The sequence below is a fragment of the Flavobacterium soyae genome, assembly GCF_021245985.1.
GTDB lineage: Bacteria > Bacteroidota > Bacteroidia > Flavobacteriales > Flavobacteriaceae > Flavobacterium > Flavobacterium soyae.
This window is the reverse complement of the sequence record NZ_JAJQXA010000009.1, coordinates 181,396-230,678: the sequence shown is the minus strand read 5'-3', so window position 1 is coordinate 230,678 and position 49,283 is coordinate 181,396. Positions and strand designations below refer to the sequence as shown.

Here is a 49,283-nt window from a genome sequence, read left to right as displayed (position 1 = left end):
ATTTCTTTGCGAGAATATGTTTCTTGAACTATTTAGGCGCCAATGGACTCTCATTCCTTTTCACTTAATTATTGCAAATTTAAACATAACGATCACTCATCGTAAATTAACTTGACAAACATAGGAGTTCGCAAAGATTTAATGTAAGCTGAAAATTTAATGTAAAGTTCACAAAGCCTGAAGAATCATTTTAATCTTTTTAATCTGTGGCTGTTTGAATATTTTAGATTGCTGATTTTAGATTCTATCAATATAAAATCTTCTCCCCTAAATCTAAATTTTAACCGCAAAGTTCACAAGGTTTTTTTATGAGCTGAAAATTCAGTGCAAAGTTCACAAAGCTTGAAGAATCATTTTAATCTTTTTAATCTGTGGCTGTTTGAATATTTTAGATTGCTGATTTTAGATTTTAGATTTTTCACGAATCGATTTTCTTTCTATCAATCTGCAATCTAAAACCTAAAATCTAAAATTTCTCCTCTGCCATCTTGTCATATTGACTGTATTTACGCTATCTTTGCACTTTGAAATTTTACAATGGAAAAGATTATTGAAGAAAGTAAACAGGGCGAAAGTCTTGTTTTAGAAAATAAACCTGAGAATACTAAAAAACTATTTATAGAAAGTTACGGTTGTGCGATGAATTTTTCGGACAGTGAAGTCGTGGCTTCCATTTTGTCTGAAGGTGGATATAATACCACTTCGGTTTTAGAAGAAGCTGATTTGGTTTTGGTTAACACGTGTTCAATTCGTGATAAAGCAGAACAAACGATTCGCAAGCGTCTTGAAAAATACAATGCGGTAAAACGTACGAATCCTAAAATGAAAGTAGGAGTTTTGGGTTGTATGGCAGAGCGCTTGAAAAGTCAGTTTTTGGAAGAAGAAAAAATAGTTGACCTTGTTGTTGGTCCCGATGCTTACAAAGATCTTCCTAATTTACTAGCAGAGGTTGAAGAAGGCCGCGATGCCATTAATGTAATTTTATCCAAAGAAGAAACTTACGGAGATATTTCACCGGTTCGTTTAATGAGTAACGGAATTACTGCTTTGGTTTCCATAACTCGTGGTTGCGATAATATGTGTACGTTTTGCGTTGTGCCTTTTACACGTGGACGTGAGCGTAGTCGTGAACCTCAAAGTATTATGACCGAAATTCAGGATTTATGGAACAAAGGTTTTAAGGAAATTACACTTTTAGGTCAAAATGTTGACAGTTACCTTTGGTATGGCGGCGGTTTGAAAAAGGATTTCGTAAACGCTTCAGACATGCAAAAAGCGACTGCAGTTGATTTTGATCAATTGTTGGAAATGGTTGCTGTTGGATTCCCTAAAATGCGCATCAGATTTTCGACTTCAAATCCGCAGGATATGCACGAAAGCATTCTGCATGTTATTGCAAAATATCCAAATATTTGTAAACACATTCACTTACCGGTTCAGTCTGGAAGTAACCGAATTTTAAAAGAAATGAATCGTCTGCACACTCGTGAAGAATATATGGCTTTGATTGACAAAATCAGAGCGATTGTTCCAGATGCTTCGATTTCGCAGGATATGATAGCCGGTTTCCCAACAGAAACGGAGCAAGATCACCGAGATACGATGAGTTTAATGGAATATGTAAAATATAATTTCGGTTATATGTATTCGTATTCTGAACGCCCAGGAACTTTGGCAGGAAGAAAAATGAAAGATGATGTTGAAGAAGAAACGAAAGCCAGAAGATTACAGGAAATTGTTGATTTACAGCAAAAACATGCCTGGTTTAGAAGCGAAGAATTTGTTGGAAAAACAGTTGAAGTTTTAGTAGAAAAAGTTTCTAAAAAATCAAAAGACGAATTTTCAGGAAGAAATTCTCAAAGTATTACGGTTGTTTTCCCGAAAGAAAATTATAAAATTGGTGATTTTGTAAACGTAAAAATTACAAGCTGTACTAGTGGAACTCTAAAAGGTGAAGCTGTTGGATTAAGCAGCATGAATTAATTTTTTTTTGCCACAGATTAAAAGGATTAAAATGATTTTTTTGAATTAATTTTCTTACTTTATTTATTTTTAGATTTGTGGTAAAATAAATATTCATGCAGCATCATAGAGAAAAAGACACTTACAAGATTATTGGAATTTGTATGGAAGTACACCGAAATCTTGGACCGGGTCTGTTAGAAGTAGTTTACAAAGACGCTTTAGAATTAGAATTTAAAGAAAATAATATTCCTTTTGAAAGAGAAAAGGAATACTCAATCGAATACAAGGGTAAAATTTTACCTCATAAATTTTATGCTGATTTCATTATTAATGAAGATATTGTTTTAGAGGTAAAAGCAATAAAAGAATTTTCAAATGAACATATTGCTCAGATTTTAAATTACATAAAACTATCAGATTCAGAAGTAGGATTGCTTGTAAATTTTCAAACAAAATCTCTTCAATATAAAAGATATATTTTATAATTTAGAATAATCTGTGTTAATCCCTTTAATCTGTGGCAAAATAAAATATAAGCCTAAAGTTTTAAGGTTAAACGCTAAACGTGAAACCTGAAACTAATAAAAACTTGAAACAAAACACAAATGGAAACAGTTCAAGCAATAAAACAACGATTTGAGATTATTGGTAACGACCCCAAATTAAATCGTGCCATAGAAAAAGCCATTCAGGTTGCTCCAACTGATATTTCGGTTATGGTAACCGGAGAAAGTGGTGTTGGTAAAGAAAATATCCCTAGAATTATACATTCGCTTTCACACAGAAAGCATGGTAAATATATTGCCGTAAACTGCGGAGCGATTCCGGAGGGAACTATTGACAGTGAACTTTTTGGACACGAAAAAGGAGCTTTTACCGGAGCTACAAGTACTCGTGAAGGTTATTTTGAAGTAGCCGACGGCGGAACTATCTTTCTTGATGAAGTTGGTGAACTGCCATTAACAACTCAGGTTAGATTGCTGCGTGTTCTTGAAAATGGCGAATTTATAAAAGTAGGTTCGTCTCAGGTTCAAAAAACCAATGTTCGTATTGTAGCGGCAACAAACGTAAACTTGTTTAATGCAATCGAAAAAGGGAAATTCCGTGAAGATTTGTATTATCGTTTAACAACAGTCGAAATTACATTACCGCCTTTGCGTGAGCGAAATGACGATATTCATTTATTGTTTAGAAAATTTGTGGCCGATTTTGCCCATAAATATAAAATGCCTCCATTAAAACTAGACGACGATGCCGTTCAATTACTGCAAAAATTCAGATGGAACGGAAACATTCGTCAGCTTCGAAATGTGGCAGAACAAATTTCGGTTTTAGAAACCAATCGCGATATTTCGGCTTCGACTTTATCCTCTTATCTTCCGTCAGAAGGAAGTAATCTGCCATCTGTAATAAGTGATACGAAAAAAGACAGCGATTTTAGTACCGAAAGAGATATTCTGTACAAAGTGCTTTTTGATATGAGAAGTGACTTAAACGATTTGAAAAAGCTGACTTTGGAATTGATGAAAAACGGCACTTCAAAAATGCAGGATATTAATCCGAATTTGATTCAGAAGATATACGGATCGCAGGAAAATGACAGCGAAATTGATTTTGAAGAAGAACCAAGAACTGCGGTTATGACACCAAACGTTCGGGAAGAAAACTACCAGCAGATTCCGGATGATAATTATTTATTTGCCGAAACTATTGAGGAGGAAGAAATTCTGCGTTTAGAACAAAAAGAAATCGAAATGATCAAAAAGTCATTAGAAAAAAATAAAGGAAAACGAAAAGCAGCAGCAGATGAATTAGGGATTTCTGAAAGGACTTTGTACCGAAAAATTAAACAATTCGATTTGTAATTTTTCCTGTAAAGAAGTTAAAACACAAAAATGTTTTAAACGAATTGAATATCTTTGACCCGAACGTTAGCAAACTGACGGAGTAATCATATAAAATAAAATGAAACACTTAAAATATCTTCTAATTCTTTTAATTGCGGCAACTTTTAGCGGTTGTGGGTTTTACAATTTTACTGGTTCAACGGGGCAAATTGATGCTAAAACTTTTCAGGTTAACTTTTTCCATAATAATGCTGATTTGATAGAACCTGGAATTGACAGAGATTTTACACTTGCATTGCAGGATTTAATCCAAAATCAAACCAATTTAAACTTGGTTAGTAATGGCGGAGATTTGATATATGAAGGAGAAATTGTAGATTACAGAATTACGCCAATGACGGCAACAGCTGATCAGCAAGCGGCGCAAAACCGTTTAACAATACGTATTAATGTAAGGTTTACCAATAAAAAGAAAGAAACTGACGATTTTGAGAAACCTTTTGAATTTTACTATGATTTTGAAGGAAGGGATCTTCCAACTGGATCTGTTTTAAATTCTGCTATCAAAACAATTTACGAAAGAATCACGCAGGATATATTTAATGAATCGCTGGCAAAATGGTAAAATGTTTATTTGTTGAATCGGTTAATCGTTTAATCGATTTTGAAATGCAATTAAACAAATAAACGGTTAAACGAATAAACAAAAAAACGATTAAACAATTAATAATGAACGTTACTGATTATACATACTTAATGAACAAACCTGATGCTATTACAGAAAATCAGGCAGAAGCATTAGGAAGTGTTTTGAATGAATTCCCATATTTTCAAAGTGCCAGAGCGCTTCGATTAAAAGGACTTTACAATCAAAACAGCTTTAAGTATAATTATGCTTTAAAAGTAACGGCGGCACATACAGCAGATCGTTCGGTTTTGTTTGATTTTATAACTTCTGAAACTTTTACTTCTATTCAGAATGATTTTTACGATCAAAAACTAAAAGAACTTTTAGAGATTAAAGTATTTGACAGCGAAATTGTTTCATTTGAACCTGTTATAAAAATTCCAGAAATTCGAATTGATCCAATCGAACAATCTATTTTAAAATCGATCAAAGAAGCTACAACTGTTGTTTTTGAAGAGCCGTCTAAAATTGAACAAAAAGCAGCTGAACTATTTATTGAAGAATCGCTATTAGCCAAAATAGAAGAAATTGAATCCAAAACTTTTGAAGGACCTGTAAAAATTCAGGAACAAACAATTGAATATACCGCAGAGCCATCAATTGTAATTCCTACGGAAGAAGAAATACTAAGCACTTTTAAAGAAGTAACAGGTGAAGAAGCAATTGAAAATTTAGTTAATGAGCAGACAATTGCAATTATTAATGAAGAAGAAATATTAAACTCTTTTAAAGAAGTAACTGAAGCTGAAGAAAAAATAATTGAACCCGCGTTTATAATAGAGAAGCCAATCTCAGCTTTTGAAGAAGAAAAAACAGAAAGTCCTCTTAATGTCACAGCAGAAATTGAAGATATAACAGTTGAAGCAATTGTTAATGAATCTGTTCTTACCCCAAGCGAAGAAGAAATACTAAATACTTTTAGAGAAGTAACAGAAACAGAAGAAAAAATAATTGAAACTGAAACAGTCGAAACTATCCTGACTCCCAGCGAAGAAGAAATACTAAATACTTTTAAGGAAGTGGCAGAAGTTGAAGAAAAAACAACCGATCTTATTATCGAAAAAACTGTTACAAGAATAACTTTCTTTGATGAAATAGTAGAAGATGATGAAATTCCGGAAGTACATGCTGATCCAATTGAAGAATCAATTATAGTTTCTATTAAAGAAGCATCGACAGTTTCTTTTGAAGAACCAGTAATTACTGAAGAACCAAAAGCTGAAGCAGAACCATTAGAAATTGAAGTTCCAAAAATTGAAGTTTCTGAATCTGTAAAAGAAGCGCAGGAAAATTTAGAAATAGGAAAACCGATAGATTTTGTACGTGAAAAACATTCTTTTCAGGAATGGCTGCAATTGTCCAGAGCAGAACCTATTGACAGAACTGCAGAAGCTCCAAAAGATATAGAAAACGATGAAAAAAAAACAATTGAAACGACTGAAATAGTTTCTGTTGAGGAAGAAAAGAAGAAAAAAGCCGAAATAATTGACCGTTTTATTGAAGCAAATCCAAAAATTTCTCCTATAAAACCAACAATGGCTACTCCCCTTATTCAATTTAATATTAATGAAGAAGAGAATTCATACCTAATGACAGAGACTTTAGCCCGAGTATATTTGGAACAAAAAAAATATACAAAGGCCATACAGGCATATGAAATATTAATTTTGAAATATCCAGAAAAAATTAGTTTCTTTGCAGACCGCATTTCGGATATAAAGATTTTACAACAAAATAACAATAACATTTAATACAATGAGCACATTTTCAATTTTCTTAGTTTTAATCACAATAGTTTGCTTTCTATTGATCGTAGTAATTATGGTACAAAACCCTAAAGGAGGAGGATTATCTTCTACTATCAGCGGAACTCAAATGTTAGGCGGTGTACAAAAAACAACTGACTTTTTAGATAAAAGTACTTGGACACTAGCTACTATTTTGATTGCTTTGATCCTGCTTTCAAGCTTAAGCTTTACTGGAGCTTTAGGCGATACTGGATCTAAAATTATTGAAAAATCAGAAGCACCTGCATCTACACCAGCTGCGCCAGCTCAACAAACTCCTGCTCCGGCAGCACCTGCAGCAAAATAATAATTTTGATATAAATTAAAATGCCAGCCTGTCAAAGCTGGCATTTTTTTTAGGAAATAATGTCAGTTTACAGAGCATGGCACAATTTCTGAAAGTTTATAGAACATTAAAAAACGTATAACTTAATATAATATAAAATCATGGCTTTAAACATTAAACCGCTTTCAGACCGCGTACTTATTGAACCTGTTGCAGCTGAGACTAAAACTGCTTCAGGTATTTTTATTCCAGATACTGCCAAAGAAAAACCACAAAAAGGTACTGTAGTAGCAGTTGGAAACGGATCTAAAGATCATACTATGACTGTAAAAGTTGGTGATACAGTTTTGTACGGTAAATATGCCGGAACAGAATTAAAATTAGAAGGAACTGATTATTTGATCATGCGTGAGGATGACATCTTAGCGATAATCTAAATTTGCTGTAAGCTTTAAGCCGTAAGCTATAGGCTCCAACAAAAGCTTAAAGCCTATTGACTAAAGCATAAAGCCAAAAAAGAATGAGAGATTTTAAGAAGTATGATATTTGGCAGCTAAGCCATTCTTTTACCTTAGAGATTTATAAAATAACTTCTATTTTTCCAAAAGAAGAACTTTATGGATTAACAAGTCAGATAAGAAGAGCTTCTTCATCAATTCCAACTAACATTAGTGAAGGTTGTGGAAGAAACAGCGACAAAGAATTCAATCAATTTCTCAACATAGCTTTGGGTTCTGCCAGTGAAACAGAATATCTATTGATTTTAGCTAAAGACCTACAGTATTTCAACAATGAGATTGCTGAAAGCCAAATAGAAAAAATCAACAGTATAAAAAGCAAAATTTACAAATTAAAACAAGTACTAGTTAAGCAATAGGCTGTAAGCCGTAAGCTTTAAGCTCCAACAAAAAGCTTAAAGCGTATTGCCTAAAGCTTAAAGCAATTAAAAAAATATTAACCCCGCAGTAGAAAGGCTTAAAGCCTAAAGCCTACTGCCTAAAGCAAAAATAAAAAATGGCAAAAGATATAAAATTTGATATTGAAGCACGTGACGGATTAAAACGTGGTGTTGATGCATTAGCAAATGCTGTAAAAGTAACGCTTGGACCAAAAGGTCGTAATGTAATTATTGGAAAATCATTTGGTGGACCAACGGTTACTAAAGATGGTGTTTCGGTTGCAAAAGAAATCGAATTAAAAGACCCATTAGAAAATATGGGCGCTCAAATGGTTAAAGAAGTTGCTTCTAAAACCAATGATTTAGCGGGTGACGGAACTACAACTGCTACAGTTTTAGCTCAGGCAATCGTAAAAGAAGGTCTTAAAAACGTTGCTGCCGGTGCAAATCCAATGGATTTGAAACGCGGAATCGATAAAGCAGTTGAAGCTATCGTTGCTGACTTAGCAAAACAAGCTAAAGTTGTTGGAAGTGATTCTGACAAAATCAAACAAATTGCTTCTATCTCTGCAAATAACGACGAAGTTATTGGTGAATTGATTGCTGCGGCTTTCGCTAAAGTTGGAAAAGAAGGAGTTATTACTGTTGAAGAAGCTAAAGGAACTGATACTTTTGTTGACGTTGTTGAAGGAATGCAGTTTGACAGAGGATATCTTTCTCCATACTTTGTAACAAACCCAGAGAAAATGGAAGTTGAATTAGACTCTCCATACATTTTATTATACGACAAAAAAGTATCTTCTTTAAAAGAATTATTACCGGTTTTAGAGCCAGTAGCACAATCCGGAAAACCATTATTGATTATTGCTGAAGATGTTGACGGAGAAGCTCTTTCAACTCTTGTAGTGAACAAATTAAGAGGTGCTCTTAAAATTGCTGCTGTAAAAGCTCCTGGTTTTGGAGACAGAAGAAAAGCAATGTTAGAAGATATCGCAATCTTAACTGGTGGAACTGTAATTTCTGAAGAAAGAGGATATACTCTTGAAAATACAACTATCGAAATGTTAGGAAACGCAAAAAGAGTTTCTATCGATAAAGACAATACAACTATCGTAAGCGGTGCTGGTGAAGCAGATATCATCAAAAACAGAGTAAACCAAATTAAAGGTCAGATGGAAACTACAACATCTGATTATGATAAAGAAAAATTACAAGAACGTTTGGCTAAATTAGCTGGCGGTGTTGCTGTTCTTTATGTTGGTGCAGCTTCTGAAGTTGAAATGAAAGAGAAAAAAGACAGAGTTGATGATGCATTACACGCAACTCGTGCTGCTGTTGAAGAAGGAATTGTTGCTGGTGGCGGCGTTGCTTTATTAAGAGCAAAAGCTGTTTTAGCTAAACTTAACGCTGATAATGCTGACGAAGCAACTGGAATCCAGATTGTTTCTCGTGCAGTTGAATCTCCATTAAGAACAATTGTAGAAAATGCTGGTCTTGAAGGTTCTGTAGTTGTAGCAAAAGTAGGTGAAGGTTCAGGTGATTTTGGATACAACGCTAAAACTGACGAATATGTAGATATGCTTAAAGCTGGAATTATCGATCCTAAAAAAGTAACTCGTGTGGCTCTTGAAAATGCTGCATCTGTTTCTGGAATGATCTTAACTACAGAATGTGCATTAATTGATATTAAAGAAGAAAGTGCCGGAGGCGGAATGCCAATGGGCGGCGGTATGCCAGGAATGATGTAATCGTTCTTTTCTTAAAACTTAAACGCCAGATATTCATCTGGCGTTTTTTTTGCCACAGATTTCACTGATTAAAAGGATTTTCTTTTGCCACGAATTATTTATGTAAAAAAAGTTTGCCACAGATTAAAAAGATTCTCACGGATTATAATCTTTTTTAATCCTTTTAATCTGTGGCTAAAAAAAATAATTCGTGGAAATTCGTGTAATTCGTGGCAAACTTTTTTTATTTTATGATTGTTTAACATTCTGTTTTTGCTGATAAAAGCGGTTATTGATAACTTTACAACTCAATAATTCTGAATAATGAAAAAGTATTTAACTGCTCTCCTGTCTTTAATCTTTCTTTCACTTTCTTTTATTTTACAAGCCCAATCTAATAAAGACACTTATGTAGTTTTAGTTTCTATGGATGGATTTCGCTGGGATTATCAAAAACAATTTAATCTTCAAAATTTAAAGCAGATTGCAAAAGAAGGCGTTCATGCAAAATCAATGAAACCTTCTTATCCAAGTAAAACTTTCCCCAATCATTATTCTATTGTAACGGGACTTTATCCGGATCATCACGGAATTATTAATAATGTTTTTTATGATGCATCACTAAATGAATCGTTTTCATTATCATCCAAAGCAAAAAATGATTCTCGCTTTTATGGCGGAAATCCTATTTGGAATGTGGCTGAGCAGCAAGGTGTAAAAGCGGCATCATTCTTCTGGCCAGGTTCTGATATTGACAAAAGAAATCCTAGTTATTTTAAAAATTACGATAATAAAATTCCGTATGGAGCAAGAATCGATACCGTTTTAAAATGGTTACAGCTTCCAGAGAAACAACGTCCGCATTTAGTGACTTTATATTTTGATGAACCAGATCATACGGGACATAATTTTGGTCCGCTTTCTCCTGAAAACAAAAAAATGGTCATTAAAATGGATTCTATTATGGGTGAATTGTCTAAAAAATTAGATCAATTAACCATCGGAAAACAAATCAATTTAATTATTGTTTCAGATCACGGAATGGCTGATATCAGCAATGATAAAAAAGTTGCTGTTCTGGATTATTTAAAACCGGAATGGCTGGGTTACAAAGACGTAATTAATCCAATTATGAGTCTTCAGGCAAAACCAGGTTTTCAGGATTCAATCGCAAAAACTTTAAAAAAAGTACCGCATATCAAATTTTGGAAATCAACAGAAGTTCCGAAGAGATTACATTATGGAACAAATCCGCGTGTTCATGATTTCGTTATTGAAGCAGATAAAGGATGGAGTTTAGTTGGTAAAGAAAGTACTCACATAAATGGCGGTACACATGGATATGACAATGACGAGAAAGATATGCATGCCATTTTTTATGCAAAAGGACCAGCTTTTAAAGTAGACAAAATAGTTCCAACATTTCAAAACGTTTCAGTTTATCCGCTAATTGCCCATATTTTAGGATTGCAGATTGATCAGGTTGATGGGAAGTTGAGTGATGTAAAATCGATGTTGGTCAATTAGATAATGTGTCAATTTGAAAATTAGATAATTTTTGAATTGATTTATACGTCCCTATTTTCTGTAGAGACGCACAGCAGTGCGTCTAACGCAACGTAACCCCAATATTTGATATACGAGACGTAGACGCACTGCTGTGCGTCTCTACGGAAAATTGGAATCTATTTTCCAATCATTAAAAAATGAATTGCCTCCAGTTTTAACTGGAGGTTTATTTTATGAAATACACAAAAGGCTTTAGCCGAACTTTTAAAGTTTTGGCTAAAGCCTTTTGGTTTTGTTTTATTTATCCCCCAGCTAAAGCTGGAGGCAATTAAAATTAGATATCACTATATAACAACAATCTAACCTCAGAATTAACTAATTCAAAAATTATCTAATTTTCAAATTGGCACATTCTCTCATTGTCAAATTAGAACCCCGTTGAAACAGAAACGGATTTCCATTGTTCCAATTCACCCTGAACACTTGCTATTTTTTGATTTGCCATATTGTATGCATCCTCTCCTAAAAACAAATGTAACGGTGGATTTTGATCTTGACTTGCTTTAATTAAAGCTTCTGCTAATTTTACAGGATCTCCAGGCTGATTTCCGTTGATATCATCTTTGTGAGCACTTTCAGATTCTCTTACGTTTTTGTATTCCGCAATTGGATTTTCTGGCAATAATAAAGAACTATCTTTTAAGAAATCTGTTCTAAAATACCCCGGATAAACGATAGTCGCGTGAACTCCAAAAGGCTTAATTTCTGCAGATAACGATTCTGTTAAACCAGCAACGGCGAATTTTGTAGAACAGTAAATTCCCCAGCCCGGAAATTCTCCATAATAGCCCCCGACAGAAGAAATATTAAAAATGTGTCCTGATCTCGCAGCACGCATATACGGCATTGTATTTCTGATTACATTTAATAATCCGAAAACATTTACTTCGTAATTTTTTCTTGATTCTGCATCCGTCAATTCTTCTAATGTTCCTAGTAAACCATAACCTGCATTGTTTACTAAAACATCAATTGTTTTAAAATGACTTACAGCTAATTCAATTGCATTTTTAACGCTTTTCTCACTAACTAAATCCATTTCCAGAGGAAGAAAATTTTCTGATGGATTTCCTAATACTTTTACTAAAGCTTCCTGACTTCTTGATGTTGCAGCAACTTTGAAACCTTCTGCCAATAATTTTTTAGCTAATTCTAATCCAAGTCCTTTTGAAGCACCTGTGATAAACCAAACTTTGTTATGTCCCATGATTTTAAATTTTTACGTTTTAATTACAGGACAAAGTTACTGGTGAAGTGCTTCTGGAAAATTAAAGTAATCAAGCAAGAAGTTACGAAAATCAAACAATTTCGGTCAAACGATAGTTTTTGGGCGAAACCTGAACATTTTTTTTGAAGAAATTGATAAAATGAGACAATTCTTCGAAGCCTAAACACCATGCAATTTCATTAATATTCCAATTGGTTTGTTTGAGCAAAATCATCGCTTCCTGAACAATTCTTTCAGAAATAATCTGCGAAGTTGTTTTTCCTGTGGTTTCTTTTAATGCTTTATTCAAATGATTCACATGTACATTTAATTGGTTTGCATATTCTGAAGGCGAGCGAAAATTAACTTGCTGCGTAATCGATTCAATCGGAAACTGACGTTCTAGTAATTCCAGAAACAAGGAAGAAATTCTTATTGTGGCGTTTGATTTACTATATAATGAAGTAGTTACCGTTTGGGTTTTGAGTGCAAGATGAATAATTTCGAAAACCAGATTTCGGAGTACATCATATTTAAATGCGTAATCAGAATTAATTTCATCAAACATTCTTAAATAAACCGTTTTTAAAGATTCGGCCAATTCCATAGAAATCGGAACAATCGGATTTCCGCCCGGTTGAAACAATGGATATTCTTTTAAATTACCATATTGACTAAAAAAAGCATCGGTAAAAATGCAGAAAAATCCTGTTTGGTTTTCATCAACCTGCTCCCAATTATACGGAATCTGTGGATTGGCAAAAAACAAAGCCTGATCTTCAATTACCGAGATTTTATCAGCATAATGCACCTTGTTTTTCCCGATGATCAAACTGATTTTATAAAAGTCTTTCCGAGTGTATGGAAATGGTTTACAGATGCTTCCAACAAAATCATCCAATTTAAAAACATTAAAATGTCCGATTTCTTTTTTAAGATTCTCGGGCATTCCGTTTACTTTTATCGTGTAAAAATCTTCTAAGGTTTCTGTTAATTTCATTTTACAAAGTTACAAAAATCAAACAAAATTAGATAATTTGATAATTAGAGAATTGAAGTAATGATTTAACGCAATACATATCTGTAGAGACGCACAGCAGTGCGTCTAGGTCTCGTATGTCAAATATTGTGGTTACGTTGCGTGAGACGCACTGCTGTGCGCCTCTACAGAAAATTGGAATGGATAAATTGCTATAATTACAAAAAAATCAACACAACGCATATCCGTAGAGACGCACAGCAGTGCGTCTACATCACGTATATCAAAAATTGTGGTTACATTGCGTGAGACGCACTGCTGTGTGCCTCTACAGAAAATTGGGACGAATAAATTAATTCAACAATCAATAATTAACAATTCACCATTATTAAGACACTACTTTGTACGTAGGATCTTCAATTACATTGACATTAATAACGGCGTCGGCATTTTTAAGTAATTGTCTGCAGTCCGGGCTTAAATGCTGTAATTCTATGGTTTTATTTTCCTGATTGTATTTTTTGGTCAGATTGTTTAATGCTTCTATTGCCGACATGTCAGAAACACGGCTTTCTTTAAAATCAATAATTACATGATTTGGGTCGTTTCGCACATCAAACTTTTCTAAAAAAGCAGTTATGGAACCAAAGAATAACGGCCCGTAAATTTCATAATGTTTTACTCCATTTTCATCAAAAAAATGTCTGGCACGGATTCTTTTGGCACTTTCCCAGGCAAAAACTAAGGCCGAAATGATCACGCCAATTAAAACCGCCAAAGCCAGATTATGCAATACAATTGTAATTAAGGCAACCAGAATTCCGACGAAAATATCATGTTTTGGCATTTTGTTGATAATCCTGAAACTTGCCCATTCAAAAGTAGTAATCGCTACCATCATCATAACGCCGACTAAAGCCGCCATTGGTAATTTTCCAATTACAGGCGCACCAAAAAGTATAATAATTAAAATTGTCAAAGCGGCAATAATGCCTGAAAGTCTTGCTCTTGAACCTGCGCCCAGATTTACTAAAGTCTGCGCAATCATTGGGCAGCCTCCCATTCCGTAGAAAAAACCATTTAAAATATTTGAGCTTCCCTGTGCAATACATTCTCGATTGCTGTTGCCTCTGGTTCCGGTAATTTCGTCGACTAAATTCAGCGTAAGCAAACCTTCGGTCAAACCAACCGCCGCAACAATTACAGAATAGGGAAAGATTATTTTTAAAGTTTCAAAAGAAATTGGAATATTCGGAATATGAAATGGAGGAAATCCGCCTTGAACCGATGCAATATCTTCGACTGTTTTAGTTTCAATATTAAATACAATTACCAAAGCAAAAACAATCATTATAGCAACCAACGATGCCGGAACTGTTTTTGTTATTTTAGGAAAAACCAAAACAATGGCAACCGTAAGCGCAACCAAACCCAGCATAATATACAAAGGTGTTCCCTGAAGCCAGGAAACCTGACCGTTTACAATGGTTTTAAACTGCTCTAACTGCGACATAAAAATCACGACTGCCAAACCGTTTACGAAACCAAACATTACGGGCTGCGGTACTAACCGAATAAATTTTCCGAGTTTGAAAAGTCCGATACAAATTTGTACGACACCGCCAAGCGCGACGGCTGCAAACACGTATTCTATTCCGTGCGATTTCATTAAGGCAATCAAAACGATTACCGTTGCTCCTGCTCCACCAGAAATCATTCCGGGTCTTCCGCCAAAAACTGCGGTAACTAATCCGGCAATAAAAGCGGCATATAATCCAACCAAAGGTGGAAAACCAGCCAAAATAGCAAAAGACAAAGATTCCGGAATCATCGTCATGGCGACAGTAAATCCGGCTAAAATTTCATTTTTATAATTGACCTTTTGGGTAAAATCAAAGAGTTGGAAAGCTTTTTTCATAAGGCACAAATGTAGAAAATAATGCCCAAAAACAGAATTAACTGTCTCATGTTGAAAAAGTATTAACAGTAAACCAAACAGTTATTCTAACAAAACTGTTTTAAAAGAAAAACGAAAACCGAAAGTATGAAACTTATCATCTTATTTGTTTAATTTTTAGAAATAAATTATTACACAAAACTATTTATAAACTGATATATTCAGCTGCGTATTTCTACCTGTTTTATTTAATAAAATGTTAATCTAAACGGATACAGGTGTAACCAAGACAGTTTACATAATCTATTATATTATCACACTGAAGTTCAACTCCTTCAACGCGTAATATTTTGTCACAGTCTTCGAGATCAAAATTGATTTTATAATCCGGGAACTGAGCCTGGATAACGGCAATGATATAATTTTTATCTGATTCTTTACAGACGTTTGTTTTAAAAATTTCAACAACCATAACTTTTTATTTAACTTTTAAACTGCTGAATTAATTTCGTTGAAAAAGATTATAAGAGATTCCAATTTTAAAATATCCCTGCGGGTCTTCCTTCTGATCGTACACATATCGATTCGTACGTTCTCCTTTTTCGGTAATACGGGTACTTAAAACATTATTGATACCACCTTTTACAAATCCAATTATTTTGGGTGTAAAACAGTATTCGTAGGTAATTCCGGATTTTAACTCTAACTGATTGAGTTCATAAATGCCTTTTAAATTTGAGGTATTTAAATTTAAGTAAAAACTTTCAGTATTCAGTTCAGTTCCCAGCGAAATTCTTCCATTTTCTAATAATTCCCTTCTAAACAAAAGGCGCTGCGGCAAAATAAAATCCATATCACATTTAGAATTTTTAAATTTATGATTCAGTGTAAAAAGCGGTGTTACCGGCACAATTGACGACGGATCCAGCAAAACCAGGGCTCCGGCCGTAATTGTTGTATTCTGCGCTCGCTTAAGCACAATAGCAGCCGAAACAAAACCTTTTATACGCTGAAAATCATCTTTATTTCCATCAACAATTGCTGTTGCGTTATATATAACAGGCTTTTTAAAAAGCGACGACATATAAGTGGCACTCAAAGCCCCAGCCCAATAATGAAATTCCTGACGCTCTTTCGTATAAGTTTCAGTGCTATTATAGTTATAAATATTGCCAAATTCATAACTTTCAAATTTATAACGAAGCGAAGTCGTCAATACAAACCTTTTAGATTTTGAAGCATAAAAAGGCATATTAAAGGCCGCTTTAAATCGATTATGGCTTTCAATTCGGCCTCTTTCAAAATTATTCCCCATTAAATCCGAATCATAATTTGACGGTCCTAACTGCTCATACTGCACATCAAAAGTTCTTGTCGTTGGAAATTTATCTACCAGTGCTTTACCAAGGGTTTTCATCCCCGGTTCTTTTTCCTGCGCCGCAGCCTGCAAAGATGTAAATACAATTAAAACTGAAATGATTCGTGATTTCATAAACTTTGGATTATATAAACTTTTGTTTTGGATAATAATTGAAATTCGGGTTCAAAAGTAATGGAGCGATTCCTATTATAATAGGATATTTATACCAGTGGCGTATCATTTATACGAATGGCGTTTGTATAATTTATCGGCCGCAAATAGCTATAAACTATAATATTAGACTAATTTTGCCGTTATGACGATTCTTAAAATTTATCAGAACTTTTTCCTTAGAAACCTCATCGTACACAGCTTTATATTTGTGGTAATTTTTGCCTGTGTATATGACGAAGTACGATTAGACGGCCACGATTTGTATTATATGCTCAGTAAAATATCTGTTGGATATTTTCCCTGCATTATATGGATTACCATTTTTAACCTGTGTATCATTAAGTGTTTTCTATTTAAAAAAAAGATAAAAACTTTCTTTATGCTTTTTGCCATTTACTGGACAGCTTTTTATTTTTTTATGAATTGGTTTTTTCCTCTGGTAGGTTTAGGAAACTTTAAAACCCTCCAGATATTATCGCTGATTATAAACGGAATGTTTTTTTATTTTATCCATGTAGTTATTACTAAAAAAATTATGGATACTGATAAGGATATTATGAATTTCAAGTCTGAACTTTCATTTTTAAAACAACAGCTGAACCCTCATTTTTTATTGAATGCCATGAATAATCTTTACGGAGAAGCGCTAACAGAACCAGATAAAGTTCCGGACAGAATCCTAAATCTTTCAGATATGCTGCGTTACCAAATCGAAGCCACTAAAAAAGATTATGTTTTAGTTGAAGAAGAAATTGCTTTCGTTAAAAAATACATTGAATATTATTCTTTTAGGAATGATCGTTTAAACATTACGCAGAATTTTGAAGGTGCTTTTGACGAAATCGAGATTCCGCCTTTGTTCTTTTTGCCTTTGGTAGAAAATGCAGTTAAATTTTCTGCCGAAACTTCAATGCCTTTTATTTCATTAGATTTAAAAGTAAAATCACGAAATTTGACTTTTACCATAAAAAACAATTATCTCGAATCCGGATCACGGCTTTCGGGTACAAGAATTGGAATTGAAAATTTAAAAAGACGTTTGGAAGTTCATGGTTTAAAGCATGATTTAAGCTGTGAAAAAGAGAAAAATATGTTTGTTGTAAAATTAAGTATATGGCACTTACCTACCGTTGTCTTATAATCGACGATGAATCGCCGGCGCATAAGGCGCTTGCCTCACATATTTCAAAGTTTGACGAACTGGAACATTCCGGCAGTGCTTTTAGCGGTATGGAAGCATTAAAACTGCTTAATGCCAACCAATATGATATTATTTTTCTGGACATTAATATGCCTGTAATTTCTGGTGTCGAATTAATGGAACTCCAGCCCAACCGACCGCTCACGATTGTTACCACTGCTTATTCTGATTTTGCGCTTTCGGCTTACCAAAACGATGCTATCGATTATTTACTAAAACCTATTTCGCCTGAAAAATTCACCAAAGCGATTGAAAAAGCTAAAACTTATTTTTCCGGTAACAGCCTGAAAAAAGAAAATAACACCAGAACAAAAGTACTCACTTACCGCTTAAACGGACAGACAATCGATATGCCGCTCTGTGATATTATTTATATCGAAAGCCTTGGCAACTACATGAAACTTTACTCCGCAAAACTTAATTTGCCGCATATTGTTTATGGTTCGCTCTCAAGCATCGCTTCAGAAATTGACAGCTCAAATTTTGTGCAGGTGCATCGCTCTTATATTGTAAACGTAAACAAAATCTCCTCAGTTACGTTTAAAAACCTCACTATGTCTAATGGCGAAATTATTCCCGTTGGAAGGAAATACCAGATTTTACTAGATAGTTTTCTGAAGTAGTTTTATTGAACAAAGCTTACAAGAACCTCAAATTAAATTAGTTGAGACTTATTTTTGTAATAAAATACCGTGTAAATACGTACCAGATGTTTTTGAAAATGTGGTAATTTAGCTTAAACAAAAACAGAAAGATTATTCCTCGTAAATCGAAAATTAAGTTCCATTAAAAAGTATTAACTATGAAATCTGAAATTTACCAAGTAGAAAATAATGACAATCCAATCTTTATTACAGTTACAGTATCAACAGCTGGAATTGCTGAAACTGAAGTAACCAAATATTTAACTGATGGAAGTTATATTATCATTGCAAATTCTCCAAATGCTACTGGTATTATCCCCAGAACATTATTAGGTACAGCTAAGGACTTAGTTGGAAAATCTATCGAAATTGATACTGACATTTATTTGGACCATATTCCAAAAGATGACTGGCCTGCCTGTTACAAAAATTTACAAATTAAATATTATCTGGAAGGAGGAAAAAAAGAACAGCAGCAGCCTTTTCTCTGTCTTCCGGCAGACAAACATAAAAGTGCATCTGGAAAAACGATTGGAGCTGAGAAATTTATTGACATAACTCTTTAAGCATGAAAAATTGTATTCAATTAATTGTTTTTATTTTCTTTATCACATCAAATGTAAGTGCTCAGAAAGAAATTAGTATTGAAGACTTAAAGACGCCTAATTCTCCTGGTTTTCAAATTCTTGATATAGCGCCAACTTCTATTGAGCGCCCGGTCAACCCAAAAGCTTTGGCAGTAAGCCTGCTTAGTTTAACCAGCAGCGGAACGGTTATACCAAAGAATTTCGCAATGGAAATTTCACCTTATTGGTACACAAAATCAGACAACGCAAGTGTTTATCAATATCTTAGTATTAATACCGAAAACAAAGAAACTTCTGATTTTAGCGGAATCCTGAGAAAAATGAGCATTTCGATGGCTTCTGTATTTAGTGATTCAACTTCCGGAAGTTTAATTAAGAACACTAATTATATTTCATTTGGTGTCCGCACTAACTTATTCACATATCGAACAGCAGCACAAAACGAAAAATTACAGCAATCCCTAAAAAATATTACCGAAAAAATAAAAGAGATCAAAAGCAACAATGTCGAAAAGAAAAAACTATTAGGGCTGCGTACTAGATACAGAAATGATTTAAATAATGAACCAGACCAGGACAAAAAGGCTGTAATTATATCTAAAATCGATTCAATACAAACCCAAATTGACAACCTGATTGAGGCTTCACCCGAAGAAATGGAAAAAAAACTGGACGCAGACGAGGATGTTCAAAAAAACATGAAATCACTAAAAGAACTTCCTTTATTCCAGCTGGATGGTGCCTTTGCATATTCAGAAGCTATTCCTGGAAATAAATATGAAAACAACCGGTTCAACAGAAGCGGTTTCTGGTTCAATGCTTCATTAAATGCTTTTAGCATAGATAAAGAAAAATTAGAGGACAACCTTTCAATATTAGGAACTTTAAGGTTTATAAGAGATAACGCCCTTGTCGAAAACACCCTCGATGAGTTTAAAAAGAACAAAGCTTTTGATTATGGATTCAAAGCAGAATATACCGTTAAAGATTTTTCGATTTCAATCGAATATTTAAAAAGGGAATATTCAGGAAACAGTGCATTGAATAGTGAAAGAACAGTTGGTGTTCTGGAATACAAACTAAACGATAATCTCTATTTTACAGGTACCTACGGTAAAAATTTCGGGCAGGAAAACAATCTTTTTACCCTATTTGGGATAAACTACGGTTTTGGGAAATCTTCATTAAAAACGGAATAATAAAAAAACACGGGAAAACAAACCAACATAAACGCCTGTTTACGACCTCATATAAAAGTATAGTTTTTGCTGTTAATCAGCTTCGGTTTATCATCCCTGGTTTAGAATTTATAAATGCTGCTAAAAATGTCAGCCAGAAGTATAAATTAATTAATAACTAACGATCATGATAAACAAAAAATTTTTCTTCGACCAGGTAAAGCTCCGTCTTTTTGGCGGCAGCATGAACACAAAACAAGTAAATGGATTAAATACCATTTTAGAGGAATGGGAGGCTAACTATGCCAAAAATGACGATCGCTGGCTGGCTTACATGCTGGCCACTGCACATCATGAAACGGGACGCACCATGCAGCCTATTGAAGAATGGGGAAAAGGGAAAGACCGCCCATATGGAACCAGATTAAAAATGGCAAAAGGTAAAAACGGAAAAAGAATCCCATATACGGATACTACAGAAATATTTTATGGACGTGGTTTTGTACAGCTTACCTGGTATGAAAATTATGATAAAGCCGGAAAAAAACTAGGACAGGATTTTTTACACAATGCTGCTGGTGTTATGAAACCCTCCAATGCTACCAAAATTATGTTTTTGGGAATGACAGAAGGCTGGTTTACCGGAGCAAAACTTTCTACTTTTTTCAACCCAACAACTGAAGACTGGAAAAATGCGCGAAAAATAATTAATGGTACTGACAAATGGGATTTAATAAAAGATCATGCCTTAAAATATTACTCTGCAATTAGCCATACGGTTTAAAAATCTTACGGTGTCTAATGGGAAAATTATTCCTGTTGAAAGGGAATATTAGATTTTATTAGATAGTTTTTTGAAATAATCTTTTTTGTTTAACAGATTTTACAAAACACTCAACTTAAATTAGTTGAGTGTTTTTTTGTTTTTTTTTAGTAATAAAATACCGTATAAATACGCGGTGTTGTTTTTTCAAATTGTGGTAATCTTGTTTAAACAAATGTTAAAAAATCTAATTAACCCATAAACTATCAAAAAACTACTAATTATGAAAACAACTTTACGCTTTTTATTAATTTCGTTCTTTACTTTAACATCTTCTCTAATATGGTCGCAAGCCATTCCTGAAATTACATCGCTAACAGAAACAAAAGTTATTGGACAAGGAACTCCAAATGCAATACTGCATATTAAGCCCGCAAATGCAACTGCAGTAATTGATATTACTATTCCTGACGATGGAATAATAAATTCACCTTTAAAAGGAGTTGCCGCTGGAGTTGATGCTATAATTTGGGAATCTCTCGCAGGAAAAGAATCAACTAAAATTGTAGAACCAATACTATCGGATTCTGAAATGGTAACATTATTAAGTAATCCTAAATATGTTGGAAATACGGCACGAAAGAACTTTAATACCTCTCAAAGATTAATTGCAGAAGATTTATTAATGAAAAGTACCGTTGCCACCTATAAAAGAACAATTGTTAATACTAACTTCACTATACCCGTAGCACGTTTTGATATAACTAAACCAGAATATGACTCAAGTGGAAATTTAATAAGTGATACTAAAGGCAGTATTTCTCTTTTTTCATCTTTTGGTTTTGGAATTGGAATTTGTGGTGGACGTTCCGAAGTTACGAGAGATAGTAACGGAATAATTATCGACGACTCTTTCTCAAATACATTAGGTGTTTATTTAGGTGTTTTGTATCAAGCAACTACAGGAGAAAATCAAAAAAACGTATTTGCTCCAACATTATCTTTATCAGTACTAGATATACAAGTAGGAATTGGTTATGATTATGGAAAAGTGCCACAAAATCAAGAACGAACATTCATAACTGTATCATATGGAATTCCGTTGTTCAAGCTCTTTAAGACAAATCATAGAGTTTGGTTAGACACTCAAAAAGAGCCAATAAGTGTCAAAAAAATCTAATATTTAAGAACGTAGCGAAACAACTATTATAGGCCTGTGCAAATTTGCAGGTATTTTGTACAGGCTATATTTCTCTAAAAAGTTCCTGACTAAACTTTAATATAATTATTTCAATACTAAGTCTACGGGTATTAAGTAAACTTTTAAATTAAATCCGGTAAAAACATTAGGAGTTTAGTTTGTACTTACCGATATAATTACCTGAAAATAAAATTAATAAGTTACGGATTTTCATAAAATAAAAAATTAAATAAATAAGAAATTTGCTTTGATAAATAAATAAGATAGGACGTATTTGCATTAGATCCTCAAACTTGAAAACCTTGTAAAGTAAATTTCTTTGCGGGCACGGATTGAAAATCCGCGCTATCGCTGCGTATATCTGCCGAATGAGATCAGGTTTTGATCTACAGACAAAGATAGCGCGGATTTGCAATCCGTGCCCGCAACAATAATACACAAAGTAAAAAAGCTATAAAGTAAAAATTTGTAGCTTTTTTACTGTTTTTGAATCAAAAAATGTCTACTAAATATAAAGCCACAACTCCTGAAAATGCTTATTTTATAACCATAACAACCGTAGGATGGGTTGATATTTTTACACGATTAAATCAAAATTATGTAATCATCAATGCATTGCAATATTGCCAGCAAAGCAAAAATCTGGAAATATATGCTTATTGTATAATGTCAAGTCACATTCATATGCTTTGCAGGGCAGTTAATGGTTCTGTTTTATCTGATATTATCCGTGACTTTAAAAAATTCACTTCAAAGAAAATTATCCAAACTATAATTGAAGAACCTGAAAGCCGGAGAGAATGGCTTTTAAAACATTTTGAAAATGCCTGCGAACATCTTAAAAGAGCACAAAAATATAAGGTTTGGCAAGATGGTTATCATGCAGAAGTTGTAGAAAGTAATTGGTTTGTTAAACAAAAAGTAAATTACATTCATAATAATCCTGTCAATTCAAAAATTGTTACACTGCCTGAGGATTATTTTTTTAGTTCAGCCAGAAATTACGCAGGACTAAGTAATGATTTAGACGTAATTGTTTTAGACTTGTTTTGATTCTCTTTGCGGGCACGGATTACAAATCCGCGCTATCTTCGTTTTTTTCGGAAAACGAGCAAATATTTTTTGATAAAAATAACCTGCCTTCTTCCGAAGGAAATGATCTGATTTAGGAAAATGAAAACTTTCAAATTGAAAATTCCATAATTGAAATTATTGCTTTTGATAGTACATACTCTATAATAAAATTTAAAGACAAAAACCTGTCTGATAAATTTAAAAACTATTTTCGGGAAGCAATCGAGTCAGAAAAATTTTCTTCTTTTAAAAAAAAATCACATTGAAAATAGTTTTCTTACATAAATAATTACCTTAGCGACCTAAGAAATGTTAATATAATTTGTTAGAAAATGTCCATTTTTAATTTCCTGTTTAAAAAATCAAATTTAGAATGTCCCAGATGTCTTGGGAAAGGCTTTGTTGATTGGGATGATATTAGACGTTTAAACAAACAATTAAAATGGGTTCCGGCTCCCTGTGCCTATTGCAATGGTTCTGGAAAAACTACCGAAGAAATGCTTTCAAAAGTTCCCGTCGATATAACTTACCTTACTATTGATTTACCTGAATCTGAAATTGAAAAAATAAAAAATGGCGATGAAGAAACCCTGGAAAAAGGAAGACAGAAAGAACTTTTTTTAGAAAATCTTATAAAATATGCCCAGGATCATTACCTGAACAACAATATGGATGCCAAAACTATTGCAGATTTATACCTTCGTACCGAAAATGAAAATGCCTTATTTTCGATAGAAAGAGAAAACTTAATACAATATATTCAGGAAATAATTGAATTAAAAAAATCCGAACTCAATTAAAACCTTTGAACCTCAAGAAAAACTAAAAACAGGTATAAATACGCATTGCCAGAATTTTAATAAGTAGTAAAATTGCTGTGAATAATTTTTTCTTTTAGAATATAGTCTTCCGCAAGGAAACTTGTTAAATTTTGTCAATTTTTTTGGAACAAAAAAGTGAGATTTCATATCGCTGGTAACGATTAGAAATCTCACTTTTTATTTTATCAGTACTTAAATACTATTGCTGTTTTGTTTGTAAATCGCAATTTGCTCATCTAAATGCTGAATAATCTTTTTCAGGCTTTCAATCGTTTCCTTTCGGGCTTCAGCAAGGTCTTTATAATTAACAGCCTGCTCAGTAATTTTTTCTGTCTTTTTATAAATCTCACCGGTATCACGCAGGATATCCAGTTTAATCATATCCCCTTCTCCCGTTAAAAGCCATTCAATATCAATATCGGTATATTTTTTTAAGATATTTTCTAATTTATCTACACCTATTGTTTTATTATGTTTTAACTGGCTTGCAAAAGAACCGTTAGACATACCCACCACTTTTTCAAAGGCACCCACTCTAATACCTTTGTAATCTAAATACTGTTTGATTCTATTTATAGTATTCTCTGCCATAATGCGTCGTTTTTTTATAGAAATAATCTAATTTATACTCATTCTTAAGAAATATCTTACTATATTTGTCTTACTTTTAATACAAATTAAGCAATGAACAAAAATATAAAATCTAAGCCAAGTTACAATCAAGATGTGTTAAAGATTATCAAAGAAAAACACGGTTATTCTTACGATTACATTCGCAAATCAATTCGAGGCGATCGTGCAGGCATTATCTGCGATCTAATAAAGGAAGAATATAAGAAGCTTGACAATGAATATAAGATCGTGAGAGAGAATCAGGCTGCCAGATTAAAAAAAGAAAAAGGCCAGAATAAATAAAAATATATAATACGATTAGAATATTTGGATCAAAATTACCAAAAAGAGCGGTCCTGCTCTTTTCTCCGGGAGCAGGCAAAAGACTGAAATAGAAGAATCTCAACTCTCTATATCTAAGTTTATGCAATGGGCCGCCAAACATCTATTCATACAATAGATACAATATTAGTTGTGCAGCTGATCCGGGCATAATCTAATGTATTTCCCCTAAGAAACTAAGCCGTAAAGAAATATCTTTGCGGTTTTTGTTTTTATCAAAATAAGCAAACCTGCAAAGCATTTTAATTTTATAGATCTTTTAGCAATAATCAACCGCTGAATTATTTACAACCTTTGTACCTTTGCGCTTCCACGCCAAAAAACAAATTAAAGTCCAGGATCGATATGACTCGAGAACATTATATTCCGTTTAATAAAGAATTCTTACTCGAACAGCAAATTGCAGCTTTCGCCGATGACAAACAAAAGGTTGATGATTTTAAAAAATTATTCGATATTATCGAACATTATTATCACTATGAATCTTTTAACCTTAATCGAAACTTAAAACATAACTACGCGCTCTATGATCCGGATTTGAGCGAAAAAGAACGCGAAGGATTTATTGGCAAGAGCAATTTTTCTGTTTTTAAAGAAACACTGCTTACTGTTTTAGAACGCGGTAATTATTACAGAATCGATCAGGAAACCTTAAAAGAAGCCTTTACAGAATCTGATTTAATAGGTTTAAATCTCGCAATTGATTTTCACGCTTTTAAGGATTACGAATTGTATGTTCGCGGCCATCATAAAGCAAAAGAAACCGTTAAAAAATATTATTTCTGGAAGAAAGAAGTTGAAATCGAATATTATGACCGTGTTCTTATTTACCTCAATTACAGCGATGCCGATTATTTGACCAAAAAGAAAGTCAAATTAGGAAAAATGCCAATTGATCCGGGTTCTATAGCTTTAAAAATCTTTAAGCGCGTTCCTAAAAACGATCTTGAAACAATTTTTCCAAACGCAGTTCCAAAAATGTCTTTAAAAGACAAACTGCTGCTTTGGGTTCCGGGAGTTTTTGGAGGTATTTCATTATTAAGTGCCAAAGTAATACCGGCCTTAATAAAAATGTACAATGCTTATCAAACCGGCGAAGCTATCGATTTATTAAACAGTAAAACCTCCTTAAATCAAGGTTTAATTGCTTTAGGAATTTTATCTGCCTACTGCTTTCGTCAATACAATAATTTCATAAACAAGAAAATCAGATATTCTAAAATGCTTTCAGACAGTTTGTATTTTAAAAATGTCGGAAACAACAGCGGTGCCTTTTATTCCCTTTTAAATTCATCTGAAGAAGAAGCATTAAAAGAAACTATTTTAGCTTATACCTTTTTAAATAAAAGCCAAAATCCGTTAACTGCCCAAGAACTGGATTTTCAAATTGAATCCTGGTTTGCCTCTCAGTTAAATACCGAATTAGATTTTGATGTAAATGATGCTTTACTAAAACTAAAAAACACCGGCTTAGGAATAGAAACCAACGGAAAATGGAAAGTCATTCCTTTAAACGAAGCACTCGTTACAATTGATAAATTGTGGGATAACGTTTTTGAGTATAATATAACCGAATAATATAACCGAATAATATAAATGAATAAATTAAAACCTTTTTCAATTTAAACATAAAATATAAATTCATTTGGATTGCTCTTGGCTTATTTCCTCTATTATTTTGGTTACTAATTACAATTTTTATTGTTGGTTTTAAGATGTAATAAAAGCTTCGATTTTTTTTACTAGATTTACGTTAACTAACCTTAAAACCACAAAAAAATGAGAACATTAGATCAATGGTTTGCAGAATATGCCGTAAGTCATCAAAACCCAAAAAACAAAGCAATACATTATATATGTGTTCCGGCAATTTACTTTTCTATTGTTGGTTTATTAATGAGTATTCCGAGCGGTATTATTGCAGATACTTTAAAACTAAATGCACCAATTATTGAAAATTGGGCCTTTGTGGTTTTACTTTTTGTTCTTGTTTTTTACATTAGGCTTTCTATTTCAATGGCTGTAAAAATTGCAATTTTTTCAGGAATCTGTTTAGTTGTCAATTATTATATCGGGCAGATTTTTCCGTTGTGGATATTCTCTATCGGTGTCTTTGTAATCGCCTGGATCGGGCAGTTCTACGGTCATAATATCGAAGGTAAAAAACCTTCATTCTTAAAAGATCTTCAGTTTTTATTAATTGGCCCGGCCTGGGTTGTAGAGAATTTGTTTTCGAGAAAATAAGCATTCTCTGAGTATAAACCCATTACAAAATTGATTTATTTTTATTGTTCAGAACTTTAGCCCCAGGTTTATGAAAATAGATACCAAAGAAATAAAGATTGAAAATTATGATATTTTTACATACCGAAGAATCAGGCGGGCTATTGGTTATTTAGGATTTTTACTGCCTGTATTTTTGGTTGGTTTTTCTTTAATTCCCTTTTTTCAAACCAAAATACAGCCTTCAGTCAGTCATTACTACTACACAAATTTGAGGGAAATTTTTACCGGAACTCTATGTGCCGTAGGCTTATTTTTGATTCGGTACAAAGGCCAGGGAAATAAATCGATTTTAAAAAACGATAATTTACTAACTAATATTGCCGGAATTATGGCAATTGGCGTTGCGCTGGTTCCCACAAATCCCGAAAACATTTCACAAAAAATCTATACCATTATTCCATTTACCGAAAAATGGCTCGGCTGGCTGCATTATGGTTTCGCGGCGTTGCTTTTTTTGATATTAGCTTTACTGGCTATTAATGTTTTTACGATTACAAAGGAAAAAGAAACAGAAACGCCCAAAAGCATTTTAAACGAAAATAATATTTACAGAACCTGTGGTTATATTATTTTGATTTCTATTGTTTTGGTTCCCGTTTCAGAGAGTTTAAAACTATTTATGCATTCTACATTGGTTTTTGAAGCGCTAGCTCTTTTTGCGTTTGGAACCGCTTGGCTTATAAAAGGACGTGCATTAGGAGATCATGGTAAAATTGGGCAAAAATTATATCAGGAAAACAATCCTGTTGATACTGAAAAAGTATTCGAAGAATAATGGTGCATTAAGAGTAAATTCTGCAGGTATATTTTTTAGATATTCAACAACTTAACTGTTATCAGTTCTAAAATTTTTATATCATGTAACTTACTCATTACAGACATTCTTGTTTTTCTGTTTATGCAAATAAGTAACATCTTCTCTTCGACTCTTTTATTACTCCAAACGAATTAGCAAAACATATCAATGTCGACGAAATAAAGGCTGATTATATTTTTATTTCGCACACACATTACGATCATATTATTGATGTTGAAAGAATTACAAAAAACACCAGAGCGAAAGTTCTTGGAAATTTTGAGATTTACAGCTGGTTCTTAAAAAATGGAATCGAAAATGCACATCCGATTAATCCGGGCGGAAAATTCAGCTTTGATTTTGGAACTGTAAAATGTGTGATCGCACAGTATCCCAGTAGTTTTATAGACGGAAGTTGTGGCAAAATTGCAGCTGGTTTTGTACTCACAACTGCTGACGGAAATTTCTATTGTTCTAAGCCTATTCTTTAAAATTAATCATGGCTTTTACATGTTCATACAACTCTGGAAACTCTTTTTTAAAGATTTCCGGAGTTTCAAAAAAATGTTCCAGAATCACTGCAAGAAATTCAAATTTATTGGTGTAGGCATAATCTCTAAAATAATGTTTTTCTTTAAGACGATTAGTTAAAACATCTTCATCAAAATACTTTTCAATTTCAGTAAATTCATCATAGAAAATAACCGCTCCCGGATCTGAACTTTTTCTGGAATAAAAATGCAGCACATGCCCAAATTCATGAAGCCCGAGATTGATATTGTCTTTTGTTTGATGTCCGGTTAAAAAATCTTCCCACGAAAAAACCACTGCTTTCATCCTTGGGTTATATTCTCCTTTATGATATTCCTGACTAATTATCGAATAATATGCTGACGGATAAACAATAATATTTTCAAATAATTCGAGCAGATAATTCCGCATTCCAAAAGTCAGCATTATGTAAGTTCCGGCAATGATCAATTTCATTTCCTGAGTAACTTCAATATCTTTTCCGATGAAATTATAGTGTTTAATAAAACTCTTTACGCGATGTTCAAAATAGCTTTTCTTTTTATCAGACAGGTTTAAATAATATGAAAATTCTCTGCGCAGGATATCTTTATCCTGGGGATCTAATTTTTTTAAAACCGGATACCAGAATAAGAATAATGGTTTATTAAATATTAGTAAATAAGCCGGCTCAATAATCCTGAATATAATTATTAAAATAAATAAACCACCAAATAAGACTGCAATAAGGAGAAGAAAAAGCATAGTTTTAATTTCAATTTTGAAACAGAAAACTTTGTTGGTCTCTGTTTGGCTAAAATAAAAATTAAAAATTGAGATTTCGTGTTTTTTTTATTTTCTAAAAAACAGTCAGTCAAGTTAATTACACTCTCTGACTAAATGCTGACTAAACTTTTTGAGAGTTAAAATAGTACCATAAAAAATTCTTAACCCTGAGAATTAATAAGTGAATATCAGTTTCTGCTTCTTGAAATAATGACTTAATTATTTAAGCAAACATTTCTTATATTGGTCTGGTAAAATACCAGTTTTTAAAATTAAGTAAACCATTAAATAGTCTGAATGAATTCTCTAGTCGTACATTTTTAAATTCAATAATCATTCCCCTTAAATATACCCCAAATTTACATAACCTATAAACGATTTAAAATGAACCAAAAAAAATCTTCAATTGACCCGCTAATAAAAGGTGTTTTTTTACTTAGAAACCTAGGATTCTTATTTGTATTACTTATACTATTTGCAATTTGCTGTAATAATACATACAACAGAATTTATGGAGACAGCCATTATAAAAACAAAATAGAAAATTTATTAAAAAATGGAAAAACTGTACTTGCAGAACTCGACAATGATTATGTCACAACACAAATTAAAAGTGGTAATTCTTATAAATTCACATATGAATTTAAATACAGCTTTAAAATAAATGATAAAGTTTATAATAATGTATTCACAACCGAAGAATTCATACCACAAGACCCCAAAAGACTAGTTAAATACCTAACAGTACACTATTTACCCGAAGATCCAGACGTTAATCAAATTGATGCCGAAGCAGAATATGAGTATGCAAAAGAGAAAGTCGATGAACATGGCATTGGAATGCTGCTTTTAAATATTTTTGGTTTATTTATAACCTTTATTTTAATTTTATATGTTATAATTATTATCAGGGATAAAATTAAAAACATAGATCAGCCTATTGAAAACACGCACCAAAAAGCTCAATTTTATAATGAAGTTAGTCAAAAGACAGACTATTCAAACTTAAGATAATTAATTTTATTAAAGACAAAAATCGAAAAGCTTTTGACGATTGTATTTCTTAGTTCATCAATATTTTTGCATAGATAATTAATTTTGTATACACACAAAACCAATATATTATGAGAAAAATAATTGTTTTGTCGATGATTTCGTTAGATGGAGTAATGCAGGCTCCGGGCGGACCAAAAGAAGATAAATCAGACGGGTTCAAATATGGCGGCTGGACGGCACCCTTTGGCGACGAAGCTTATAGTAAAGCTGTAGCAAATGAACTAAAACCCGCAGATTATCTTTTGGGCAGAAAAACTTTTGAAATCTGGGAAAAATACTGGCCTAAAAACGCTGGATTCTGGTCGGGAATTAATGAAGGCAATAAATATGTTTTCTCTAAAACCAGAAAAAAATCAGACTGGAAAAATTCTAATTTCATCAAAAGTCTGGCCGATATAAAGAAACTCAAAAATTCTGAAGGTTCAGACATTCAGGTTTGGGGCAGTAGTGAACTTATTCATTTACTATTGAAAAATGATTTAGTAGATGAACTCAGATTAAAGATTCACCCGTTACTGCTTGGCAAAGGAAAAAAGCTGTTTGACAATACTGCGCACCCGTCAGGATTTACTTTAACAGAAAGTACTGTTACAACAACCGGAGTTATTTTGGCCAGTTATAAACGAGCCGGAGAAGTAAAAACGGGAAATGCCGGAGAAACTATTAAATAATAATTTATCAATCGAAAAATACCAACAAAACATGGAGAATAAAAATAATGTACCTGTCTTTACTTTTACCATCACAGCAATCATTGTAGGCGCAGCGCTGTATAAGCAATTTGACTTTGTGACACTAAAATTTGAGAAACCGGCGCTGGCAATTGTTTACTTCATAGTTTTTGTTTTTTCAATTTTTGTTCTAATTAAAAACTTCAAAAAACGAGCAGGAAAATAAACGAAATCCGGCTAAAAAAACTCAACAAATAAACCTGTTTCTTTACGAAACAGGTTTTTGCGTTTAATGATATTTATTAAAATAAATTATAAGTAACATTTTACAATAATAAATTCTGCATTATAAATTTTACAATACTAATCTTATTTTTTTGATTAAATTTGATATTAATCATTCAGAATTTTACTATATGAGACTGCGAATATTTTTATTGTTCATTTCTATTATTTCATTTAACATTCATTCTCAATCTTCAACAAAAGAAATGATTGATAGTTTAAATAGTATTAACGATCATGAGAAAAAAGCGGTGTTGTGTAGTAAAATAGCATTAAAACTTCAAAATTCTGACTGGGACAGAGCCATAAAATATATAGAACTTGCTGAAAATGAAGCAAAAAAATCAGAAAAATCAGAACTAACTCTAGCCCAGGTTTATGTTACGACCGCTAAAATGTATTCGTCAAAAGAAGTTTTAGATGTTGCTTTGCAATATTATTTAAAAGCTCATGACATTTACAAAAATAATGACAGCCCGGAAGAAACGGCCAAACTAGAAAATAATCTCGCAATTATTTACAGTCAGGGAAAAAATAAAGAAAAAGCATTACAATATTTCTTAAAAGTATATCGCTATCAAAAGTCAAAAAATGATCCTGTTAAGTTTGTAAAAATTTTAAACAACCTAGGTACTATTTATTTAAGTAAAAATTTAGACTCTTCATTATATTACTACCATAAAGCCCGCGTAGTCAACCAAACCATAAACGACAATAATTTAAAAATATATGTCTCTACCAATCTGGCAAGAGCTTATGCACTAAAAGAGGATCAGGCAAATGCCGGGTATTATTTTAATAAAGCTTTTTCTTTAGTAAAAACCACAGATAATAATTTAGTACAGGCATTTGTCTATGAATCTTTTGCTGATTATAATTTAAAAGAAAAACAATATGATGCTGTAATTCTAAATGCAAAAAAGGCGCTGGAATTATACAGGAAAAATGAATATAGTATTTCGGGTTTAAACCTTAACAAAATACTTTATCAAGCATATATAAATAAACAGGATTATAAAAATGCTGTTTTCTATTTTCAGAAATACAATACGATCAATGACAGTATACATATCGAAGAAAAGGCAATAAATCTGGAGAAGATTAAGCTGGAACAGGAGTACAAAGTACGCAGCCAGATAAAATTTCTTATTGAACAAAAAAAAATGTTCAAATACTTTATAATTGGATTGATATTAATTTTAGGCACATTAGTTTTAATTATTCTCTTAATAAAATACCGAAAAACAAATATTAAAAATCAACTCGAAAAAGAAAAATTAAGAACAAAGATGAAAGTATTAAGTCAAAACCTAGATGCTAAAAACAAAGTTCTTATAGGAAAAGCAATGTCAGAAATACATCGTACAGACAGTATCAATGAAATCCTGAATGATCTAAAAAAAATAAAACTCAAAACCATCAGCAAAGAAGTACAGCAAGCCATTGATTTAGTTTTAAAGCGTTTGGAAAAAAACTTAAATACAAATAGCTGGCAGGAATTCGAAATAAGTTTTGAACAAGTTCATAAATCTTTTTTTTACAAATTAATCGTAGATTATCCTTCTCTTACCCCAAAAGACCGCAGATTATGCGCTCTTTTGTACCTTGATTTAACTACAAAAGAAATCTCTCAAATTACAGGGCAGTCTTTTAAATCGATCGAAAATGCGCGGACCAGACTACGCAAAAAGTTTGATTTAACTAACGAAAAAGTAAATCTGTCTACCTATCTAAACACATTATAATTCTATTTAAGCAAAGATAAAAAACCAAACTAATCGACTGATTTAGTTTGGTTTATTTTTTATTGAGTGTTTTTTAAGTAGTATTTTTTTATCTGCGAGTGTTTTTGTAATAGTGCTTTTTTTCAAAAAAACTGGCATCCGTTCTATATTTACTAAATCATGAAAAGAAAAAGCTTCCAAAAGCTTATACCATTTTTTTAGAAGAAACAGCTGCCAAAAAGATTAGCTCTCCTGAAAATTCTGAAAAATTACAAAAGTCAACCCCCAAGTTGATTTTTAAACCTGCGTTTATGAAGATGGTTTTCCTAATAAACTATTATTCAACGCAATTATTATTTACCAACAAACTATAGTATTAATTTAAATTTAAAAGAAATGAACCACATTTACTTAAAAATCAAGTATTTGTTTATTTTGTTAAGTTTTTTTACCTGTTCTGTAGGGACGGCACAGTCAATTTTTCAAAATACAAATAAAAGCAGTACAAGCACTGCAGCAATGTCTGTTACAAACAATACAGAAAAAAAAAGTGACAAAAAATCGAATTCAGGCCCGGACAATGATGCAGATAATCTCTTTGCTCAAAAAGATGAAAATATAAAAGGTATTGAACTTTCTGCAGCAGAAAGCGAATCAATCAAAAAACAAGTACAACAAAGCCAAAAATTATTTGAAAAAAAACTTGCTGCCCCTTCTGCTGGCAAAACGCAAGATTCAGTCAGTACAAAAGTTAAATCATTTGCCAAATCCTCCAATTTAACTGCAAAAAATATATTTGAAGTTAAAAAGGGAGACTTTGATTTAACTGGAGCCGATAAAATGCAGTTAAAATCAATTTCTGATAATCATGGCAGAACCCTTGCTACTTATCAGCAGCTGCACAACTCAATCCCGGTTGAAGGAGCGATTTATAAGGTTAGGGAAAATAAAACTAAAATTGAAGCCTTTGGTTCTGCTGCTAAAAAATTGCCAGCAAACAGCAATTATAAAATAAGTGCAGCAACAGCTTTACAAAATGCTCTTAAAACCGTAAATGCCACACAATATATTTGGGAGAGTACAAAATTAGGTTCTTTACTTAGTAAAAAAATAAGCACAAAACCAAAGGGGGAACTCGTGTATGTTGGTCCTGAATTTTCTTCTCAATTAACAAAATATCATCTGGCATGGAAATTTGATATTTATGCAACTAATCCACAGTCGAGCCAGACTATCTATGTAGATGCCAATTCAGGAAAAACAATATTGACTTTAGATTTAAACCGTGATGTTAATATTCCGGGACAAAGCCCTGGTAAAGGAAGGGCAAGATATGCCGGAGATGTGACTTTTAATACGAAACAATATTCTGATGGTTACAGACTAGAAGCAATTCAAGGAAAATATAAAGTTCCCATTTTTACTTTAAATATGAATCATGCCAACCGTGCATCAGATGAAGTAATTACTGAGTTTATTGATGAAGATAATATCTGGAACGAACTCTACAATAAAAATCATGACGAAGCGGCTATAGATATTCATTGGGGTATGCAAAAAACCATTGATTATTATGCTGAAAAGTTTAACCGAAATAGTGTTGATAACAACGGAATGGAAGTTATTGGTCTTGCACATTTGGGTACTAATGTCGACAATGCTTCATGGACAGGCGGCTGGGCACAATTTGGAGACGGAAACAATAACTCACCTTTTGTTGGTCTGGGTATTACTGCTCATGAGCTGACACATGCTGTAACACAATTTTCTGCAGGTTTAATTTATCAAGGAGAATCGGGTGCTATAAATGAATCTTTCAGCGATATTTTTGGTGTGTCTGTTGAATTTTATGCTGGAAAAGATACTAAAGAAAACATTTGGATGCTGGGCAATGAAATGTATAAACATGGAAGCATGCGAAATATGTCGAACCCAAAAGCGCAAGGACAGCCTGACACTTATGGAGGGGAAAATTGGGCAGATCCATTTAACATTGTCCTAGATAATGGAGGCGTACACATTAACAGTGGTATTACAAATTACTGGTTTTATCTTTTAAGTGAAGGTGGTCAAGGGGTAAACGACCTTAATAATAGTTATGATATAAAAGCTATTGGTCTTGCTAAGGCAGAAAAAATTGCTTATTTAACACTTACCGAATACTTATCTCCTTCTTCAAACTTTAACGATATGCGTCAGGCAACTTTAATGGTTGTAGAAGATTTATACGGATTAAGTTCTGAAGAATACAAACAAGTTACTAATGCATGGTACGCAGTTGGTGTTGGAGCTCCATTTACAGAAAAACAAATAACACTGGTTTCTGTTCAAAAGCCTGCTGCTAGCTGCGGTCCATTAAAAGGTGATGAGCCATTTTATATTACAATTAAAAATACCGGATCTGTTGTCATTAAAGCAAATGAAAGTCTGAATTATAAATTAAGATTAATGATACAATCTTTTGGGGGCAGATTTAAATCTCTTTATACTAATGACAGTACCATTAGTTTTGATAAAGATCTGGGTATAGGTGAAGAAACGATTATAAAAATACAGGATCAGCTTCCGTACGAAGTAAGCGCAACAACTGTAAATTATATCGAAGTTAAACTTGACTTTAAACCTATTGAGGAGTTTGGTCTAAAAAATGGGGTTTCTTTTGTTACGGATTTAAAAGTTCCTCCCGGTCAAAAGGATTTTGATCTTAAAGTGACAGGACTAAATCTAACAGAATCCTCAGGATCAGCACTTTCAGCAAGCCATCCGTTAGCTATTACTATCTATAATTTGGGCTGTAAGGACATACCTGCAGGTTCTCCACTAAAAATAGGATATCATAACACACTTCAGCCAAATGAAATAATCTGGAAAGAGATCACGCTGGAAACAGCTCTAAAAATGAACTCAGAAATGACAATTCCTTTTGATGGAACCATCGATTTATCTGCAGCAGGCGTGCATACTTATGAAGCTTTTGTAACATACAGCCTAGATCCCGTAACAACAAATAACAGCATAATTAATGCAGTATACAGCGGTATGGTAACTGCATTTCCATATCATGAAGGCTTTGAGGGAACTCCTGGCGGATGGTATTCAAAATCGATACTTACCAATCAAAAATTTATATGGCAGCCAACTCCATATTCATTTAGAGATACCAACTCAAAATATTTATGGGTAACTGTTAATCTTGCTAATTATGGAGAGAGAATGGGCCTTAATGCTGATTTTACATTACAATCGCCAATGTTTGATTTTACCAATGTCACTTTTCCGTATGTTGAGTTTGATATAATTTCACTATTTCACAAAGGATATGACGGGTTAATTGTAGAGTATTCTGAAGACAACAAAAACTGGCAAAAAGTTACTGGTATAGATTATCCAGAAACAATACATCTCAACAATTTACTATCTGGGCCTTGGTTTACAGGAATAAACAATGACTTTAAAAAAGCACCAATAAGAGTACATTTAAATGAACTTGCCGGTAAAAAAGGGGCAATTCGTTTTCGTGTAGTTACAGATGATTATTACGATGGCTTTTTAGGGGCATTTATAGATAACATTTTTGTAGGTAATGCCCCTTATGATTTAGAACTTATTACTGCAAACATAGATGCCGGAACTTGTACTATTACCAATGATAATGCTACTATAAAAGCTCAAATCATTAATAATTTTGCAACAACAAATGAACTGGTAAATGTTACTGTAAAAATATTGGATAGTGAACAAAAAGAAGTCTTTTCTAAAACTGAAAAAGCCAAATTAGTTTTTGCTAAATTCAGAGATACGATAACCTACTCTATGCCAAATATTAATTTGAAAAATATAGGACAAAATACCATTTCAGTTTCTGTTTTTCCTGATCCCGAGAGTAAGGACATTAAACCGGATAATAACACGACTACTTTTGATTATGATAATTGGAGTAATGCCGATATGAAAGTATCTGTTCTTCCGTACATAATGGATTTTGAAGATGCTTCTAAATACAAAGGATGGAGAACTTCTGAGAACAAAAACGGCGGCGGCTGGAAACATGGAACAAATACTGATCTAGATTCTCCGGGATGGCGTATCAAAGAGCATACATATTTTATGGCCAGCAATGACGATAAATGTAATTGTGACTCATCAAACGATATGTTGATTTCTCCTGTGTTTGACTTAAGCAATTATAAAGAAGCACATTTAACATTTGATGGTTTTGGTGATGGTGCAGGACTTTCTGATGGATATGTAAAAGTAAGTACAGATGGAGGTAAAAATTGGAAAACTATATTTCAAATGCCTTATATCAATAATTGGATAGAATATCAGGTAGATTTAAGTGCGTATGCAGGAAATCCTTGTGTTCTTGTAGCATTTCAGCATGATGACAATGGATTGTTTGCCAGCGGTTTTGCTGTAGATAATATTCAAATTAAGGATAAAGCCGAATATTTGCAGTTGTCTAACTTAAGCGTGGCAGAAAACGTATATCAAGATGTACCGTCGCACCAATTTTTTATAAGTGCCAAAAATTTATTTTACAATGTAGTTGATAAAATTACTATCGAATACCAGATTACACAAAATGGTAAAGCGATAGGAGAACCAATTGTATCAGAAAGAAATGCTAATTTATTGCAATATCAAACAATTGCTTATCAAATAAATGGTCTGCCAGAACTGCCGGCAGGAAATTATGAGATTACGGTAAAATTATTTGGAAACGGGCAAACAAAAGAAAAAGCAGAAAGTCTTACACAAGCGTTTCAAGTTATCGCAAAAACACCAAATTTAGATTTTGAACCTTTTTCTAATGTATCTCAAGGCAGCCTGTTTGGATCAAAAGGATTTGTTTCTAATCAAAGTGATGAAAATTATCCGTGGCGAGCAGTTGTTCAGCCTGATAACACCTATTTATCACTCCCTAAAAAAGACCATACCGGCGATGCTGCTGCAACTATGCTATATAATCAGTTAGAAAATTATTCGACTTATGGAGAATTGATAACGCCATTATATACCTTATCTGACAAAGCAACAGCTTTAGAATTTTATTATGCTATGCAAAGTAATTATCACAATGCACTTATTGTTGATATTAAAACAACTGGAGGTGAATGGCAGGAAATATGGAGAATTACTAAACAAGGAATTTATGCTGATATGGAGTGGCAAAAAGGAACTGTGAACTTACATAAATATGCGGGAAAATCTGTAATGTTTAGATTTAGACATGCTAAAGCAGCCGGATATTCTTATATGGTTTTTGATGACTTAAAAGTAATTAACGACCCTCTTTTAGATGTATCTGTTCAAATTCTGTCACCTAGGGATATTTGCGGCGGGTCTGAATTTAAAGTTAAGCTGACTAACGAGGGACAAATTGCAATAAAAGAAAACGCTATTCAATTAGATTTAGAATATGCTAATACAGATGAAGCCATTTCAGAATCTATTAACGTTGCAATTCCGGTTGGTCAAAGTATAGAATATATTTTCAAAAAACAGCCTAAGCTCGATACAAGCGGCAATTCTCACGTTTTTAATGTTATAGCAAAATTAGAGAATGACCTTATTCAGTACAATAATGAAGTAAAGAATTATATCTATCAGGAAGTATCATCAGATTTTAAAATATTTGACAACCCCGTTATATATGGGTACGCAGGTAAAAGCTTATACATTGATTCAGGAATTAATTTTAACAGTAAGAAATTAGATGTCCTTTCTTATCAATGGAGCACAGGAGAAACCACAAACGGTATAGAAATAAGTAAAGCAGGAGATTATACTGTAACCGCCGTAATGGAAAACGGATGTACCTTGACAGGAACCATAACTGCAGTATTCGACACTTTTGAATCTGAATTAGTAAGTGGTAATGTATGCGGTCCAGAAGTTGTTTTATCTCCAGGAAATTACAAATCATACGAATGGTTTGACGGCTCAACAGAACCTACATATACTACAACAGAAAGCGGTAATTATTATGTAACGGTTTACAATGAAAATGGTATTGGTAAAATATTCAATACTACTATTTCTGTTCTCGAAAACAATATTATACCAGAAATTATGGTTGTGGGTGAAAAAAAACTAACCGCTTCAGTCGAAGCAGCTTCATACCAATGGTATTTGAACGACAGACCAATACCAAATGCAACCCAAAAATCAATTATTACAATTTGGGAAGGAAATTACAGCCTGCAAATTACTAATACGAACGGCTGCAGCAGTACAATATCAGCACCATTTGATTCAAAAGGTATGATGCTGGGCAAAATAACAAAAACGTTTAGAGCATTTCCTAATCCTGTTATAGATAACCTAAATATCTTTTTAGCAGATAAGGCTGAAGGAGAAACACAAATCAAAATTTACACCACAGATGGTAAAACTGTGTTTAGTAAAGCATATGCGAATATTCCTTCTAACATAAATGTGAGCGCACTAAGCCACGGAGTTTATGTTTTAGAGTGCAGTGTACAAGGCAAAAAATATACCGCCAAGATTATTAAAAAATAAAAATAATGCAGAGTGGCAGCTCTACTATTTTAGAGCTGCCTATCTAAAAAACAAAATGCAATGAAAAAATCAATGCTAATTTTAAGCGCACTGTTTTTGTGCGCCGCAGCTATAGCTCAAGATCAAAAAATTAAAGTGGGTTTAAAAGCAGGTTTAAATATTTCAAGTCTGACTTGTGATGAAAGCGAATTAAATTCATCAGCCAAAACCGGATTTACAGCAGGCGCAATGGTCGAAATTCCGCTTACGAAAAGAATTTCGCTTCAGCCAGAATTGCTGTACAGCCAGCAGGGAACCAAGCATTCTTTTTCTGATGAAGATGTAATAAATTCAAACTATAAAGGTACTATCGAATTGAATTACTTAAACATTCCGGTTATGCTAAAATATTTTGTACTAAACGGATTAAGTCTGCAAGCCGGACCTCAAATAGGAATTCTTTTTAATGCTAAAAACAAGTACGAGGATAATTTTTTAGGGTATCAAAACAAGGATAGTTTTGATTTGCTTAATTATTCAAGCGGTATAGATACCTCAGTAAATTTTGGATTAGGTTATCAATTCAAAGATAAATTTTATACTGACTTAAGATATAATATTTCGTATTCGAATGTTTTTAAAGAAAGTGATGTTAATCGTTTCATAAACAATGATATGAAAAATAGGGTTTTTCAAATAACGATTGGGTATTTTTTTAAATAAAATATAAGCAAACTCTCAGAGGTGGTATGAAAAGAAAAACACTTGATTTTCAATATATGTCATTAGATTTAAACAAACTAAATCCAAATTTCTTAATTAAAAACTCGCACTACTGGTGCGAGTTTATGTATGTACATGTTTAATCACTTTTTATTGGAAATGAGTGATCAATTATCACCTGAATTTGCAATATAACTATTATTTTTAACAGCAAGTCTTTATATTATTTAATTAAAGTTCAATGTTTTTAGTTAAAATTATTATTTTTGAATAAAAACCATCAATGCACAATACAGCCACTTTTCACCAAAGAATAACCTTCGCAGGTTCACTTATTGCTATAGGAATTGTCTTTGGAGACATTGGAACCTCACCCCTATATACACTCAATGCCGTTTTTCATAACCGTATCATTACTGAAAGCATAGCTCTCGGGAGTTTAAGCTGTATTTTTTGGACCCTTTTTTTTCAGACAACCCTAAAATATGTCATTATAACACTGCAGGCAGATAATAATGGTGAAGGAGGTATTTTATCTCTATATGCTCTAATAAGAAGATACTGGGGAAAATGGCTTATTTTTCCTGCTATGGCCGGAGGTGCATTCTTAATGGCTGATGGTATTATTACTCCTCCAATATCTGTTGCATCGGCTATTGAGGGAGTACAGAATGTTATTCCCGGCTTTAATACCGTACCTGTAATTATTGGAATTTTAATTGGTCTCTTTATATTCCAGCAATTTGGTACAGATAAAATTGGTAAAGTTTTTGGGCCTGCAATGGTAGTTTGGTTTGGTTTTATTGCCGTAATCGGAGCCATTTCCTTAAGTGAAAATTTTGCTGTATTAAAAGCTCTAAACCCATATTATGCATATAAAATGTTAGTTCTTGAACCAAAAGGTTTTTGGCTTTTAGGAAGCATCTTTTTATGTACTACCGGAGCAGAAGCACTTTATAGTGATATGGGGCATTGCGGCAGAAACAACATACGTATCAGCTGGGTTTTTATAAAAATAGCACTTATTTTATGTTATGCCGGACAAACCGCATGGCTTATGGGGCATGTAGGAGAAACTATTGGCAATGTTAGTCCATTTTATCATATCGTTCCTCAGGAAATATTCTGGCTTTCATTGATTATTGCTACAGCCGCTACTATTATTGCCTCACAAGCCCTGATCAGCGGCTGCTTTACTTTGATTAATGAAGCTATTCGTCTTGGTTTATGGCCAAGGCATAAAGTGTTATTTCCAGGAAACATTAAAGGACAGCTTTATATTCCTGCCATAAACTGGCTTTTAATGATCGGTTGTGTTTTTATGGTGCTCCATTTTAAGGAAAGCACCAAAATGGAAGCTGCATTTGGATTAAGTGTAACGCTTACCATGATTATGAGCACCCTACTAATTTATTATTACTTACGCGCTAAAAGAGTACCGATAGTCTGGGTAATACTCATTACTTCACTCTTTGTCTGCATCGAATTTAGTTTTCTTATTGCCAATCTTCAAAAAATTGGTGAAGGCGGATGGATTACGTTAGTTATTGGATTTACGCTTTTCATAATTATGTACATTTGGTGGAAAGGCCAGAATACAAAATCTGCACTCATGGAGTTCACAGATATAGCAAATTATCTCCCTTCACTCCAACAATTAAGCACAGATACCAGTATCCCAAAATATGCAACTAATATTGTATTTCTCACCTATTCAAAAAGCCTGCACAAACTGGAGAAAAACTTAATAAATTCTATATTTAATTATGGTACTCCAAAACGCGCAGACAATTATTGGTTTGTTCATGTCAATGTTCTGGACGAACCTTATGGAGTAAATTATGAGATTGATACAATTGTAAAAGATGATATATACTTTATAAACTTTGATTTAGGATTTCGCGAAGAACCACGGCTTGATTTATTCTTTAGAGAAGTGGTAAAAGAAATGATTAAAAATAAAGAAGTTAATCTTCAGGAAAGTAATGAGTTCAAATACAAACACTCTTCCTCTATAGGAGATTTTAAATTTGTTGTAAGGGACAGCTTTTTGTCTTATGATAACAATATGCCGTTTTGGAAAAATTTTATTATGAAAAGCTACTACAATTTAAAATATTTGGCAGTAAAAGAAGAAATTAATTTTGGTTTGGATCAAAGTAATCTTATAATAGAAAAATATCCATTAGTTGTAACTCTTCATAAAGGTTCTAAATTAAAAAGAAAATCTTCCACAAAGCATCCAGCAAATATCTGAGGATTATATCGAAAATTAATTTAGTCTTTCCTCTTAAACCATTCATTTTGAGAAACATATTATCATTTTGATAGTATTTATTTGGTAACAGAAAATTATCCGAAAAAATAAACCATTGATAATGAGTTATTTAGAATACAAGCAAATTAAAGGTACTATGTTTGTTATTATCCTGAAAAACCTAAATCATTATGAATCAGCTAGAGAAAAAAGACATTCGGGGTAGTAAAAAAGGCAGCACAAATTTAACCTGGAAGGGAAAGAAATTAAAATCTGCCCATTTGTTAATTATTTCTTATACTATTATACTATTTTTTGCATCTATTTTAAAAATTGCGAGCCTATAACATCATAGGTCTAAGCAATTAATTTGAACGTCTCTCCGCATACGCTAAACATTCAGAATGTAAGTAGTATGGAGAAAAACTGTGAAATCAATATTTTACGGGCTTTTTACTTTTTTTGCACCCGTGATGGTTACAGAGTTCGAACCATTTATTTGAAGATTTGAAGATTTGAAGATCCTAAGTAAGATACAATTATTCTTCCTTTTAAAATTTTTATAGAATCTAAAAAAGACATGAAAAAACCTATTTCGTTACGAAATAGGTTTTTGTTTTTATCATCTATAAACATCTAATTGATACTATATCTACCGAAATCACATGGCCTTATACTGAATATTGCTTCAAAAAACATTCTAGAAATAAGTTTTTTAATTCGTGATGATGGACGATTGGTGTTTTCTCAGTGTCGATGACGAGGCTCTTTGAAAATTCTTTTTGATGCCATAATGTAATAAAATCTTTGTTTTTTGAAATGATATGTACAGGGGTTTTGAACGAGTTTTGATCAGTTGTTATCATCGGCGGCTGGTGATCTCCGAAAATGACAAAAATAGTATCCTGCGACTCGTTTAAAATTAAGTTTTCAATGGTCATTAATTGATATTTAATGGCTTCAAAGTAATTCTCTTTATTATTGTTTTTTGGATCAGTTGGTTTATAATGTTCTAAAGAAGTGGTATTACAATCTTCCCATTGATCCAGGAGTACTGTGGGGGTATAAAAATCGTAATGAGAATTGAGAGTTTCTACAAAAAAAGAGAGAGGCTTACCCTGGTTTTTTTCTTTCATAATTTGAATTGACCGATTGAGAAAGTACTGATCTGGTGCTGACTCAAAAATAAACGACGGACCTGTATAATTGAGATCTTTGTGGGTAACGACATCTTGTACATCTGCAAATTCTAAAATTTCTTTCCATGGCACTTTTAAATTTTCAAACCCTCCAATTCCTGAAACCAGGAAAGTGTTGTATTGAAATTTTCTTAATACCGTGAAAACGGATTGCACAGGATATTTATCCCTTAGCTGGGCTAATTTACGGTAAAGGGAATCTGTTTTTATTTGTATGCCTTTGAGAACGGAAAAAAATGCCATCCATGAGCCGCCACCGCTTACAGGTGAATTTGATAAGAAACTTGCCGCGTGCCATTGGTCACTTTGAATTTTTTGGTCCATGGTTTCCAATAGTTGAATGTACGGCTGGGTATAGGCTTCGTTTTCGTATAAAATGGCTCCGTAGGATTCCAGGGCTATAAAATAAATATTAGGGCTTTGCTTTAGTGTTTGATCTTTCGATAATATAAGCTGAGTTTTGTTATAAATCTGAGGTATTAAAGCTATCTCGTTCTTTGCTTTTTTACTAAAAAAGACATTAGAACTAATTAAAAATGAAAGAGCCTGAATTCCCATACCTGAATAGTGTTCAAAACCGCCCTCTGTCTGCAAATAAATATAGTTTATACGGCGAAAAAAAAAGTGTCTAAGTGGTATGAATACAATAATCGATGCGAGTATCTGTAATATTATGACATTCGTATTTTGAATTTGTGCAAGCATTATGGTGTTTAACTTAATAATAAGAACTAATAAAATTAAAAAAACACCAATACCAAGTAGTAATTGTTTTTTATAGCCGGCCCATGCAATTTTTAAACCTTCTATAATGAGCTTAAAATCAGAACTAATCGCAGGAAAAGTGTTGTAAATACCATAAATACTATAGTGATAGTAAAACACAATTAAGGTAAGTATGTAATATATTTGATATGGAACAGCTACATATTGAAAATTAATATAATTTTTCAATATTGACAATAAAAGTATAACTATTGCGAACTCTATGTTTAGTCGAAATATGTCTTTATTCATTCGTCCAAATAATGCTGCCCTTGCTAATCGCAAGCTTTTTTGCCCGAAAATTTGATCTATAGGCAAAAAGGTAGAAGTTTCTTTATTGAAAAAATACAAAGGAACAAATAGCAAAAAATTAAGGAATAAATAAATAGTAACTGCGATCATATTATTGTTTATTATGACTTTTAAGGCCTGTCGTTGTATTAATTCTCTTCAAAGCCAGCCCAGGCATTGGGGTTTTCTTTTATTGAAACGCTGATTTTACCTTCAAAATAAGATTTTACATTTAAACTGACTTCATCATAGACATATCGGGCTATAAACTCTGTGGTGGTAAGTTTACCTTTAAAAATATCCAAATCATCTAAATTTTGATAATCAAGTTTTGACAATATCTCTTTTACTACTTTATGCGCCAAGCCAATATCAATTACAACATTATGTTTGTCAAGGCTTGTGGTTTTAAATGTTACGTCTACTACAAACGTTGCTCCATGAACATTTTGTGCCGGTCCAAAAAAAGGATGTTTTAAGGAATGGGCAATCATCATGCTTTCTCTAATTTTTACAAAATACATATTTTTATGTTTGGGTTAATATTTTACTATAGTTATGAAGTCTTCATTAGGTTTGTTTTTTCTAATTTGATCAAAATAAAGAGGGAGTTCATCGAAGAGAATTGTGTTCGATATAAAAACCTTATAATCAATAGTTTTTAATAAATGTTCTACTAATTGTTTTCGAGTCAAAAAGTTATAAACCTCTTTTTTCTCATGTGGTATTGAAGATACCTGCGAACTAATAATCTGCAGTCTTTTATAATGAAAATTTCCACCTAATTGCAGCAAAACAGGGTTGTTTCCGTACCAGCTTAACTCTATTATTTTACCTTCTTCAACTGTATGATCGATACAATATTGCAACCCTTTTTGATTGGCTGACACATTAAATGTAATATCATATTCGAGGTTATCTGCACATAAATCAAACCCAAAGTCTTTTAATTTTTCTTTTTTTACCGGATTTATTTCCTGAACAAATACTGTCGCTCCAATATATTTTTTTATTGTTTGAGCCAATAAAATACCAACGCTTCCGGTACCACAAACTAAAACAATATCTGTTTGTTTTACTTTAGATGTCCAAATGGCATTAATTACGGTTTCGAGATTAGAAAACTGGGTAGCGGCAACAGGATCTATGTCTTCCTGAGAGAAAAAATAACAATCATCATCATTAACAATAATTTGATCTTGATGCGGGTGCATGACATGCGCCCATCTATGGTCATCAGTTTCTCCCACTAATGAATAGCCATATTTTATAGGAAAATCAAAACTCCCTCCCATGTAATTCACTTTCATTTTAGTATAAAGATCTAGGGGTATTTCGCCGTTAGCAACGAGTTTTTCTGTACCTATACTTATTGAAGAATACCTGGCGTGCATTGTAACAGCTTGATTTATATTACTAAAATTAAGCTGTTCAGTTTTTATTTCTGATGTGTTTTTATCGTTATGCCAAAATGCCTTTACTCTCATAAATTATAAATTTGAAACTATCATGATAGCATTTCCTATATTATAATACTTTGGATTATTTAAACATATTGCCTCGTTTAAATCTTGAATTTCCTGCAATTCAATTCCATTTTTACCTGAACCAAATAACATTGGGGCAATATGAAATTCTATTCTTGACAGCATTTTATCTTCAATAAATCTTCTAATCGTTAAAGCTCCTCCTTCTACAAGAACAGAATGTACACCATTTTGTTTCAAAACTTCTAATAATGATCTTATAGGTATACACTCAGTTCCATCACTAATATTAACTACTTCTACATTGGGAGGCATATGATTATAGGACAAGTTTTTACAGCTAAAAAGGTATGTTTTGCCCGGTGTTAAATCTTCAAGTTCCAAAGGTGAATTTGCAATTATGGCTTTAATAGGGTTCTTGCCTTTTACATGCCTCACATCCAGCTTCGGTCTATCAATCCTAAATGTATTACCACCAATAAGTATTGCGTCAACCAGTGCTCTTATTCGGTGGTTATGAATTAAGTTTTCCTGATTGCCAATCCATTTGGATTTTCTGGACATGGTCGCAATTTTACCATCAATAGTTTGTGCCACGTGAACACAGGTGAAAGGTATTTTAGAATGTTTGTTTACTAATATATAGTCCAAATACAAGTTAAAAACATTTTTTAGCTGTTTTGGAAAAGTCTCACTATATAAAACTTTAAAAAAAGCTTCTTTTTCTTTATCAGGATAAAAACAAATAACTGCCAGATATTCTGACAAAGATGAATCTGTACTTTTTATTACATTATATTCATAAGTAATGCTCAGCGTTTCTGTTGATACATCAATGCTTTGATAGGTTTCTTTTATATTTAATAACAAATCCCAATAGGCAGGCTTAACTTTCATGTTAAATTATTTTTATATGGTTGCCATTGTTTTCTTAATTCTTTTTGATATTTCATCAGAAATATCAAAACAAAAAGACCAAATTGAAAAATAGCTATCGTAGGTGCAAGTGTTGATTTATCCAAAAATAATATCACACTATTTAATAATACAAATAGGCTGACATAAAAATATATCTTTCGACCGGGAAGTATTTTTGCTTGAATAATCTTGTAAAAAACACAAACATTCAACAAATTTGAAATTCCAATCGTCATTAGCGCACCATTAATTTTCAGCAGAGGTATTAAAAAATAAAACAGAATTGCCATCAATACTATTTTACCAGCTGCAAAATAATTAATCTTTTTAATTTTGTTTTCATACATTAAAATCAGTCCTAAAAAACGCAATAAAATTAACGGCAAAAATGCAAGGGCTACTATCGGAAAATATAAACTTATACCATTGTATTTTGGATGATTTAAAAACCAATGAATATTTATGCCAAAAGCTGATAAAAAGCTTAATACCATAAGACCAATTAAAAGATAAAAATCCATTTTTTCCTGAATTAACAATTCAAAACCATCCATTTTTTTAGAAAGTATCGAAAATAATTCCGGTCTTATTGCATTATCCAGACTATTAAACAATATAAAAATAGTACTTGAAATGCTTAACAAAACTGAATAACGCACCAAATCTTCAAGTGTCAAAAACTTCTCTATAAAAAATCTGTCTAATTGATTTTCTAAATTATATAATATCAAAAACGGAATAAATGGTAACGAAAACAGAAGTGCTTCTTTAATAACTGGTTTTGAAAATTCAATTTTAAAAAGCTGCCTGTTATTAAAAATAATCAACAAAAGCATAATCAGGTTAGCACAAAGCGACGAAAACAAAAACCATAAAAACCCTAATTTAAATATTTTTATACATAATAACTGCAAGGTTGGTGTAAGTAAAATATTGACAATAAAATATAAGCTATACTTCTTAGCTTCAAATTTATTCTGCAAATAGAGAAAATAGAAGCCATTTAACATGCTGACAAACAGCGATAACATCATTATAAAAGTATAAGGAAAAAACGAAAAATTGTTTTTAAAAGCTAAATGAAAGAACAGATCGCCGCACAGATACATAACGAGTGTCCAGAAACAAAAAATAATAATCTGAAAATTAAACAAACTCCTAAACAATGCCAGCTGTTTAGACATATTATCCGGTTCGAAAAAATAAATATGTCTAAACGCCTGATCTACTTTTAAGTTTAAAATTATAGAAAATACTGCAAAAAAAGCATTGGATATTGACAATATTGCATACTCATTTGTAGTCAGGTATTTTAAAAACACAGGCAATAAAACAAAACTAATAATTGGCGGCAGAATACCTAAAAACGTATATATTAATGTATGCTTCATTCTTGCTTTGCTATTATGATTAATTGATATTTCATTGCTTTTTTAGCATACAATTTATCAAGTAACAATCCCCCTTTAAAAAGCTTTTTAAGCATTGACTTACGCTTTAATAATTTAAAAAACAGAAGCTGCATGTTGATTTTAAATAAAGATTTTTTAGGCATGAAATGTGTTAAATCTTCTATTTCTAGCGTAAATTTATGCGGCATGCCAGAGAAATGAGACAATGCAAATAAAAAGTTTAAATTCCAATCGTCCATAAAAGCCTCACATGCTGCTGTTGTAATTTTACCTTCAAAAAAATCATCAACAATGACTAACTTACCATTCGGCTTTAATCCATTTAATAATGCATTAAAATCTTTATCAAAGTCTAAGGAATGTTTAAGTGATTCAACACAAAAAATTAAATCGTAATTACAAGATTCAGTATTTTCAAAATTGCTGACTTTAAAATCAACATTGTCAAAATGATATTTATTTTTATTGCGATCAGCACTTTCTATTTCTAAATCACTAACACTGATTCCGGTGATTTTAGCAGCATTGTTTTTTGCAAAAAGCAAGCTGCCAAAGCCCACGCCGCAGCCAGCATCTAAGATATGTTTATTTTTTATATCTATTTTCGAAACCAAAAATTCATAAATATCAGTAAACGCTCCCCCAAAGTCTAACCGCTTATGAATTGGATATTCACCTGCGGATTTTAGTTTAGCTTCAATTTGAAAAAGAGCATTATATAATTGCGTTATGTCGGTTGGTGTATTCAAGTTAATTCTTTTTCAATATGAAAATAAATTCATTAGCATATTGTAATGGTGTAAAAC

The 49,283-nt window shown here is 32.6% G+C and carries 43 protein-coding genes and 1 pseudogene (1 of these 44 running past the window's edge); 30 read left to right on the top strand and 14 right to left on the bottom strand.

Translation table 11 applies throughout. The annotated features are described in order from the left end of the window. Positions 1 to 537: 537 nt before the first annotated feature. The 10 genes from miaB (at position 538) to LUU93_RS13575 (ending at position 10,725) form a co-directional block, all read left to right on the top strand. Positions 538 to 1,983: a tRNA (N6-isopentenyl adenosine(37)-C2)-methylthiotransferase MiaB gene (gene miaB, locus LUU93_RS13620; protein ID WP_232681687.1), complete on the top strand. Its 1,446-nt coding sequence runs from the start codon at positions 538 to 540 to the stop codon at positions 1,981 to 1,983. A 95-nt stretch (positions 1,984 to 2,078) separates the two neighbouring features. After that, positions 2,079 to 2,450 carry a GxxExxY protein gene (locus tag LUU93_RS13615; RefSeq protein WP_232681686.1) on the top strand — a complete coding sequence of 124 codons (372 nt, stop codon included), beginning with the start codon at positions 2,079 to 2,081 and terminating at the stop codon, positions 2,448 to 2,450. Between the two features lie 120 nt (positions 2,451 to 2,570). Next, positions 2,571 to 3,830 (top strand): sigma-54 interaction domain-containing protein, encoded by a 1,260-nt coding sequence (locus LUU93_RS13610; RefSeq protein WP_232681685.1) that lies wholly within the window; start codon positions 2,571 to 2,573, stop codon positions 3,828 to 3,830. A gap of 100 nt (positions 3,831 to 3,930) precedes the next feature. After that, entirely contained in the window at positions 3,931 to 4,437 is a 507-nt protein-coding gene (locus tag LUU93_RS13605) for an LptE family protein (RefSeq protein WP_232681684.1), read from the top strand. Between the two features lie 104 nt (positions 4,438 to 4,541). Then, positions 4,542 to 6,251: a tetratricopeptide repeat protein gene (locus LUU93_RS13600; protein ID WP_232681683.1), complete on the top strand. Its 1,710-nt coding sequence runs from the start codon at positions 4,542 to 4,544 to the stop codon at positions 6,249 to 6,251. 4 nt (positions 6,252 to 6,255) lie between these two features. After that, on the top strand, positions 6,256 to 6,594 hold the full coding sequence (gene secG, locus LUU93_RS13595; protein WP_232681682.1) for a preprotein translocase subunit SecG: 339 nt from the start codon (positions 6,256 to 6,258) through the stop codon (positions 6,592 to 6,594). 140 nt (positions 6,595 to 6,734) lie between these two features. Next, on the top strand, positions 6,735 to 7,010 hold the full coding sequence (locus LUU93_RS13590; RefSeq protein WP_012023920.1) for a co-chaperone GroES: 276 nt from the start codon (positions 6,735 to 6,737) through the stop codon (positions 7,008 to 7,010). 83 nt (positions 7,011 to 7,093) lie between these two features. Next, entirely contained in the window at positions 7,094 to 7,450 is a 357-nt protein-coding gene (locus LUU93_RS13585; RefSeq protein ID WP_232681681.1) for a four helix bundle protein, read from the top strand. A 137-nt stretch (positions 7,451 to 7,587) separates the two neighbouring features. Beyond that, the gene (gene groL, locus LUU93_RS13580; protein WP_232681680.1) at positions 7,588 to 9,219 is read left to right on the top strand and encodes a chaperonin GroEL; all 1,632 of its coding nucleotides are present in this window, start codon (positions 7,588 to 7,590) and stop codon (positions 9,217 to 9,219) included. Between the two features lie 303 nt (positions 9,220 to 9,522). Then, positions 9,523 to 10,725 (top strand): alkaline phosphatase family protein, encoded by a 1,203-nt coding sequence (locus LUU93_RS13575; RefSeq protein WP_232681678.1) that lies wholly within the window; start codon positions 9,523 to 9,525, stop codon positions 10,723 to 10,725. A 409-nt stretch (positions 10,726 to 11,134) separates the two neighbouring features. Here the strand turns inward: LUU93_RS13575 and LUU93_RS13570 are convergent, their stop codons facing one another. The 5 genes from LUU93_RS13570 to LUU93_RS13550 form a co-directional block, all read right to left on the bottom strand. Beyond that, positions 11,135 to 11,974, bottom strand: a complete 840-nt coding sequence (locus LUU93_RS13570; RefSeq protein WP_232681677.1) for an oxidoreductase — start codon at positions 11,972 to 11,974, stop codon at positions 11,135 to 11,137. Positions 11,975 to 12,065: 91 nt separating this feature from the next. Continuing rightward, positions 12,066 to 12,974 (bottom strand): helix-turn-helix domain-containing protein, encoded by a 909-nt coding sequence (locus tag LUU93_RS13565; protein ID WP_232681676.1) that lies wholly within the window; start codon positions 12,972 to 12,974, stop codon positions 12,066 to 12,068. Between the two features lie 367 nt (positions 12,975 to 13,341). Beyond that, entirely contained in the window at positions 13,342 to 14,871 is a 1,530-nt protein-coding gene (locus LUU93_RS13560) for a SulP family inorganic anion transporter (protein WP_232681675.1), read from the bottom strand. Positions 14,872 to 15,109: 238 nt separating this feature from the next. Next, the gene (locus tag LUU93_RS13555; RefSeq protein WP_232681674.1) at positions 15,110 to 15,322 is read right to left on the bottom strand and encodes a hypothetical protein; all 213 of its coding nucleotides are present in this window, start codon (positions 15,320 to 15,322) and stop codon (positions 15,110 to 15,112) included. A 30-nt stretch (positions 15,323 to 15,352) separates the two neighbouring features. Beyond that, a complete protein-coding gene (locus LUU93_RS13550) occupies positions 15,353 to 16,342 on the bottom strand; it encodes a hypothetical protein (RefSeq protein WP_232681673.1) in 990 nt (329 codons plus the stop codon). 421 nt (positions 16,343 to 16,763) lie between these two features. Here LUU93_RS13550 and LUU93_RS13545 point away from each other — a divergent pair, with 421 nt between their 5' ends. The 8 genes from LUU93_RS13545 to LUU93_RS13510 all read left to right on the top strand — a co-directional run bounded on the left by LUU93_RS13545 (position 16,764) and on the right by LUU93_RS13510 (position 23,832). Beyond that, on the top strand, positions 16,764 to 17,525 hold the full coding sequence (locus tag LUU93_RS13545) for a sensor histidine kinase (RefSeq protein WP_232681672.1): 762 nt from the start codon (positions 16,764 to 16,766) through the stop codon (positions 17,523 to 17,525). Beyond that, positions 17,498 to 18,208 (top strand): LytR/AlgR family response regulator transcription factor, encoded by a 711-nt coding sequence (locus tag LUU93_RS13540; RefSeq protein WP_232681671.1) that lies wholly within the window; start codon positions 17,498 to 17,500, stop codon positions 18,206 to 18,208. Before LUU93_RS13545 ends, LUU93_RS13540 begins: the two co-directional genes overlap by 28 nt. A gap of 179 nt (positions 18,209 to 18,387) precedes the next feature. Beyond that, positions 18,388 to 18,795 (top strand): hypothetical protein, encoded by a 408-nt coding sequence (locus tag LUU93_RS13535; protein ID WP_232681669.1) that lies wholly within the window; start codon positions 18,388 to 18,390, stop codon positions 18,793 to 18,795. Between the two features lie 2 nt (positions 18,796 to 18,797). Beyond that, positions 18,798 to 20,015 (top strand): hypothetical protein, encoded by a 1,218-nt coding sequence (locus tag LUU93_RS13530; RefSeq protein ID WP_232681667.1) that lies wholly within the window; start codon positions 18,798 to 18,800, stop codon positions 20,013 to 20,015. Between the two features lie 166 nt (positions 20,016 to 20,181). After that, positions 20,182 to 20,778 carry a glycoside hydrolase family 19 protein gene (locus LUU93_RS13525; protein WP_232681666.1) on the top strand — a complete coding sequence of 199 codons (597 nt, stop codon included), beginning with the start codon at positions 20,182 to 20,184 and terminating at the stop codon, positions 20,776 to 20,778. Between the two features lie 262 nt (positions 20,779 to 21,040). After that, positions 21,041 to 21,937, top strand: a complete 897-nt coding sequence (locus LUU93_RS13520) for a hypothetical protein (RefSeq protein ID WP_232681665.1) — start codon at positions 21,041 to 21,043, stop codon at positions 21,935 to 21,937. Between the two features lie 519 nt (positions 21,938 to 22,456). After that, entirely contained in the window at positions 22,457 to 23,011 is a 555-nt protein-coding gene (locus LUU93_RS13515; RefSeq protein ID WP_232681664.1) for an REP-associated tyrosine transposase, read from the top strand. Positions 23,012 to 23,364: 353 nt separating this feature from the next. Next, positions 23,365 to 23,832, top strand: coding sequence for a hypothetical protein (locus tag LUU93_RS13510; protein WP_232681663.1), 468 nt, complete (start codon positions 23,365 to 23,367; stop codon positions 23,830 to 23,832). Positions 23,833 to 24,045: 213 nt separating this feature from the next. Here LUU93_RS13510 and LUU93_RS13505 read toward each other — a convergent pair whose 3' ends face one another. Beyond that, entirely contained in the window at positions 24,046 to 24,444 is a 399-nt protein-coding gene (locus LUU93_RS13505) for a hypothetical protein (RefSeq protein WP_232681662.1), read from the bottom strand. Between the two features lie 93 nt (positions 24,445 to 24,537). Between LUU93_RS13505 and LUU93_RS13500 the strand changes: the two genes are divergently transcribed. From LUU93_RS13500 to LUU93_RS21835, 5 genes and pseudogenes are all read left to right on the top strand, one after another. Continuing rightward, positions 24,538 to 24,768: a hypothetical protein gene (locus tag LUU93_RS13500; protein WP_232681661.1), complete on the top strand. Its 231-nt coding sequence runs from the start codon at positions 24,538 to 24,540 to the stop codon at positions 24,766 to 24,768. A 384-nt stretch (positions 24,769 to 25,152) separates the two neighbouring features. Then, positions 25,153 to 26,385 (top strand): TMEM143 family protein, encoded by a 1,233-nt coding sequence (locus LUU93_RS13495; protein WP_232681660.1) that lies wholly within the window; start codon positions 25,153 to 25,155, stop codon positions 26,383 to 26,385. Between the two features lie 201 nt (positions 26,386 to 26,586). Then, the gene (locus tag LUU93_RS13490) at positions 26,587 to 27,051 is read left to right on the top strand and encodes an Mpo1 family 2-hydroxy fatty acid dioxygenase (protein ID WP_232681659.1); all 465 of its coding nucleotides are present in this window, start codon (positions 26,587 to 26,589) and stop codon (positions 27,049 to 27,051) included. A 70-nt stretch (positions 27,052 to 27,121) separates the two neighbouring features. Then, entirely contained in the window at positions 27,122 to 27,868 is a 747-nt protein-coding gene (locus LUU93_RS13485; RefSeq protein WP_232681658.1) for a hypothetical protein, read from the top strand. Between the two features lie 152 nt (positions 27,869 to 28,020). Further along, a pseudogene (locus LUU93_RS21835) lies at positions 28,021 to 28,380 on the top strand (MBL fold metallo-hydrolase); the annotation flags it as partial. Here the strand turns inward: LUU93_RS21835 and LUU93_RS13480 are convergent. Beyond that, positions 28,370 to 29,164 carry a zinc-dependent peptidase gene (locus LUU93_RS13480; RefSeq protein ID WP_232681657.1) on the bottom strand — a complete coding sequence of 265 codons (795 nt, stop codon included), beginning with the start codon at positions 29,162 to 29,164 and terminating at the stop codon, positions 28,370 to 28,372. The pseudogene LUU93_RS21835 and the gene LUU93_RS13480 overlap by 11 nt on opposite strands. A 405-nt stretch (positions 29,165 to 29,569) precedes the next feature. Between LUU93_RS13480 and LUU93_RS13475 the strand changes: the two genes are divergently transcribed. The 7 genes from LUU93_RS13475 to LUU93_RS13445 all read left to right on the top strand — a co-directional run bounded on the left by LUU93_RS13475 (position 29,570) and on the right by LUU93_RS13445 (position 42,405). Beyond that, the gene (locus LUU93_RS13475) at positions 29,570 to 30,199 is read left to right on the top strand and encodes a hypothetical protein (RefSeq protein ID WP_232681656.1); all 630 of its coding nucleotides are present in this window, start codon (positions 29,570 to 29,572) and stop codon (positions 30,197 to 30,199) included. 110 nt (positions 30,200 to 30,309) lie between these two features. Next, positions 30,310 to 30,912 (top strand): dihydrofolate reductase family protein, encoded by a 603-nt coding sequence (locus tag LUU93_RS13470; RefSeq protein ID WP_232681655.1) that lies wholly within the window; start codon positions 30,310 to 30,312, stop codon positions 30,910 to 30,912. Positions 30,913 to 30,943: 31 nt separating this feature from the next. After that, complete coding sequence (locus tag LUU93_RS13465; protein WP_232681654.1) at positions 30,944 to 31,138, top strand: hypothetical protein; 195 nt, start codon at positions 30,944 to 30,946, stop codon at positions 31,136 to 31,138. A gap of 190 nt (positions 31,139 to 31,328) precedes the next feature. Next, positions 31,329 to 32,942 (top strand): tetratricopeptide repeat protein, encoded by a 1,614-nt coding sequence (locus tag LUU93_RS13460; protein ID WP_232681653.1) that lies wholly within the window; start codon positions 31,329 to 31,331, stop codon positions 32,940 to 32,942. 375 nt (positions 32,943 to 33,317) lie between these two features. After that, complete coding sequence (locus tag LUU93_RS13455) at positions 33,318 to 39,446, top strand: M4 family metallopeptidase (protein WP_232681652.1); 6,129 nt, start codon at positions 33,318 to 33,320, stop codon at positions 39,444 to 39,446. A 60-nt stretch (positions 39,447 to 39,506) separates the two neighbouring features. Then, positions 39,507 to 40,148: a porin family protein gene (locus LUU93_RS13450; RefSeq protein ID WP_232681651.1), complete on the top strand. Its 642-nt coding sequence runs from the start codon at positions 39,507 to 39,509 to the stop codon at positions 40,146 to 40,148. A 283-nt stretch (positions 40,149 to 40,431) separates the two neighbouring features. After that, on the top strand, positions 40,432 to 42,405 hold the full coding sequence (locus LUU93_RS13445) for a KUP/HAK/KT family potassium transporter (RefSeq protein ID WP_232681650.1): 1,974 nt from the start codon (positions 40,432 to 40,434) through the stop codon (positions 42,403 to 42,405). A 671-nt stretch (positions 42,406 to 43,076) separates the two neighbouring features. Here LUU93_RS13445 and LUU93_RS13440 read toward each other — a convergent pair. The 7 genes in view from LUU93_RS13440 to LUU93_RS13410 are tightly spaced (at most 38 nt apart) and all read right to left on the bottom strand, a layout consistent with a single transcriptional unit that may run on beyond the window. Beyond that, positions 43,077 to 44,771 carry a sulfatase-like hydrolase/transferase gene (locus tag LUU93_RS13440; RefSeq protein WP_232681649.1) on the bottom strand — a complete coding sequence of 565 codons (1,695 nt, stop codon included), beginning with the start codon at positions 44,769 to 44,771 and terminating at the stop codon, positions 43,077 to 43,079. Between the two features lie 38 nt (positions 44,772 to 44,809). Next, positions 44,810 to 45,184, bottom strand: coding sequence for a 6-pyruvoyl trahydropterin synthase family protein (locus LUU93_RS13435; protein WP_232681648.1), 375 nt, complete (start codon positions 45,182 to 45,184; stop codon positions 44,810 to 44,812). A gap of 15 nt (positions 45,185 to 45,199) precedes the next feature. After that, positions 45,200 to 46,147 (bottom strand): MDR/zinc-dependent alcohol dehydrogenase-like family protein, encoded by a 948-nt coding sequence (locus LUU93_RS13430; protein ID WP_232681647.1) that lies wholly within the window; start codon positions 46,145 to 46,147, stop codon positions 45,200 to 45,202. A 3-nt stretch (positions 46,148 to 46,150) separates the two neighbouring features. Then, entirely contained in the window at positions 46,151 to 47,044 is an 894-nt protein-coding gene (locus LUU93_RS13425; RefSeq protein ID WP_232681646.1) for a RibD family protein, read from the bottom strand. Further along, positions 47,041 to 48,456 carry a lipopolysaccharide biosynthesis protein gene (locus LUU93_RS13420; RefSeq protein WP_232681645.1) on the bottom strand — a complete coding sequence of 472 codons (1,416 nt, stop codon included), beginning with the start codon at positions 48,454 to 48,456 and terminating at the stop codon, positions 47,041 to 47,043. Before LUU93_RS13420 ends, LUU93_RS13425 begins: the two co-directional genes overlap by 4 nt. After that, on the bottom strand, positions 48,453 to 49,226 hold the full coding sequence (locus tag LUU93_RS13415; RefSeq protein WP_232681643.1) for a class I SAM-dependent methyltransferase: 774 nt from the start codon (positions 49,224 to 49,226) through the stop codon (positions 48,453 to 48,455). The genes LUU93_RS13420 and LUU93_RS13415 overlap by 4 nt, the downstream gene beginning before the upstream one ends. 1 nt (position 49,227) lies before the next feature. Continuing rightward, positions 49,228 to 49,283, bottom strand: partial view of a class I SAM-dependent methyltransferase gene (locus LUU93_RS13410; RefSeq protein ID WP_232681641.1) — the final stretch only. 640 nt of this gene lie beyond the right edge of the window; 56 of the gene's 696 nt are visible here — the last part of the coding sequence; the start codon falls outside the window, past its right edge — the gene reads right to left on this strand; it ends in the stop codon at positions 49,228 to 49,230.

Coding starts and splice junctions, on each gene's coding strand:
- LUU93_RS13485 (WP_232681658.1), top strand. CDS start 27,122: ATGAAAATAGATACCAAAGAAATAAAGATTGAAAATTATGATATTTTT.
- secG (WP_232681682.1), top strand. CDS start 6,256: ATGAGCACATTTTCAATTTTCTTAGTTTTAATCACAATAGTTTGCTTT.
- LUU93_RS13420 (WP_232681645.1), bottom strand. CDS start 48,456: ATGAAGCATACATTAATATATACGTTTTTAGGTATTCTGCCGCCAATT.
- LUU93_RS13515 (WP_232681664.1), top strand. CDS start 22,457: ATGTCTACTAAATATAAAGCCACAACTCCTGAAAATGCTTATTTTATA.
- LUU93_RS13600 (WP_232681683.1), top strand. CDS start 4,542: ATGAACGTTACTGATTATACATACTTAATGAACAAACCTGATGCTATT.
- LUU93_RS13465 (WP_232681654.1), top strand. CDS start 30,944: ATGGAGAATAAAAATAATGTACCTGTCTTTACTTTTACCATCACAGCA.
- LUU93_RS13525 (WP_232681666.1), top strand. CDS start 20,182: ATGATAAACAAAAAATTTTTCTTCGACCAGGTAAAGCTCCGTCTTTTT.
- miaB (WP_232681687.1), top strand. CDS start 538: ATGGAAAAGATTATTGAAGAAAGTAAACAGGGCGAAAGTCTTGTTTTA.
- LUU93_RS13450 (WP_232681651.1), top strand. CDS start 39,507: ATGAAAAAATCAATGCTAATTTTAAGCGCACTGTTTTTGTGCGCCGCA.
- LUU93_RS13460 (WP_232681653.1), top strand. CDS start 31,329: ATGAGACTGCGAATATTTTTATTGTTCATTTCTATTATTTCATTTAAC.
- LUU93_RS13425 (WP_232681646.1), bottom strand. CDS start 47,044: ATGAAAGTTAAGCCTGCCTATTGGGATTTGTTATTAAATATAAAAGAA.
- LUU93_RS13505 (WP_232681662.1), bottom strand. CDS start 24,444: ATGGCAGAGAATACTATAAATAGAATCAAACAGTATTTAGATTACAAA.
- LUU93_RS13490 (WP_232681659.1), top strand. CDS start 26,587: ATGAGAACATTAGATCAATGGTTTGCAGAATATGCCGTAAGTCATCAA.
- LUU93_RS13500 (WP_232681661.1), top strand. CDS start 24,538: ATGAACAAAAATATAAAATCTAAGCCAAGTTACAATCAAGATGTGTTA.
- LUU93_RS13520 (WP_232681665.1), top strand. CDS start 21,041: ATGAAAACAACTTTACGCTTTTTATTAATTTCGTTCTTTACTTTAACA.
- LUU93_RS13615 (WP_232681686.1), top strand. CDS start 2,079: ATGCAGCATCATAGAGAAAAAGACACTTACAAGATTATTGGAATTTGT.
- LUU93_RS13560 (WP_232681675.1), bottom strand. CDS start 14,871: ATGAAAAAAGCTTTCCAACTCTTTGATTTTACCCAAAAGGTCAATTAT.
- LUU93_RS13455 (WP_232681652.1), top strand. CDS start 33,318: ATGAACCACATTTACTTAAAAATCAAGTATTTGTTTATTTTGTTAAGT.
- LUU93_RS13530 (WP_232681667.1), top strand. CDS start 18,798: ATGAAAAATTGTATTCAATTAATTGTTTTTATTTTCTTTATCACATCA.
- LUU93_RS13605 (WP_232681684.1), top strand. CDS start 3,931: ATGAAACACTTAAAATATCTTCTAATTCTTTTAATTGCGGCAACTTTT.
- LUU93_RS13550 (WP_232681673.1), bottom strand. CDS start 16,342: ATGAAATCACGAATCATTTCAGTTTTAATTGTATTTACATCTTTGCAG.
- LUU93_RS13545 (WP_232681672.1), top strand. CDS start 16,764: ATGCTTTTTGCCATTTACTGGACAGCTTTTTATTTTTTTATGAATTGG.
- LUU93_RS13565 (WP_232681676.1), bottom strand. CDS start 12,974: ATGAAATTAACAGAAACCTTAGAAGATTTTTACACGATAAAAGTAAAC.
- LUU93_RS13475 (WP_232681656.1), top strand. CDS start 29,570: ATGAACCAAAAAAAATCTTCAATTGACCCGCTAATAAAAGGTGTTTTT.
- LUU93_RS13555 (WP_232681674.1), bottom strand. CDS start 15,322: ATGGTTGTTGAAATTTTTAAAACAAACGTCTGTAAAGAATCAGATAAA.
- LUU93_RS13540 (WP_232681671.1), top strand. CDS start 17,498: ATGGCACTTACCTACCGTTGTCTTATAATCGACGATGAATCGCCGGCG.
- LUU93_RS13470 (WP_232681655.1), top strand. CDS start 30,310: ATGAGAAAAATAATTGTTTTGTCGATGATTTCGTTAGATGGAGTAATG.
- LUU93_RS13570 (WP_232681677.1), bottom strand. CDS start 11,974: ATGGGACATAACAAAGTTTGGTTTATCACAGGTGCTTCAAAAGGACTT.
- LUU93_RS13480 (WP_232681657.1), bottom strand. CDS start 29,164: ATGCTTTTTCTTCTCCTTATTGCAGTCTTATTTGGTGGTTTATTTATT.
- LUU93_RS13435 (WP_232681648.1), bottom strand. CDS start 45,184: ATGTATTTTGTAAAAATTAGAGAAAGCATGATGATTGCCCATTCCTTA.
- LUU93_RS13495 (WP_232681660.1), top strand. CDS start 25,153: ATGACTCGAGAACATTATATTCCGTTTAATAAAGAATTCTTACTCGAA.
- LUU93_RS13535 (WP_232681669.1), top strand. CDS start 18,388: ATGAAATCTGAAATTTACCAAGTAGAAAATAATGACAATCCAATCTTT.
- LUU93_RS13610 (WP_232681685.1), top strand. CDS start 2,571: ATGGAAACAGTTCAAGCAATAAAACAACGATTTGAGATTATTGGTAAC.
- LUU93_RS13445 (WP_232681650.1), top strand. CDS start 40,432: ATGCACAATACAGCCACTTTTCACCAAAGAATAACCTTCGCAGGTTCA.
- LUU93_RS13430 (WP_232681647.1), bottom strand. CDS start 46,147: ATGAGAGTAAAGGCATTTTGGCATAACGATAAAAACACATCAGAAATA.
- LUU93_RS13575 (WP_232681678.1), top strand. CDS start 9,523: ATGAAAAAGTATTTAACTGCTCTCCTGTCTTTAATCTTTCTTTCACTT.
- groL (WP_232681680.1), top strand. CDS start 7,588: ATGGCAAAAGATATAAAATTTGATATTGAAGCACGTGACGGATTAAAA.
- LUU93_RS13510 (WP_232681663.1), top strand. CDS start 23,365: ATGTCCATTTTTAATTTCCTGTTTAAAAAATCAAATTTAGAATGTCCC.
- LUU93_RS13590 (WP_012023920.1), top strand. CDS start 6,735: ATGGCTTTAAACATTAAACCGCTTTCAGACCGCGTACTTATTGAACCT.
- LUU93_RS13585 (WP_232681681.1), top strand. CDS start 7,094: ATGAGAGATTTTAAGAAGTATGATATTTGGCAGCTAAGCCATTCTTTT.
- LUU93_RS13440 (WP_232681649.1), bottom strand. CDS start 44,771: ATGATCGCAGTTACTATTTATTTATTCCTTAATTTTTTGCTATTTGTT.